We start from the raw sequence: 57,671 nt of genomic DNA on the forward strand, positions 1-57,671 counted from the left end.
GACGGACACCAGCCCTACACCCCCGACGAAGTACGCGAAGCACTCCAGATCGGCCCCGACACCCCCATCATCACCACCGACGCCCGCCACCGCGCGGACGCCAAAAGCGCCCTCATCACCCTCGTCGAACACGCCCTCATGGCACGACTGCGGTAGCACGTCCCACGGTTCTCCTCGCGGGGCCCGCCGCACCGGTCGTCGGTGCGGCGGGCCCCCGCCGTTCGTCCGCGGCGGTGCCGCGCGCCCCGCGCCCACGCCGAAGGGCCCCGCACCCGTCACGGGTGCGGGGCCCTTCGGCACGTACGGGCGGCGGGGTGTCAGCCCTGCCAGGAGTGCGGCGCCCGGAAGCCGGACTGCCACTGCGGGCGGCGCCAGCCGACCGTGGTGCGGGCGCGGTGCGCCGGGGCGGCCTCCGCCGCGGCGGTGCGGGCGCCCGCGCGGGCCAGGAGGACGGCGGTGAGGGCGGCGAGTTCCTCGGGGGCGGCGTGGCCCTTCTCGACCCGGAGGAGGGAGGCGTCTGCCAGGGGCGTGGTCACGGGTTCTCCTCGTTACTGCGGCGGGTTGCCGTGCTTGCGGGACGGCAGGTCGGCGTGCTTGGTGCGGAGCATGGCGAGGGACCGGATGAGCACCTCGCGGGTCTCGGCCGGGTCGATGACGTCGTCGACCAGGCCGCGCTCCGCGGCGTAGTACGGGTGCATCAGCTCGGCCTTGTACTCCTTGACCATGCGGGCGCGCATGGCCTCGGGGTCCTCGGCGTCGGCGATCTGCCGGCGGAAGATGACGTTGGCGGCGCCCTCGGCGCCCATGACGGCGATCTCGTTGGTCGGCCAGGCGTAGGTGAGGTCGGCACCGATGGACTGGGAGTCCATGACGATGTACGCGCCGCCGTACGCCTTGCGCAGGATCAGCGAAATGCGCGGCACGGTGGCGTTGCAGTACGCGTACAGCAGCTTGGCGCCGTGGCGGATGATGCCGCCGTGCTCCTGGTCGACGCCGGGCAGGAAGCCGGGCACGTCGAGGAACGTGATGATCGGGATGTTGAACGCGTCGCACATCTGGACGAAGCGGGCGGCCTTCTCGGACGCCTCGATGTCCAGGACGCCGGCGAGGGTCTGCGGCTGGTTCGCGACGATGCCGACGACCTGGCCGTCGAGGCGGGCGAGGGCGCAGACGATGTTGCGGGCCCAGCGCTCGTGGACCTCCAGGTAGTCGCCGTCGTCGACGATCTCCTCGATGACCTTGTGCATGTCGTACGGCCGGTTGCCGTCGGCGGGCACGAGGTCCAGCAGGACGTCGCCGCGCCGGTCGGCGGGGTCGTCGCTGGGGTGGACCGGCGGGGTCTCGCGGTTGTTCTGCGGGAGCATCGACAGGAGGTAGCGGACCTCGGCGATGCAGGTCTCCTCGTCGTCGTACGCGAAGTGCGCGACGCCGGAGGTCTCGGCGTGGACGTCGGCGCCGCCGAGCCCGTTCTGCGTGATCTCCTCACCGGTGACGGCCTTGACGACGTCGGGGCCGGTGATGAACATCTGCGAGGTGTCGCGGACCATGAAGACGAAGTCCGTGAGGGCGGGGCTGTAGGCCGCACCGCCGGCGCAGGGGCCGAGCATCACGGAGATCTGCGGGATGACCCCGGACGCCTTGGTGTTGCGCTGGAAGATGCCGCCGTACCCGGCGAGGGCGGAGACGCCCTCCTGGATGCGGGCGCCGGCGCCGTCGTTCAGCGACACGAGCGGGGCGCCGGCCGCGATGGCCATGTCCATGATCTTGTGGATCTTGGTGGCGTGGGCCTCGCCGAGGGCGCCGCCGAAGATCCGGAAGTCGTGCGCGTAGACGAAGACCGTACGGCCGTCGACCGTGCCCCACCCGGTGATGACACCGTCGGTGTAGGGCTTCTTGGCCTCCAGGCCGAATCCGGTCGCCCGGTGCCGGCGCAACTGCTCGACCTCCCGGAACGACCCCTCGTCCAGCAGGAGTTCGATGCGCTCGCGGGCGGTCAGCTTGCCCTTGGCGTGCTGCGCCTCGGTGGCGCGCTCACTCGGGCCGCGCCGGGCCTCCTCGCGCAGGGCGAGCAGCTCGGCCACCCGTCCGCGGGCGTCGGCGGGCTCTCCCTGGTTTTCGTCCACAACGGTCATGTACTGACCCTACGGAGCCGACCGAGCAAATCCCGCCGTTGACTCCGTACAGTCTCCGGACTGTTCTGCTGTGCGCCCTGAACAGAACCGGGTCGGGGGGCAGGCGAAGTACCAGCATTCGGCCCTGTCGTCTTGTGGGTTTCCCACAACGCCCTGGCGGTGGTACGGGCTGGGGGCCGTCGGATCAGGCGAGGAGCGCCTCGCAGCGGTGCGCGGCGCAGGCGGTGCCGGGGGCGATCCGCAGCCGTAGGGCGGGCCCGGTGGAGAGTACCCGGACGGACGGGTCGTGCGTGAGGACCCGGCGGACCGGGCGGTGCCAGGTGATCTCCAGGGGGCGGCCGGTGCGGGGCGGCTCGCCGACGTGGAGGGTGGCGGTGCGGCCGTGCCGCCGCACGAGGACGGCGGCCGGGGCGGTGGTGGTGAGGGGGCCGGTGGTGCCGGGCCGCCAGAAGGTGGCGAAGGTGAGGCCCAGGGCGCGGACGCGGACGGCCTGGCGGGCGGCGGTGTTGTCGAGGACCTCCAGCCAGTGCGGGTCGGCGGCGCGGGCGGCGACGGCGCGGCGGGTGGCGCCGGGCATCACCAGATAGGCGTACACCGTGTCGGCGGGGTCGGTGCCGTGGTCGAGCCAGAGGGTCTGGTAGCGGCGGGTGCGGCGCTCGGCGCTGGAGGCGGTGTTGATGTCGCGCCAGGCGCCGGCGCGGTCCTCGCGCAGGGTGCGCAGGCGGGCGGGTCCGGGGGGCAGGACCCAGCCGCCGTGGCCTTCGAGGTGGGCCCAGCCGGGGCCGGTGGTGAACCGGGCGTCGCCGGCCTCGCCGAGGTTGCGGTTGTCGACGACGGTCTCGACGGGGACGCCGTCGGCGCAGGTGATGCCCGCGCCGAGGCAGATGACGGCGTCGGCGGCGCAGAACCAGGACTTGCGGGCCTCCAGGGTGGAGCCGAGGCCGCGCAGGTGCTGGCCGATCGCGGCGTACTCGCCGTCCGTCACCCCTCCGACCCAGCGGACGTCCGGCCGGGGGGCGCCCCATTCGCCGCCTTCCCGGTCGCGCAGGCGCCGGGTGGAGACGGTGGTGCCGGGGAGCCGGTAGAGGTCGACGGTGGGCCAGAACCAGTCGGTGTACTGGCCGTCGCCGGCGGTGCCGGGGCCGGGCCCCCACCAGGAGAGCATGCCGGCCCCGGTGTGCCAGCCGCGCGGGTTCTCGCCGTTGCCGCACTCGTAGTGGGCGATGCGGTCGGAGGCCATGGCGACGCAGGCGGCCCAGCCGGGGCGGCGGTGGACGGCCCGGTCCATGGCGGCGAACAGGGTGTGGCCGGTGGGTTCGGGGGCGGCGGGCACGGGCGAGGCGGCGACGGCGTGGAGCCGGGCGAGGTCCGCGACGCCGAAGCGCGGGGCGGTCAGGACGGGGCTGACCGTGTCGCGCGCGATCCAGCCCTTGACGAGGGAGTGCCAGCGCTCGCGCCGGGCGGGGGCGGCGCCGTCCGCGAGGAGGGCGATCGCGGCGATGACGCCGTGGCCGTGGTAGTGGTCGCCGCGCAGGACGCCGGGGTCGCCGCGCAGGACGCCGCGGCTGATGGCGCGGCCGTTGACGGCGTCCATCATCAGGCCGTTGCGCAGGAGGGGGGCGTACGCGCGCTCGACGGCGTCGAGGACGGTGTGCCGGGCCGGGTCGGTGACCTCCCAGGGGGAGCCGGCGAGGAGCGCGAAGAGGCGGGCGAGGCCGTCGAGGAGGACCTGGCCGTACGTGCCGGTGTACGGGACCGCGCCGTGCTGGACGAAGCTGCCGTCCTCGTACAGCCCGTCGCCACGGGTCACGTGGGGGAAGACGGGTGACAGCGCGTCGCGGGCGAGGGCCAGCCTGTCGGGGCGGCGGCCGAGGACGCCGCGCAGGGCGACGGAGCGGCACAGGTCGACGCGGTTGGCGCCGGTGGAGGTGCCGGAGTAGTCGAGGAGGGCGGTGTCCGGGACGAAGTGGTCGACGGCGGCGCACGCGGCGTCGATGTGACCGGGTGTCAGGTGGTCGTGGAGGGCGGCGACCGTGTCGAGGAGGAGGTGGGGGACGCCGATCTGCCATTCCCACCAGTTGCCGTAGGGGGTGGTGGCGGGGTGGTAGACGCGGGCGGCGAGGTGGTCGAGGCCGGTGCGGACGGCGTCGAGGAGGGCGGGGTCGCCGGTGCGGCCGGTGCCGGGCTGGACGTACGCCTGGGCCATGGTCCAGAGGCGGCGGTACGAGCGGGTGATGCCGGCGGGCGGGTCGAAGGGGTCGGCGGGCCAGAGGGAGCCGGCGGCGGGGGCCATGGTGGCCCGGTGGCGGGCGGCGAGGGCGCCGGTCGCGGCGAGGCGGGTGGCGTAGGGCTCGGCGGCGGGGTCGTAGCCGGTGCCGAGCTGGAGGGTGAGCCAGCGGAGGCGGAGGGCGTCGCAGGCGAGGGTCCGGGGGTCGCCGCCGGCGGCGGCGAGGGCGGGGACCGGGAGGGCGGTGGCGGCCGCGGTGGCGGCGGCGAGGAAGGCGCGGCGGGAGCGGGCGGGCACGGTCGGATTGTGGCGGCGAGGGGGCGCGGGGAGGGCGAGCCACGCGGAGGGGGACGCCCCGGAAGAAGTTGTTGAAGATTGAACGGAATGGGGCTATGGTCGAGATAGTTCAATCTTCAACGAAGGCACGAATCTTCTCGAAGGAGCACGTCATGGGCCTGTTCAACCGCAACACCGGCACGCGGACCGCCACCCCCACCGCCCCGGCCGTCGACCCGTCGCTGGCCGCGCTGACCGGCACGTACACGATCGACGCCGCGCACAGCACGATCGGCTTCACCGCGCGCCACGCGATGGTCACGAACGTCCGCGGCGCCTTCACCGACTACGACGGCACCCTGGTCCTCGACGGCGCGGACCCGTCGGCCTCCTCCGCCTCGCTCGACATCCGGATGGCCTCCGTCGACACCGGCAGCGCCGACCGCGACGGGCACCTGCGCGGCGCCGACTTCTTCGACGCCGAGCAGTTCCCGGAGATGACGTTCCGCTCCACCTCCGCGGAGGCGCTGGGCGGCACGGACTACCGCGTCACCGGCGACCTGACGATCAAGGGCGTGACCCGCCCGGTCGCCATCGACCTGGAGTTCAACGGCGCCGCGAAGGACCCGTTCGGCAACGAGCGCGTCGGCTTCGAGGGCAAGGCCGAGATCCTGCGCTCCGACTGGGGCCTGACCTGGAACGCGGCGCTGGAGACGGGCGGCGTGCTGGTCAGCGACAAGATCAAGCTGACGTTCGAGATCTCCGCGATCCGCACGGCGTGACCCCCGCCCGCTTCTCCGGGCTCCCCCACACAGCGCCCGCCCACCGCCGACCGGCGGCCGGGGCGGGCGCTGGGCCGTCGCGGTCGCGGCGTGCGCGGCCGGGCTCGCCGTGGCGCGCGGCTGGCGGCCGCCGGTCTCCCTGGGCGCGGCCGTCACGCTGGTCGCCGTCTGGCACCTGGCGCTGGTCCCCTGGTCGCGGGCGGTGCCGGACGCTCTTTGGTACAGCCCGTACCAGGCGTCGCAGTTGCTCTCCACCCCCCTCTTCGCCCTCCTGGTCGCCGCCGCCGCGCACGCGGACCGCGAAGGGCGCCGAACCGGTCTGGGCGGGCGGTGGGCGATTCGGCTGGGGCACTGGTCGTTCGCCTGGTACCTGGTCCACGAGATCGTGATCCGCGTGTGGGTCGGCGTGCACGGGCGCCCGGAGGGCCTGGTGGCCACGGCCCTCCTCTGGCTCCTGGTGATCGCCGTGAGTCTGGCGCTGGCAGCCGCCGCGTACCACTGCGTGGAGCACCCCCTGGAACGCCGCCTGCGCAGGGCGGGCCCGCAGCCCCGGGCCTCCGGGGAGCGGGCTCCCCGCGTCCCCGTCGCCTGACGGCGTCCCCCTCTCCGGCCGTGCCGCGGGCGGGGAGGGGTCAGAACCCGCCGCCGAAGTCGCCGCCTCCCCCGCCGCCGCCGAATCCGCCTCCCCCGCCGAAGTCGCCGCCGAAGTCCGAGGCGTCGTAGTCGCCGCCGGAGAAGTCGCCGCCTGCGAAGGAGTCGTAGCCCTCGCCGCCGTACTCGCCCGCGTACGCGGGGGTCGCGAGGGTGCTGCCGAGCATCGTGCCGATCAGGAGGCCGGGCAGGAGCGCGCCGCCGTAGTAGCCGCCCGCCCAGGGGCCGTACACCGGTCCCGCCTCCCAGTACGGGCGGGGACCCCACTCGGTGGTGACCTGGCGGGCCGCCGGGTCCTGGCCCGCCCGGACGCGGGCCTCGTCCGCCGCGCAGACCGGTACGTCGCGGGGGGTGCCGCCGTGCGGGGTCCAGGACACGTCCGCCACCGAGGGGCCGTGGCGGGGGTCGAAGAAGCAGGGTGCCCGCCGCTCGGGAAGCGGGCGGCCCTCGCGGCGGGCGGAGAGGACGGCCAGCGCGTGGCGGCCGTCCGCGAGGGCCTCGGTCACGCCCCGGACGTCATGGGGGTGGCGGGCCCCGGCCATGAGCTGCTTCGCCTCGTCGTACGCGTCCAGGGCGCGTTCGTAGTCGCGGCGCATCGCGTCGTCGGCGGTCGGGTCCGCCGGGTGGAAGTCCAGGCGGTCCAGTTCCTCGCCGTACGCGGTGATGTCCTCGTCGACGACGACGCGGAGCTTCTCCAGGGCCTCGCGCTCCTCGGACCGGCTGCGGTTGCGGCTGCGGACGGTCATCAGCGACACGCCCGCCGCCATCGCCGCGAGCAGTACGCCGATGGTCACCAGACCGCCGACCGGCGCGCCGTCGGTTGGCACGCCCGCCCAGGAGGACGGCGCCGAGCCGCGCGTCTGCGGCAGGGCCTGGTCGACGAAGGCGTTCAGCTCCGTCGCCGCGTCCACGCCGGGCTGGCGGACCGCCGACACGAGGTTGTCCACCGCCCGGGGGGAGAGCACCGCCCGGTCGGCACCCGCGTCGAAGGCGTCGCCCAGGCGGACGGCGTACACGCCGGTCACGCCCGTGAGGGTGCGCAGGTCGCGCAGGAGGGTCTCCTCCGGGAACGCGTCCGTGTCCGGCAGGACGGCCACCATCAGGGGCTTGTCCGCGTCGAGGATCTTGCGCTCCAACGCCTCGGCCTCGGGCGGCGGCAGTTCGCCGGCCGCCGCCGGGTGCACGTAGACGGGGCCCTGCCGGAGCGCGGCGGCGGCCTCCCGCACCCCGTCCGACGCCTTGCCGGCCGCAGCGGGGGCCAGGGCCAGGAGGAGCAGGAGCACCAGGCCCGCCACGGCCGACACGAGGGAGAGGGGGTTTCTCCTCATACCATCGAAGCTACCCCATATGGGGGGATTTGAGCCCTCCGGTGGCGCTACTTCTCCGTCGGCTCCACGCCCGCCCTCAGCAGGCCGTACGTGTACGCGTCCACCAGCGCCTGCCACGACGCCGCGATCACGTTCTCGCCGACGCCGACCGTCGACCACTCGGCGTCGCCGTCGCTGGTCGTGATCAGGACGCGGGTCGTGGACTCGGTGCCGTGGCGGCCCTCCAGGATGCGCACCTTGTAGTCGACCAGCTCGAACTTGGCCATCTGCGGGTGGATCCGCTCCAGGGCCGCCAGCAGCGCCCGGTCCAGGGCGTTCACCGGACCGTTGCCCTCCGCCGTGGCGACGATGCGCTCGCCGGCCGCCCACACCTTCACCGTCGCCTCGTTGGCGTGGGTGCCGTCGGGGCGGTCCTCGACGATGGCCCGCCACGACTCCGTGCGGAAGAAGCGCAGGGGGCGGCCCTCGACCTCCTCGCGGAGGAGGAGCTCGAACGACGCGTCCGCCGCCTCGTACGTGTAGCCGCGCAGCTCCCGGTCCTTGACGCGGTCGACGACGCGGCCGACCAGCTCGCGGTCGTCGCCCAGGTCGATGCCCAGTTCCTTGCCCTTGAGCTCGACCGACGCGCGGCCGGCCATGTCGGAGACCAGCATGCGCATCGTGTTGCCGACGTGCTCGGGGTCGATGTGCTGGTACAGGTCCGGGTCGACCTTGATCGCGGAGGCGTGGAGGCCCGCCTTGTGGGCGAAGGCGGAGACGCCGACGTACGGCTGGTGGGTGGAGGGGGTGAGGTTGACGACCTCCGCGATGGCGTGGGAGATCCGCGTCATCTCCGCCAGGGAGCCCTCGGGCAGGACGCGGCGGCCGTACTTCAGCTCCAGGGCCGCGACCACGGGGAAGAGGTTCGCGTTGCCGACGCGCTCGCCGTAGCCGTTGGCGGTGCACTGGACGTGGGTGGCGCCGCCGTCGACGGCCGCGAGGGTGTTGGCGACGGCGCAGCCGGTGTCGTCCTGGGCGTGGATGCCGAGGCGGGCGCCGGTGTCGGCGAGGACGGCGGCGACGACGTCCCGCACCTGCGGCGGGAGCATGCCGCCGTTGGTGTCGCACAGGACGACCACGTCGGCGCCCGCCTCGTGGGCGGCGCGGACGACGGCCTTGGCGTACTCGGGGTTCGCCCGGTAGCCGTCGAAGAAGTGCTCGCAGTCGACGAAGACGCGGCGGCCCTGCTCGCGAAGGTGGGCGACGGTGTCGCGGATCATGGCGAGGTTCTCGTCGAGCGTGGTGCGCAGCGCCAGCTCGACGTGGCGGTCGTGGGACTTGGCGACCAGCGTGATCACCGGGGCGCCGGAGTCGAGGAGCGCCTTGACCTGCGGGTCGTCGGCGGCCTGGATGCCGGCGCGGCGGGTGGCGCCGAAGGCGACGAGCTGGGCGTGCTTGAAGTCGATCTCGGCGAGCGCGCGGGCGAAGAACTCCGTGTCGCGCGGGTTGGCGCCGGGCCAGCCGCCCTCGATGAAGCCCACACCGAAGTCGTCCAGGTGCCGGGCGATGGTCAGCTTGTCGGCGACGGTGAGGTTGATGCCCTCGCGCTGGGCGCCGTCGCGCAGTGTCGTGTCGAAGACGTGGAAGCCGTCGTCGACGGGCTGATCCGTGGTCATGGCTGTCCTGCTCCTGTCGGATGTGGCTCCGGTGGGGTTCCCGCCCGCGCCGGCCCGCGGGGCGGGGCCCGGACGGGGAATGGCCGGTTCCGCCCGCCCCATTGTCGCGCGCTCGCCGCGGGCCCTCGGGTGGGGCCCGGAAAACGAAAAGACCCCTCGCGGGTGCGAGAGGTCTGCGCGCGGGTCTGGGACACGGTGTCCGCCGCCGCGACGGGGTTGCCGTCGGGCTCAGCGGTCACTGCGGACCGGCGCGCCGCTGCCGATAATCATCGGGTTCGCGAGCACGGGGGCAGTGTGCCACAGGAGGGCCGCTTCCTGGGCAGGGGTCTCACGATGCGGTCAAGCCCTCCGGAGCAGCGTCTCCTCGATGTGCTCGCGCACGTGGGCGAGCACCTGGTCGCGGCCGGTGCCCGGGATGCCCACGGCGACGTGGACGCTGAACCCGTCGAGCAGGGCGCGCAGCCGGGCCGCGTACCGGTCGGGGTCGACCCGGCGCAGTTCGCCGCGCGAGATGCCCTCGGCGATGAGCGCGACGAGATCGCGGTGCCAGGCCCCCTCGATGGCCGCCTGCCGGTCGCGCGCCGAGGCGTCGGCGCCCTGCGAGCGGTTCCACACCTCCAGCCAGAGCGTCCAGTGCGGGTCGCGGGGCCCGCCGGGGACGTACAGCTCGACGTACGCGGTGAGGCGGCCGGCGACCGGGAGGTCCTGCCGCGACAGCAGGGCGCTGCGCTGCGCGCCGAGGCGGCCCTCGCTCCACTCCAGGGTCCGCAGGAGCAGCTCGTCCTTGGTGCGGAAGTAATAGAGGAGGTGGCCGCTGCTCATGCCGACCTCCCGGCCGAGCCCGGCCATGGTGAGGCCCTCCAGCCCCCGCTCGGCGATGGTCGCCATGGCGGCGGCGAGCACCTCCTCACGGGGCGGCGCGGTGTTGCGGCGCCGGGCGGCGCGGGCTTTGACGTCGTTCACCCGTCCGTTGTACCCGATCTCCAGCCGGCCCCGGCCATCCGCTCCCGGAGCGCGGCGACCGCGCCGGGGGCAGGCGGGCGGCCGGCCAGGGCGGTCGTGTCGGCGCTCAGGACCTCCAGGACGACGGCGGCCACCTGGTCGGCGGGCAGGACGCCGGAGAGCAGGGCGAGCAGCGCCGGGCCGTCCTCGTCGTCCCAGCCGTCGGCGACCACCTCGCGCAGGGCCACCACCGTGTCGACGGCGGCGGGCGGCAGTTCGGTCCAGCCGCGGACCCGCCGGATCTCCTCGGCCACCTCGTCCATGAACCAGCGCATCACCGCGTGGGGCACGTGGTGGTCCCCGGCGGGTGCGGCGAGGCAGAACGACGGCTCCCGCGCCGGGTCCTCGTCGGGGACGATCGCGGTGATCAGGCAGCGGGTGTCGCGGTGGTCGAGTTCGAGGTGCCAGGCGTCCTCGGACAGGACGTAGATGCGGGTGATCCGGTGGTCGGGGTGCGGCGTGGGGTCGGCCATGGGCGCAGGGTGACAGCCGCGCCCATGGCGTGACCAGCGGTTTTCTCAGACCTTCGGCTGCTGTTGGGTGATGCAGTGGATGCCGCCGCCGTTCGCGAAGACGGGGCGGGCGTCGACGAGGGTGACCGTGCGGTCGGGGAAGAGGCGACGGAAGACGCCGGCCGCGAGTTCGTCGCGGGGGTCGTCGAAGGCGCACAGGACGACGCCGCCGTTGCAGAGGTAGTGGTTGATGTACGAGTAGTCGACCCACTCGCCGTCCTCCTGGAGGACGGTGGGCGCCGGGACCTCGACGACCTCCAGGGCGCGCCCGCGGGCGTCGGTCTGGGAGCGGAGGAGGGCGGCGTTCTCCTTGCACGGCTCGTGGTCGGGGTGGGCCGGATCGGGCTGGGTGTGGACGACGACGACGCCGGGACGGGCGAAGGCGGCGACGATGTCGACGTGGCCGCGCGTGCCGTACGTGCCGTAGTCGGCGGTCAGCCCGCGGGGCAGCCAGATCGCCTTGGTGGTGCCGAGCCTCGCGTGGACCTCCGCCTCGACCTGGGCGCGGGTCCAGCCGGGGTTGCGTTCGGGGCCGAGCTGGACCGTGTCGGTGAGGAGGACCGTGCCCTCGCCATCGACGTGGATCGCGCCGCCCTCGTTGACGAGGGGGCTGCTCTGCACGGGCGCCCCGGCGAGGTCCGCGACGTGGCGGGCGATCTTCGCGTCGTGCTCCCAGCGGGCCCAGTCGGCGGCGCCCCACCCGTTGAACACCCAGTCGACGGCGGCGAGCCGGGTGCCGTCGGTGACGAACGTCGGGCCGATGTCCCGCATCCAGGCGTCGTCCAGGTCCCGCTCCACCAGGTCGACGCCGTCGCCGAGGAGGGCGCGGGCCGAACCGGCGTCGCCGGGGGCCACCACCATGGTCACCGGTTCGAAGCGGCGCACGGCGCGGGCGACGTCCGCCCAGGCCGTCCGGGCCGCGGCCAGTTCCTCCGGGGTGGCGAAGGTGGGGTTGGCGGTGGGCCACGCCATCCAGGTGCGCTCGTGGGGCGCCCACTCGGCGGGCATGCGGAAGCTCATGGGGGTGGTCCTCAGAGGAAGTAGAGGCGGTTGAGGGACACGGAGTCGGCGGGCTCCGAGCGGACCGGTTCGCCGTCCAGCGTGACCAGGCCCGTGCGGGCGTCCACGGCGACCTCTCCGATGCGGGAGTTGAGGCGCAGGTCGCCGGGGCCGATCCCGCGGGTGCCGCGCACGGCGACGCGCCGGCGGCGGGTGGGCATCAGGTCGGCGCCGAGCTGGGCCGCCGCACCGGAGACGAACGCGACGGAGATGTCCGCGGCCGTCGCGCCGTGCGCGCCGAACTGCGGGCCCAGCACGAGCGGTTCGCACGTGTCGGTGGCGGCGTTCGGGTCGCCCACGACCCCGTACGCGGGGAAGCCGGACTTCAGGACGAGCTGCGGCTTGGCGCCGAAGAACTCGGGCCGCCACAGCACGATGTCGGCGAGCTTGCCGATCTCGATCGAGCCGACCTCGTGGGCGAGGCCGTGGGCGATGGCCGGGTTGATGGTGAGCTTGGCGACGTACCGCAGGACGCGGGCGTTGTCGTCGCCGTCGCCGTCGCCGTCGAGCGGGCCCAGCTCGGCCTTCATCTTGCCGGCCATGGCGAAGGTCCGGCGCACGGTCTCGCCGGCCCTCCCCATGCCCTGCGCGTCCGACGACGTGATGCCGATCGCGCCGAGGTCGTGCAGGACGTCCTCCGCGCCCATCGTCCCGGCCCGGATGCGGTCGCGGGCCATGGCGGCGTCGCCGGGCAGGTCGGTCTTCAGGTCGTGGACGGAGACGATCATCCCGTAGTGCTCGGCGACCGCGTCCCGCCCGAAGGGCAGGGTGGGGTTGGTGGAGGAGCCGATGACGTTGGGGACGCCCGCCATCTTCAGGACGTTGGGGACGTGGCCGCCGCCGCAGCCCTCGATGTGGAAGGCGTGGATCGTCCGGCCTTCCAGGACCTTGAGGGTGTCCTCCACGGACAGGCACTCGTTGAGTCCGTCGCTGTGCAGGGCGACCTGCACGTCGTGCTCCTCGGCGACCCGCAGGGCGGTGTCGAGGGCGCGGGTGTGGGCGCCCATGTCCTCGTGGACCTTGAAGCCGGAGGCGCCGCCCTCGGCCAGGGCCTCCACCAGCGGGGCGGCGTCGGACGACGACCCGCGGGCGAGGAAGCCGATGTTGACGGGCCAGGCGTCGAAGGCGCCGAAGGCGTGGCGCAGGGCCCACGGCGAGTTGACGCCGACGCCCCAGACCGGGCCGAACTCCTGGCCGATGATCGTGGTCACGCCGGAGGCCAGCGACGCCTCCATGATGCGGGGCGACAGCAGGTGGACGTGGGTGTCGACGGCGCCGGCGGTGGCGATCAGGCCCTCGCCGGAGACGATGGACGTGCCGGTCCCGACGACGACGTCGACCCCGTCGAGGGTGTCGGGGTTGCCCGCCCGGCCGATGGCGTGGATCCGGCCCTCGCGGATGCCGATCGACACCTTGCGGATGCCCTGCACGGCGTCGATGACCAGGACGTTGCTGATGACGAGGTCGCAGGTCTCGCGGACGGCGGCGGCCTTCAGGTGCAGCCCGTCGCGGGCGGTCTTGCCGAAGCCGGCCAGGAACTCGTCGCCGGGCTCCTGGGAGTCGGACTCGACCCGTACGGTCAGCCCGGAGTCGCCCAGGCGGACGCGGTCGCCGGCGCGGGGGCCGTGCACGGAGGCGTACTCGTAGGGGTCCATCAGGCGTTCTCCTCCACTCCGGTGCCGGGCTCGCGGTCCCGTGCGGGGTCGGCGCCGAGGTAGCCGCAGGCGACCGCCCTGCGCAGGGCCTCCTCCTTCGCGCCGGGCGCGTCCAGCGGCCCGTCGACCAGGCCGGCGAACCCGATCGCGACCCGATCGCCGCCGATGGGGACGAGCCCCACCTCGGCCTCGCCGCCCGGGTCGAACCGCACCGACGAGCCGGCCGGGACGCACAGCCGCATCCCGTACGCCGCCGCGCGGTCGAACCGCAGGCGCGGGTTGGCCTCGAAGAAGTGGAAGTGCGAGGTGACGCTGATCGGCACGGCCGCGGTGTTGCGCACGGTGAGCGTCGTCCGCGCGGCCGGCTCCCGGTAGCCGGGGCCCGGCAGCAGCGCGCCGGGCGCGTCCGGGCCCGCGGAGGGGCCGCCGATCGGGTCGGTGACGACGGCCAGGCGGGAGCCGTCGTCGAAGACCGCCTCCACGTGGACCTCGGTGACCACGTCGGCGACCCCGGGCAGCACGTCGTCCGGGCCGAGGACCGCGCGGGCCGCCGCGACGGCCTCCGCGAGGCGCCGGCCGTCGCGGGCGGCCTCGCAGACGGTGTCGGCGATGAGCGCCGTGGCCTCGGGGACGTTGAGCCGCAGTCCACGGGCGCGGCGGGCCCGGGCGAGTTCGGCGGCCCCGAAGAGCAGCAGCCGGTCGCGTTCGGTGGGGGTCAGGCGCACGTCCCTCGCACCTCCTGGCGTGTACGACAAGATTTAGAGCATCACTCTAAACGGCTGCCACGAGAAAAGAAAACGGCAGGTTTCGCGGCGATCTTCTGATTGGAGCAGCGCTCTAAGGGTGATCGGAAGCGCATGCGGTCGCGGAGAGAGGCGGCGCGGGGCGGGACGCTGGGACGGCGCGGGGCATGACGCGAGGGTGACGCGAGGCACGAGGCGGGGCAGCGCAGGGCGGTGCGAGGCGGGAGACGGCGCGGCGCGCGGCGACGTGAGACGAGGCGCGGGGCGGCGCGGCGCAAGGCCCAGGAGGTGGCGAGGCGGGGCGCGAGGCGGCGTGAGACGAGACGAGGCGCAAGGCGCGGCGAGGCAGGGCGCGAGGTGGCGCGGCGCGTGAGCCGCGAGGCGAGGCGCGCGGATGCGCGTGGGAGCACCCGTGCGGAACGGGGGCGCCCGCCGGGCCCGCGGGCCGCGCGAGGCGGGACGCGGGCCGCGGCGGGCGCGGCTCCCGAGGGGGTCAGGCGACCGGGTGGGTCCAGCCGTGGGTGTCCTCCGCGGCACCCGTCTGGATGTCGAGCAGGGCCTTGCGGAGCTTCAGGGTGACCTCGCCCGGCTGCCCGTCGCCCTGCGTCCACTCGCCGCCGGCGGACTTGACCGTGCCGACCGGCGTGATCACCGCGGCCGTGCCGCAGGCGAAGACCTCCGTGAGGGTGCCGTTCTCCGTGTCGCGGCGCCACTGGTCGGTGGAGACGCGGCCCTCCTCCGACTCGTAGCCGAGGTCGTGGGCGACCTGGAGCAGGGAGTCGCGGGTGATGCCCGCCAGGAGGGAGCCGGTCAGCTCAGGGGTGACGATCTTGTTCCCGTACACGAAGTACAGGTTCATGCCGCCCATCTCCTCGACCCACTTGTGCTCCAGCGCGTCGAGCCAGACGACCTGGTCGCAGCCCTTCTCCGCGGCCTCGGCCTGGGCGAGCAGGGACGCGGCGTAGTTGCCGCCGGTCTTGGCGAAGCCCATGCCGCCGGGGACGGCGCGGACGTAGTTCTCCGACAGCCAGACGGAGACCGGCTTGACGCCGCCCGGGAAGTACGCGCCGGCGGGCGACGCGATGACGATGAACAGGTACTCGTTGGCCGGCCGGACGCCCAGCCCGACCTCCGTGGCGATCATGAAGGGCCGCAGGTACAAGGACTCCTCGCCGCCGTGCGGCGGGACCCACTCCACGTCCTGCCGGACCAGCGCGTCGCACGCGGCGACGAACGTCTCGACGGGGAGCTCGGGCATGGCCAGGCGGCGGGCGGAGCGCTGGAAGCGCTCGGCGTTGGCCTCGGGGCGGAACAGCGAGACCGAGCCGTCGGGGCGGCGGTACGCCTTCAGGCCCTCGAAGATCTCCTGCGCGTAGTGCAGGGTCATGTTGGCGGGGTCGAGGGAGAGCGGCGCGTACGGCGTGAGCTGCGCGTCGTGCCACCCCCGGCCCTCCGTCCACTTGATCGTCACCATGTGGTCGGTGAAGTGGCGGCCGAAGCCGGGGCTGGCCAGGATCGCCTCGCGCTGAACGGCGGACAGCGGGTTCGAGGAGGGCTTGAGCTCGATCGTCGTGGGCGTCGTCATGAGTGCTGTGTCCTTCACCGGTGTGTGTGGGTCGGACCGCGCTCACGCCGCCGCTCCAGCCGCTGACGCTGCTGCTGTTAGGACGTCCGAGCAATACCGCATGCCGCGGCCCCGCGTTCGATTATCGCTCGGGGGGTCGTGGCGGGGAAACGGGTGTGGTCGCGGTCCGGGGTTCGATGGTGGCACCCCGCGGCCGCACAGGAGAAGCCGCCGGGCGCTGCTGCGACCCGGCGGCTGTGTCTGGTGGTCCCAGTCGGCGGGTCAGTTCGCTACGCGTACCGCGAGCGCGTCGCCGATCTCGTCCGTGGTGCGCGCGGCGGCGCCGGCCCGCTCGGTGAGGTCGGCGGCGACCGCCTCCTCGACGCGGGCGGCCTCGGTCTCGTACCCGAGGTGGCGGAGGAGCAGCGCGACGGAGAGGACGGTCGCGGTGGGGTCGGCCTTGCCCTGGCCCGCGATGTCGGGTGCGGAACCGTGGACGGGCTCGAACATCGACGGGAACGCGCCCGTCGGGTTGATGTTGCCGGACGCGGCCAGGCCGATGCCGCCGGTCACGGCGGCGGCGAGGTCGGTGAGGATGTCGCCGAAGAGGTTGTCGGTGACGATGACGTCGAAGCGCTCGGGTTGCGTGACGAAGAAGATCGTCGCGGCGTCGACGTGCAGGTAGTCGGTGGTGACCTCGGGGTACTCCTCGCCGACCTTGTCGAAGATCTTCTTCCACATGTGGCCGGCGTGGACGAGGACGTTGTTCTTGTGGACGAGCGTCAGCTTCTTGCGGGGGCGGGCCTTGGCCCGCTCGTACGCGTCGCGGACGACCCGCTCGACGCCGTACGCCGTGTTGACGCTGACCTCCGTGGCGACCTCGGCCGGCGTGCCGGTGCGCAGGCTGCCGCCGTTGCCCGTGTACGGGCCCTCGGTGCCCTCGCGCACGACGACGAAGTCGATGTCGGGGCGGCCCGCGAGCGGGGTCGCGGTCTGCGGGAAGAGCTTCGACGGGCGCAGGTTCACGTAGTGGTCGAAGGCGAAGCGCAGCTTCAGCAGCAGGCCCCGCTCCAGTACGCCGGGCGGCACGGACGGGTCGCCGATCGCGCCGAGGAGGATGGCGTCGTGGCCCTTGAGGGACTCCAGCTCCGCGTCGGGGAGGATCTCCCCCGTGCGGTGCCAGCGCCGGGCGCCGAGGTCGTACTCCCGGGTCTCCAGCTTCACGTCCTGCGGGAGGACCGCGCGAAGGACCTTGAGTCCCTGGGACACGACCTCCTGGCCGATGCCGTCACCGGGGATCACTGCGAGATTGATGCTGCGAGACATGGCGGCACCCTACTCCTCGTCCCATTGCCTGACACGAACCGTCCACCATGCGGACGGGTGGTGCATCGGACGGCGCCCGGACGGGCGGTGGCGCAGGGGCCGCGCGGCCGTCCGGGCGGGCCGGTCAGTGGCCGGTGGAGCCGCCGTTGTCACGGCGGTCCAGGGCGCGCTGGAGGGCGGCGGCGGCGTTCTTGCGCTCGGTCTCGGTGGGCCGGGTGCCCGTGTGGCGGACGCGGCGGGCGGCGGTGGCAGCGGTCATGGCGGGGCTCCTCTACAGGGCGGATGCTCGGGAGGCGCCGGAAGGGGCGGGGAGCGCTGCCGCAGGGGTGGCCTGCCGGGGGCACCGCGCTCTCGTCCGCCGTTCGCTGATGGAGCGAGACGTTCGGCTCCTACAAAGCTAAGCGAGCGCGCCGCCACTGTCTCCACAATTACTCGGACTTCCTACTATCTGAGACGGCGCACCCGCCCGGGCGCGCCGCGGCGGGGTCACAGCACGTCGCCGTCCCGCCAGTCGAACTGCAGGGGTCCGGCCTCGGGCACGGGCAGCGGCCGTCCGGCGGCGGGGCGCAGGAACGTGCAGTCCTCCTCGTCCGCCAGGTGGACCACGCCCCCCGGGCCGTACCCCTCGACGCGGCCGTTCCACAACTGCCAGCCGCGCGAGCGGTAGAGCGACGCGCCCTCGTCGGAGGCGGACAGGGCGCCGAAGTCGTACGCGCCGTCGACGACCTCCTCCAGCGCCGCCATCACACGGGCGCCCAGCCCCTGGCGGCGGCGCTCCGCCCGTACGCCCACGGCCTCGACGTACCCGACGCGGTGGGCGCGCCCGGCGTGGACGACGCGGCGCATGACGACGCTGCCGTGCGCCACGATCCGCCCGTCGTCGTCCTCGACGTAGGCGTGGACGCCGCCGAGGCCGTGCTCCCAGTCCTCCTCGCTCAGGTCGCCGTCGAAGGCGTCCTCCAGCGCGGCGCGGATCGCGGCGAGCACGGCCGGCCTCACCTCGTAGGTGTGGGCGGTATGGAGACGATCGTTCATACCGCCCACTGTGGCACCGCTCCCGTCGCGGCTCAGTACACGTTCACGCCATAGGCGGCGAGGGCCTCGCGCACCGGCTGGTGGATGGCCGAGCCACTGGTGCCCGTGCAGCCGGAGCTGCCGGAGTGGATGCCCAGGGCGACGGAGCCGGCGAAGTGGGCGCCGCCGCTGTCGCCGCCGGCGGAGCACGCCGTCGTGCGGACCATGCCGTAGACGGGGCCGTCGCTGTAGTTGACGGTGACGTTCACGGCGGTGACGGTGCCGCTGGTGACCTTGGTGGTGGAGCCGCTCTTGCGGATGGCCTGGCCGACGACCGCGTCGGCGGCGGAGGAGATGTCCTGGAGGCTTCCGTTGTGGAGGTTGACGCTGCCGGGCGTGTTCGCCGTGTCGGTGTAGCGCACGAGTCCGTAGTCGTTCGTCGGGAAGCTGGTGCCCTCGCGGACCCCGATGGAGGCGCCGCCGGAGGTGGCCGACCAGGTCGAGGAGATGTTGGTGCAGTGCCCGGCGGTCACGAAGTACCGGACGTTGTTCTTGGTGACGTTGAAGGCGGCCGAGCAGCGCGAGCCGCCGCCGTAGACGGCGTCGCCGCCCGCCACCTCGCGCGTGAGGACGCCGGGGACGCAGGTGACGCGCACGGCGCCGTCCAGGGACGCGGCGACCTCGCGGAGCCGGGCCATGTCGCGGGCGGAGACCGACGCGTCGGCCTCGACGGCGATCTGGTTGGTGCGCGGGTCCAGGCCCCAGGAGGTGCCGGGGATCCCGGCCCGCGCCTCCAGGGCGGCCATGGCGGCGTTCAACTGGGCGGCGCCGCGCCGGACGCGCTGGGGGACGGCGCCGGCGGCGCGGACCTTCGCGGCGGCCGCTTCGGTGGTGACGGTGACGACGAGCGCGCCGGTCTCGGCGTCGACGTAGGTGCCGGCGCTGTCGTCGCCGAGGGCCCGCTCGACGGCGGCGTCGAGGGCGTGGAGGGCCGCGGCGTCGGCGGCTCGGGGGGCGTCGGCGGTTCGGGGGGCGTCGGCGGTTCGGGGGGCGAGGGGGGCGTCCGAGGCTCCGGCCGGGGTGGCGCCGAGGCCGAGGGAGGCGGCGACGAGCAGGGCGGACAGGCCGGTGCGCGCACGGGTGGTGCGTCTCATGCCGGGGGCTCCTTCGTCGGTGGCGGGTGGGGCGTACCGAGGAAGGAATTTGACATGAACGCTTCATTGCCACAAGGGCGCGAACCCGCCGTCCCGCCCCGCCGGGCGGGCAAAAGGGGCCGCCCCCGTCCGGCGTGGGGGCCGGAGGGGGGCGGCGTCAGGGGCGGCCCTGCGGGCCGGGGCTCGGGTCAGCCCATGTGCGGGTAGCCGTACTCGGTCGGCGGGACCAGCGTCTCCTTGATCGCACGGGTCAGGGTCCAGCGCGACAGGTTCTGCGGGGCGCCGGCCTTGTCGTTGGTGCCGGAGGCGCGACCGCCGCCGAAGGGCTGCTGGCCGACGACGGCGCCGGTCGACTTGTCGTTGATGTAGAAGTTGCCCGCGGCGTACCGCAGCTTCTCCATCGCGTGCGCGACGGCGGCGCGGTCCTTGGCGATGACCGAACCGGTCAGCGCGTAGGCGGAGACCGACTCCATCTGGTCGAGCATGGCCTCGTACTGGTCGTCCTCGTACACGTGCACGGCGAGGATCGGGCCGAAGTACTCGTCCCGGAAGACCTCGTTCTCGGGGTCGGAGCACTCGATGACGGTCGGGCGGACGAAGTAGCCGACCGAGTCGTCGTACCTTCCGCCGGCGACGATCGTGCAGGCCGGGTCGGCCGCGGCGCGGTCGATCGCGGCCTTGTTCTTGGCGAACGCGCGCGCGTCGATGACGGCGCCGATGAAGTTCGTCAGGTCGGTGACGTCACCCATCCGGATGCCGTCGACCTCGGCCGCGAACTCCTCCTTGAAGCCGGAGTTCCAGAGGGAGGCCGGGATGTACGCGCGCGAGGTGGCCGAGCACTTCTGGCCCTGGTACTCGAAGGCGCCGCGGGTCAGCGCGGTCTTCAGGACGGCGCGGTCGGCGCTCGGGTGCGCGACGACGAAGTCCTTGCCGCCGGTCTCGCCGACGATCCGCGGGTAGGAGCGGTACTTCTCGATGTTGTTGCCGACGGTCTTCCACAGGTGCTGGAAGGTCTTCGTCGAACCGGTGAAGTGGATGCCGGCGAGCATCGGGTGCTCCAGGGCCACCTCGGAGACGGCGATGCCGTCGCCGGTCACCAGGTTGATGACGCCGGCGGGCAGGCCGGCCTCCTCCAGCAGCTCCATGAGCAGCACGGCGGCGTGGGTCTGCGTGGGGGACGGCTTCCACACGACGACGTTGCCCATGAGGGCGGGGGCGGTCGGCAGGTTGCCGGCGATCGCGGTGAAGTTGAACGGCGTGATCGCGTAGACGAAGCCCTCCAGCGGGCGGTGGTCCAGGCGGTTCCACACGCCGGGCGCGTTCGCCGGGGGCTGCTCGGCGAGCAGGTCACGGGCGTACTTGACGTTGAAGCGCCAGAAGTCGACGAGCTCGCACGGCGTGTCGATCTCCGCCTGCTGGGCGGTCTTCGACTGACCGAGCATGGTGGAGGCGGCCAGCGTCTCGCGCCACGGGCCGGACAGCAGCTCGGCGGCGCGCAGGAAGATCGCGGCACGGTCGTCGAAGGACATCGCGCGCCAGGCGGGGGCGGCGGCCAGGGCGGCGTCGACGGCGTCCTGGGCGTCCTGCTGGGTGGCGGCGGCGAAGGTGCCGATGACGGCCCGGTGGTTGTGCGGCTGGACGACGTCCACCCGCTCGCCGCCGCCCATGCGCTTGACGCCGCCGATGGTCATCGGCAGGTCGATCGGGTTCTCGGCCAGCTCCTTGAGCTTGGCCTCCAGCCGGGTCCGCTCGGCGGAGCCGGGGGCGTAGCCGTGCACCGGCTCGTTGACCGGGGCGGGAACCTGGGTCACAGCGTCCATGGGTCTCGTAACTCCTTGGGTGAGGGGTGTCGGGGGCGGGGCGCCCACGGGCTCCGGATCAGTTCTTGGTGATCATCGAGCGGACGAAGAACAGCAGGTTGGCCGGCTTCTCGGCGAGGCGGCGCATGAAGTAGCCGTACCAGTCGGTCCCGTACGCGGTGTAGACCCGCATCCGGTGGCCCTCGGCGGCCAGCCGGACGTGCTCCTCGCTGCGGATGCCGTACAGCATCTGGAACTCGTACTCGTCCAGTTTGCGCCCGTGGCGGCGCGCGAGCTCCTGCGTGATGGCGATGAGCCGCGGGTCGTGCGAGCCGATCATGGGGTAGCCCTCGCCCGCCATGAGGGTCTTCAGCACGCGGACGTAGGCCCGGTCGATCTCCGCCTTGTCCTGGTGGGCGACGGAGGCGGGCTCCTTGTAGGCGCCCTTCACCAGGCGGACGCGGCTGCCGTTCGCGGCGAGGCGGCGGGCGTCCTCCTCGGTGCGGAAGAGGTACGCCTGGATGACGCAGCCGGTCTGCGGGAAGTCCTTCCGCAGCTCCTCGTGGATGGCGAACATCGAGTCGAGGGTGGTGTGGTCCTCGGCGTCCAGCGTGACGGTGGTGCCGATCGAGGCGGCCGCCTCGACGACGGGCCGGACATTGGCGAGGGCCAGCTCGTGGCCGCCCTCCAGCGCCTGGCCGAACATCGACAGCTTGACGGACATCTCGGCCTTCTCGCCCAGGCCCAGCGGCTCCAGGTGCCGGATGAGCTCCAGGTAGGCGTCGCGGGCGGCGGTGGCCTGCTCGGGGGTGGTGATGTCCTCGCCGACCACGTCGAGGGTGACTTCGAGGCCCTTGTCCGCGAGGTCCGTGACGATCGGGACGACCTGGTCGACCGTCTCGCCGGGGATGAACCGGTCGACGACCGGCTTGGTCACCGGGGCCGCCGACACAATGCGGCGCATCTTGTCGCTGCGCGAAGCGGCGAGGATCACGGGACCCAGCACGGGGCACCTCCACGAACAGGGGTTGACAACAGGACCGGACGGCCGGAATCCGACATTGCGGAAACGGCACGGAGAACCACCGTGAAACCTAAGGATCTCCCCGGGCGCGGGCCATCGACACCTGTCACGCATCCGTGCCGCGGATCTCAGACAACTGTCTGAAGCGGTGGCAGAATGTCCGGGTGAAGGGCGACTACCAGGAACTGGTCGACGAGGTCTCGGCGCTCCTCGGCGCCCCGGCCACGCTGGAGAACCGGGATTTCGGGCTGATCGCCTTCGGCGCGCACGACAGCGACGACGCCTCCGCGATGGACCCGGTCCGTACGCGGTCGATCCTCACCCGCAGGTCCACGCCCGCCGTGCGGGCCTGGTTCGAGGGGTTCGGCATCGCCCGCGCCACCGGCCCCGTGCGCATCCCCGCCGCGCCGGACGCGGGCGTGTACCGCGACCGCCTCTGCCTCCCCGTACGCCACCGGGGCGTCGTCCTCGGGTACGTGTGGCTGCTGGACACCCCGCCCGGCCCCGCGCCGGAGCGGCTGGACGCGGCCATGGAGGTGACCGCGCGGATCGGGGCGCTGCTCGCCGACGAGGAGCGGGCCGGCGCCGACCTGGCGCGGGAGCTGCGGGCCGCGCTGACCGCGGAGCGGGAGTGGCAGTACGACCTGGCGCTGGCCGCGCTGCGCTCGGCGCTGGGCCCGGGCGCGGACGGGCTGCACGCCCTCGTGTGCGTCGCCCCGTGGCCGGGCGGCGACAGCCCTTCGGTCCGCACGGCCCCGGGCGCGGCGGCCCTGTGCACGGCGCCGTGGCCGGACACGGGCGCGGCGGGGCCGGGCTCGCCGTCGCCGGGTGCGTCGGGGCCGGACGCGGCGGGGCCGGGCGGCAGGGTCCTGGGCGCCCTGGTCCGCCTCCGCTCCGCCGAGGCCCTCTCCCCCGCGCTGACGGCCGGCGCCCGGCTGTGCGACGCGGCGGGGCCGGGCGCCGTCGCCGGGGTGGCCGCGCCGCGGCGCGGCCTGTCGGAGCTGGGCGCGGCCTGGGCACAGGCCGCGTCGGCGGCGCGCGCGGCGCTGGCCGAGCCGCACCTGGGGCCGGTCGCGCCCTGGACCTCCATCGGCCCGTACCGGCTGCTCACCGCCCTGCCCGCGGGGGCCGCGCGGGACCCGGCGGTACGGCCGCTGCTGGGCGGCGCGCACACCGAGCTGGTCCGCACCGCCGAGGTGTTCCTCGACCACGCGGGGCAGGCCGGCCGCACCGCCGCGGCGCTGGGCATCCACCGGCAGACCCTGTACTACCGCCTCTCCCGGGTCGAGCAGCTCACCGGCCTGGACCTCGACAGCGGCGAGGACCGGCTGCTGCTGCACATGGCGCTGAAGGCCCACCGCCTGCGCGGCGGGGCCGGGTGAGCGGCGCACGCCCCAGTTATTGAAAATAATAATCATTATGTTAGCGTCCGGGCACCGCGATCGACCTCTGCCCGGAAGGGTGCTCCCGTGCGCCACCAGCCTGTCCGCCGTCTCCTGCCCGCCGCCGCGCTCGTCTCGGCGTCCCTGCTGCTCGCCGGGTGCTTCGCCGCCCCCGGCGGTGCCGACGACGGCGGGGCGGGCGGCGGGAAGCGGATACGCGTCGCGATGATGAACCCGCCCCGCTCCGGGCTGTCGCCGCTCTCCGACGACGCGTTCAAGCTGTCCCGCTGGTCGACCGCCGAGACCCTCGTCACCCTCGACGCGGACGGCGACGCCCGTCCCGCCCTCGCCACCGCCTGGAAGCAGCACGGCACCCGCTGGACCTTCACCGTCCGCGACGGCGTCACCTTCCACGACGGCACGCCGCTCACCGCGCGGGACGTCGTCCGCTCCCTCACCCGCGCCGCGACCGCCTCCCCCAAGCCGCGGATCCTCGACGGCGTCGACCTCACCGCGACCGCCTCCGGGAAGACCGTCACCGTCACCACCGCCGCCCCCGACCCGCTGGTCCCCCAGCGGCTCAGCTCCCCGCAGCTGTCGATCCTGTCCGCCGGGGCGTACCGGGGGAAGACCGTCGACCCCGTCGGCACCGGCACCGGCGCCTTCCGCCTCACCAGGGTCGACGGCGCCTCCTCCGCCTCCCTCGACCGCTACGACGGCTACTGGGGCGGCAGGGCCAAGGCGCCCGGCATCGACGTCGTGTTCGTCCCCGACGGCACCGCCCGTGCCGCCGCGCTGCGCGCCGGCGAGGCCGACATCGTCGAGGCCGTGCCCGTCTCGCAGGCCGCCCTCCTCGACCCGGACCTCGTCACCGAGGTCCCCATGCCGCGCACCAACACGCTCTACCTCAACACCGCCGAGGGCCCCTTCAAGGACCCCGCGCTGCGGGCCGCCGCCCGCCGCGCCATCGACGCCGAGACGATCGTGAAGGGCGTGTACGAGGGCCGCGCCGACACCGCCGAGGGGCTGCTCGGCCCCGCCGTCGCCTGGGCGGACGACCTGCGCGCGCCCCGCCGGCCCGCCCCCGCCGCCGCCCCGCGGGGCGCCGTGATCACCATCGGCACCTTCACCGACCGCGCGGAGCTGCCCGAGGTCGCCCAGACCCTCCAGCAACAGTTGCGGAAGGCCGGCTTCGACGTGCGGCTGGAGGTGCGCGAGTACGCCGCCATCGAGGCGGACGCCCTGGCCGGCGCGTTCGACGCGTTCCTCCTGTCCCGCGCGACCGTCCTCGACTCCGGCGACCCCGCCGCGTACCTCTACAGCGACTTCGCCTCCCGCGGCTCCTTCAACCTCTCCCAGCTCGCCGACCCCGCCGTCGACGCCGCGCTCGGCAAGGCCGCCGCCGCCCCGGCCGGCGACGCCCGCCGCAGGGCCGTGATGGCCGCGGAGGCCGCCGTCCTCGCCACCGACGCCGCCGTGCCGCTCCTCCACGAGCGGGTCGTCCAGGGCGACGCCGCCGCCGTGTCGGGCGTCGCGCACGACCCGCGCGAGCGCCTGCTCGTCACGCCCGACACGTACGTCAAGTGACCGCCCCCGCCGCCGCGGGCGTCCGGGCCGGGGCGACCCGGGCCCTCGCGCTCGCCGCCGTCCTCGCCGGCGTCGGCCTGCTGCCCTGGTACTCCGGCCGCGACCCCGCCCTGACCGTCCTGCGCGCCCGGTCTGCCGAGCAGGAGCCCACCGCCGAGGCGCTCGCCGCGATCCGCGCCGACCTCGGTCTGGACGCCGGGCCGGCCGCGCTCCTCGCCGACTGGGCGTCCGGGCTGCTCCGCGGCGACCTGGGCACCTCGTGGGTGTCCGGTGCCGACGTCCTCCCGGCCGTCACCGCGGGCCTGGAGGTGTCGCTCGGCCTCATGGGCGCCGCGCTCGCCGTGGCGCTGCCCGTCGCCGCCGCCCTCGTCGCGCCCGTCCTGGTGCGCGGCCGGGGCACCGCCGGGGCGGTCGCCGCGATGCTCGCCGCCGTACCGGAGTTCCTCCTCGCGACGGTCGCCCTCGTCGTCGGCGGGGTGTGGCTCGGCTGGTTCCCGACGGCGGGCTGGGCGGGCCCGGCCCACCTGGTGCTGCCCGCCGTCGCGCTGGGCGTCCCGGCGGGCGGGCTGCTGGGGCGGCTCGCCGCCGACGCGCTGCCCGCCGTCCTCGACGAGCGGTGGGCCGAACTGTGGCGGGCCGCGGGCGTCACCCGGGCCCGCGTCGCGCGCGCCGCGCTGCGGCGCGTCCTGCCCCCGCTGGTCCCGCAGTTCGGGCTGGTCGTCGTGGGGCTGACGGGCGGCGCGGTCGCCGTCGAGACGGTCTTCGCCGTGCCGGGCATCGGCCGTACGGCGCTGGGCGCGGCCCGGTCGCAGGACCTGCCGCTGCTCCAGGGCGCCGTGCTGGCGCTGCTGCTGCTCGGCCTCGCGGTGGGCGGCGCGGCGGCGCTCGTACGGCACCGGATGCTCGGGCCCGGCCTGCGTGCCGCGGGGCTGACGCTGCCGGCGCCGCGCCCGCCGCGGGTCGAACCGGCCGTCCCGGTGGCGCTGGCCGTCCTGCTGCTCGGGGTGATCGGCTGGGGCCTGCTGCGCGACCCGTACGCCGTGGACACCGCCACCCGGCTCGCCCCGCCGTCGTACGCGCACCCCCTCGGCACCGACGGTCTCGGCCGGGACGTGCTGGCCCGCCTCGGGCACGGCGCGGCGGCGACGGTCGGCACGGCCGCCGCGGTGTGCGCGCTGAGCTTCCTGCTGGCGCTGGCGCTGGGGTTCGCGCCGAACCTCGCCGCGGGCACCTCCGACATCGCGAACGCGCTGCCGCCGGTGATCACCGGCATCCTCGTCGCCGCGGCGTACGGGCCGGGCACCGGCGGGGCGGCCCTCGCCGTGGCGCTCGTCTCCTGGCCGCCGCTCGCCGCGCACGCCGCCGCCCTGGTGCAGGAGGTGCGGGCGTCCGGCTTCCTGCTGGCCCAGCGGGCCATCGGCGCCGGACCGGGGTGGGTGCTGACCCGGCACGTCCTGCCGTCCGTGGCGGGCCCGGTGGCCCGGCACGCCCTGCTGCGGCTGCCCGGCACGGCCCTGGCGCTCGCGTCGTTGGGGTTCCTCGGCCTGGGCGCGCAGCCGCCCGCGCCCGAGTGGGGGCTGCTGCTGGACGAGTCGCGGGCGTACGTGGAGCGGGCCCCCTGGGCCGCCCTCGCGCCCGCCGCCGCCCTCGCCGTGCTCGCCGCCCTGGCCGTGTCCGCCGCCGCGTACGGCGCCTCCGCCCGCCCCCGTGCCCGCTCCGGGAAAGTCCCCTCTCGTGCCCGCTGACGAGCCGCTCCTGACCGTCCGCGCCCCGCGGATCTCCCTCGACGACGCCGAAGCCGTACGCGGGCCGTCCTTCGACGGCGCCGAGACCGTACGCGGACTGCCCTTCGACGCCCCCACCCGCTCTCCCCGCTCCCCCCCCCGCTCCTGGAAGGCCCCCTCCCGTGCCCGCTGACGAGCCGCTCCTGACCGTCCGCGACCTGCGGATCTCCCTCGACGGCGCCGAAGCCGTACGCGGGCTGTCCTTCGACGTCCGCGCCGGGGAGGTCCTCGCGTTGGCCGGGGAGTCCGGCGCGGGCAAGTCCCTGACCGCGCGGGCGCTGCTCGGCCTGGTGCCGCGCGGCGCCGAGGTGCGGGGCGGCGTACGGCTGCGCGGCGGGACGGAACTGGTCGGCGCGAAGCCCCGCGCGCTCGCCGCTCTGTGGGGCCGGCGCATCGCCCTCGTCCCGCAGGACGCGCTGTCCGCCCTCTCCCCCGTGCACCCGGTCGGCGACCAGCTCGCCGCCGCCGTACGGTCCCTGCGGGGCGTCTCCCGCCGCGAGGCGCGCGCCCGCGCCGCCGCGGCACTGGACCGGGTCGGCATCCCCGCCGCCCGCTGCGGCGCGTACCCGCACGAGCTGTCCGGCGGCATGCGCCAGCGGGCCGTCATCGCGCTGGCGACGGTCGGCGGACCCGACCTGGTCGTCGCCGACGAGCCCACCACCGCCCTCGACCCGGACCTGCGCGACCAGGTGCTGCGCCTGCTGGCCGAGCGGCGGGAGGAGACCGGCGCGGCGCTCGTCCTCGTCACCCACGACCTGGAGGCCGTCCGCGACCACGCCGACCGCGTCCTCGTCCTGTACGCGGGCCGGCACGTCGAGTCGGGTCCGGCACCGCTCGTCCTCGACCGCCCCCGCGCCCCGTACACGGCCGGGCTCCTCGCCTCCCTCCCGCCCGCCGTGCCGGTCCCCGGCCGGGGCCGGCGGCTGCCCGCGATCGGCGGGGCACCGCCCGGGCCCGGCGAGCCGGCCGCCGGGTGCGCGTTCGCGCCGCGCTGTCCGCTGGCCGAGGACCGCTGCCGCGCCGACGTGCCCGGGCCACGCCGCGTGGGCGCGGCGGCGGACGGCCGGGAGGTCTCCTGCCACCGCGCGGCCGAGCTGCCCGACCCGCTCGGCGAGCTGTTCCCGGAGGCGGTGTGAGCGCGCTGCTGGAAGTGCGCGACCTGGTCGTCCGGTACGGGACGACGGTCGCCGTGGACCGCGTGTCGTTCGAGGTGCGCGCCGGCGAGACCCTCGCGCTGGTGGGCCCGTCCGGCTGCGGCAAGTCGTCCACGGCGGCGGCCGCGCTGCTGCTGCGCCGCCCGGACGGCGGCGAGGTGTGGTTCGAGGGCCGCGAGCTGACCCGGCTGCCCGAACGGGAGCTGCGGGGGCTGCGGCCCGCGATGCAGCCGGTGTTCCAGGACCCGTACGGCTCGCTCAGCCCCCGGCAGCGCGTCCGCGACGCGGTCGCCGAGCCGCTGCGCGTCCAGGGCCGCTGGGACGCGGCGACCGGGCCGGCGCGGGTCGCCGAACTGCTGGCGCTGGTCGGCCTCGACGCCGCGCACGGTGAGCGGCGGCCGCACGAGCTGTCGGGCGGCCAGTGCCAGCGCGTCGGCATCGCCCGCGCCCTGGCGAGCGGGCCGCGGCTGCTGGTGCTCGACGAGCCGGTGTCCGCCCTCGACCCGAGCGTCCGGGCGGGCGTGCTGAACCTGCTGGCGCGGCTCCAGGAGACCCTGGGGCTGGGCTACCTGTTCATCTGCCACGACATGGCGCTGGTACGGCACTTCGCGGACCGTACGGCCGAGATGCGGGCCGGCCGTCTGGTGCGGGTCTCGTGAGCGCCCTCGCCCGGCTGCTGATCGGCAGCCAGTTCGCGTTCAACACCGGTTTCTTCGCCGTACTGCCGTACCTGGCGGGCCACTTGAGCGGCACGCTCGGGCTGGGCGGCTGGCTGGTCGGCCTCGTCCTGGGGCTGCGGACCTTCAGCCAGCAGGGGTTGTTCGTGGTGGGCGGCGCGCTGACCGACCGGTTCGGGCCGCGCCCGGTGGTGCTGGCGGGGTGCGCGCTGCGCGTGGCGGGCTTCGCGTGGCTCGCACGGGCGGAGGCGGTGTGGGCGGTGGTCGCCGCGGTGGTCCTGGTCGGTTTCGCCGCGGCCCTGTTCTCGCCGGCCGTCGAGTCGGAGGTGGCGCGGGAGGCGGTACGGCTGGAGGAGGCCGTGGGCCTGCCGCGCACCCGGGTCCTGGCCCGGTTCTCCGCGGCGGGCCAGGCCGGCGCGCTGCTCGGGCCGGCGCTGGGCGCGGTGCTGCTGGCCGGTGACTTCCGGGTGGCGTGCGGGGCGGGGGCGGTGGTCTTCCTGCTGGTGCTGGCCGGGCACGCGCGGCTCATGCCCCGCCGGGCGGGCACGGTGGGCCCGACGCGCACGCCGCCGGGGCTGGGCGGGGCGCTGCGCCACCGCCGTTTCCTGGCGCTGACGGCCGCGTACGCGGCGTACCTGCTGGCGTACAACCAGCTCTACCTGGCGCTGCCCGCCGAAGTGGACCGGACGGCGGGCTCGCAGGCCGCGCTGGGATGGCTGTTCGCGCTGTCGTCGGCGCTCGTGGTGGCGGGGCAGCTACCGCTGGAGCGGTGGGCCGCGCGGCGGCTGTCCTGGGGCGCGTCGGTCCGGGTCGGCCTGGTCGTGGTCGCGGCGGCGTTCGCGGCGGGCGGGGCGCTGCGGGGCACGGGCGGCCCGTGGTCGGCGGTGGTGTTCGTGGTGCTGCTGGCGGCGGGCCAGATGCTCGTGTCCCCGGCCGTGCGGGCGTGGCTGCCGGACCTGGTGGACGAGCGGCGGCTGGGGCTGTACACGGGGGCGATGTCGTCGCTGGCGGGCCTGGTGGTCCTGGTGGGCGGCGCCCCGGCGGGCGCCCTGGTGGAGACGGGCTGGTACTGGCCGGTCCTGGCGGCGGTCGCGCTGCTGGGGGCCGCGGTGGTGCCGCGCGGCGCGGCCCGGGGCCGTACCGGAGCGGACCGCGCCGCCGCCAGGGACGGGGCCGGCGCCTAGGGCGGGCGCGGGCCGCGGTGGACGCGCGGCGCCCCCGCGCCCCCGCGCGCACGGGGTGCGGGCGGGGGCGCCGGGTGGTGCGGAGGGGCCGTCAGGTCAGGTTGACGGAGCGGACGGAGGTGGCGCCCACCTCTTCGCCCAGCTCCGTGAGGACCGGCGGCGGCACCGTGTCGTCGACGGTCAGGACCGCCAGGGCCTCGCCGCCCTCCTCGGCGCGGGAGACCTGCATGCCGGCGATGTTCAGGCCGGCCTCGCCGAGGATGCGGCCGACCGTGCCGACGACACCCGGGCGGTCCTCGTAGCGCAGGACGACCATGTGGTCGGCGAGGGCGAGGTCCACGTCGTAGTCACCGACGGCGACGATCTTCTGGAGGTGCTTGGGGCCGACCAGCGTGCCGGACACGGCGACCTCCTCACCGTTGCCGAGCGTGCCCCGGACGGTGATGACGTTGCGGTGGTCGGGGGACTCGCTGCTCGTGGTGAGCCGCACCTCGACGCCGCGCTCCTGCGCGAACAGCGGGGCGTTCACGTACGAGACGGTCTCGTCGACGACGTCCTCGAAGACGCCCTTGAGGGCGGACAGCTCCAGCACCTTGACGTCGTGCTGGGTGATCTCGCCGTAGACCTCGACGTCGAGGCGGACCGCGACCTCGCCGGAGAGGGCCGTGAAGATCCGGCCGAGGCGCTCGGCCAGCGGCAGGCCCGGCTTGACGTCCTCCGCGATGACGCCGCCCTGGACGTTCACCGCGTCGGGGACCAGCTCGCCGGCGAGGGCGAGGCGCACCGAGCGGGCGACGGCGATGCCGGCCTTCTCCTGCGCCTCGTCCGTGGACGCGCCGAGGTGCGGCGTGCAGACGACCTGGTCGAACTGGAACAGCGGCGAGTCCGTGCACGGCTCCTTCGCGTACACGTCGAGGCCGGCGCCGGCGACGCGGCCCTCCTTCAGCGCCGAGTACAGCGCCTCCTCGTCGACGATGCCGCCGCGCGCGGCGTTGACGATGCGGACGGTCGGCTTGACCTTGTGCAGCGCGTCGTCCCCGATGAGGCCGATCGTCTCGGGCGTCTTCGGCAGGTGGACGGTGATGAAGTCGGAGACCTCCAGCAGCTCGTCCAGGGAGAGCAGCTTGACGCCCATCTGCGCGGCGCGGGCCGGCTGGACGTACGGGTCGTAGGCGACGACCTTCATGCCGAACGCGGACATGCGCTGGGCGACCAGGACGCCGATGCGGCCGAGGCCGACGACGCCGAGGGTCTTCTCGCTCAGCTCGACGCCGGTGTACTTGCTGCGCTTCCACTCGCCGTTCTTCAGGGCGGTGTTGGCCTGCGGGATGTTGCGGGCCGTGGCGATCAGCAGGCCGCAGGCGAGCTCGGCGGCGGTGACGATGTTGGACGTCGGGGCGTTGACGACCATCACGCCGGCCTTGGTGGCGGCGGAGACGTCGACGTTGTCCAGACCCACGCCCGCGCGGGCGACGACCTTGAGCTTGTTCGCGGCGGCGATGGCCTCGGCGTCGACCTTGGTGGCGGAGCGGATCAGGATCGCGTCGACGTCGGCGATGGCGGGGAGCAGCTCCTCGCGGTTCGCGCCGTTGCAGTGCCGGATCTCGAAATCGGGGCCGAGGGCGTCGACGGTGGCGGGCGACAGCTCTTCAGCGATGAGTACGACGGGTTTCGAGCTCACGTGAGGTCCTCACAAGTCCAGTGCGGACGGCCGTCCCGACGGCCGCAGGCGGTGGAGGGGGGCTTGCCGCGTGGAAGACGCACGACGCTGTGGGCCTGACGCGTATTGCTGTGCAGTGTAGTAGCGGCGGAAGCCGATTTCTGCGCCTCGTTGGCAGGATCACCCACACGAGGCTGGACGCCGTGGACAAGCCCCACGCGGACGGGGCGGGGAAGGCGGGGAAAGACGGCGGGGCCGGGCGCTTCGCCCGGCCCCGCCGCCGAGAGGCTCAGGCCTCGTCGTTGTCCACCCAGCTCATGAGCTTGCGCAGCTCCTTGCCGGTGGTCTCCAGCAGGTGCTCGGCGTCCTGCGTCTTGTACTCCTGGTACTTCTTCAGGCCGCCGTGGTACTCGTCCATCCAGTTCTTGGCGAACGTGCCGTCCTGGATCTCGGCGAGGACCTTCTTCATCTCGGCCTTGGTGGCGTCGGTGATGATGCGCGGGCCCGTGACGTAGTCGCCCCACTCGGCGGTCTCGGAGACCGACCAGCGCATCTTCTCCAGGCCGCCCTCGTACATGAGGTCGACGATCAGCTTCAGCTCGTGGAGGCACTCGAAGTAGGCGATCTCCGGCTGGTAGCCGGCCTCGACCAGGGTCTCGAAGCCCGCCTTGACCAGCGCGGAGGTGCCGCCGCAGAGCACGGCCTGCTCGCCGAACAGGTCGGTCTCGGTCTCCTCGGTGAAGGTCGTCTTGATGACGCCCGCACGCGTGCCGCCGATGGCCTTGGCGTACGAGAGGGCGAGGGCGAAGGCGTTGCCGGTGGCATCCTGCTCGACGGCGGCGATCGCCGGGACGCCGCGGCCCTCCTCGTACTGGCGGCGGACCAGGTGGCCCGGGCCCTTCGGGGCGACCAGGGCGACGTCCACGCCGGCCGGGGGCTTGATGAAGCCGAAGCGGACGTTGAAGCCGTGGGCGAAGAACAGCGCGTCGCCGTCCTTCAGGTTGCCCTTGATGGAGTCCTCGTAGACCTGGGCCTGGATCGGGTCCGGGATGAGGATCATGATCACGTCGGCCTCGGCCGCGGCCTCCGCCGGGGTGACGACGCGCAGGCCCTGCTCCTCGGCCTTGGCCTTGGACTTGGAGCCCTCGTGCAGACCGACGCGGACGTCGACACCGGAGTCGCGGAGGGACAGCGCGTGGGCGTGGCCCTGACTGCCGTAACCGATCACCGCGACCTTGCGGCCCTGGATGATGGACAGGTCGGCGTCGTCGTCGTAGAACAGCTCGGCCACTGGGTTTCTCCTTGGGTGTTCTGGTGGTGCGTCCCACCGTACGGTGGGGAGGGATGAGGACGTTGGGGGGTCTCGCTACGCGGACTACGCCGAGCGGTCGAGGGCGCGCAGCGACCGGTCCGTGATGGACCGGGCACCACGCCCTATGGCGATCGTGCCGGACTGGACGAGCTCCTTGATGCCGAACTGCTCCAGCATCTTCAGCATCGCTTCGAGCTTGTCACTCGATCCGGTGGCCTCGATGGTCACCGCCTCGGGCGAGACGTCGACGGTCTTGGCGCGGAACAGCTGGACGATCTCGACGATCTGGGAGCGGGTCTCGTTGTCGGCGCGGACCTTCACCAGGACGAGCTCGCGCTGGATCGCGGCGCCGGGCTCGAGTTCGACGATCTTCAGGACGTTGACCAGCTTGTTGAGCTGCTTGGTCACCTGCTCCAGCGGCAGGTCCTCGACATTGACCACGATGGTGATGCGGGAGATGTCGGGGTGCTCGGTGACGCCGACGGCGAGCGAGTCGATGTTGAAGCCGCGGCGGGAGAACAGGGCGGCGATCCGGGCCAGGATGCCGGGGGTGTTCTCCACCAGGACGGAGAGCGTGTGCTTGGACATGGTTTCTTGACTCAGCTCTCTCTCAGTCGTCTTCGCTGTCGCCGAAGTCGGGGCGGACGCCGCGGGCGGCCATGACCTCGTCGTTGGAGGTGCCGGCGGCGACCATGGGCCACACCTGGGCGTCCTCGTGGACGATGAAGTCGATGACGACGGGGCGGTCGTCGATGGCGTTGGCCTCGGCGATGACCTTGTCCAGGTCCTCGGGGCGCTCGCAGCGCATCGCGACGCAGCCCATCGCCTCGGACAGCTTCACGAAGTCCGGGATGCGGGTGCCGGCGCTGGGCTCCTTGCCCGACGCCTCCGGGCCGGAGTGCAGGACGGTGTTGGAGTAGCGCTGGTTGTAGAACAGCGTCTGCCACTGGCGGACCATGCCGAGGGCGCCGTTGTTGATGATGGCGACCTTGATCGGGATGTTGTTCAGCGCGCAGGTGACCAGTTCCTGGTTGGTCATCTGGAAGCAGCCGTCGCCGTCGATGGCCCAGACGGTGCGGTGCGGGGCGCCGGCCTTGGCGCCCATCGCGGCCGGGACGGCGTAGCCCATGGTCCCGGCGCCGCCGGAGTTGAGCCAGGTGGCCGGCTCGTCGTAGTCGATGAAGTGGGCGGCCCACATCTGGTGCTGGCCGACGCCCGCCGCGAAGATCGTGCCCTCGGGGGCCAACTGCCCGATGCGCTGGATGACCTGCTGGGGGGCGAGGCTGCCGTCCTCCGGCTGGTCGTAGCCGAGGGGGTAGGTCTCGCGCCAGCGGTTGAGGTCCTTCCACCAGGCGCTGTAGTCCCCGGTGTGGCCGGCGGTGTGCTCGGCCTGGACGGCCTGGACGAGGTCGGCGATGACCTCGCGGGCGTCGCCGACGATCGGCACGTCGGCGGTGCGGTTCTTGCCGATCTCGGCCGGGTCGATGTCGGCGTGGACGACCTTGGCGTACGGGGCGAAGCTGTCCAGCTTCCCGGTGACGCGGTCGTCGAAGCGGGCGCCCAGCGCGACGATCAGGTCGGCCTTCTGCAGGGCGGTGACGGCGGTGACGGAGCCGTGCATGCCGGGCATGCCGACGTGCTGCGGGTGCGTGTCGGGGAAGGCGCCGAGGGCCATCAGCGTGGTGGTGACGGGGGCGCCGGTCAGCTCGGCGAGGACCTTCAGCTCGGCGGTGGCGCCGGCCTTCAGGACGCCGCCGCCGACGTACAGGACGGGGCGCTTGGCGGAGGTGATCAGCTTGGCGGCCTCGCGGATCTGCTTGGCGTGCGGCTTGGTGACCGGGCGGTAGCCGGGCAGGTCCGTCTGCGGGGGCCAACTGAACGTGGTCTTCGCCTGGAGGGCGTCCTTGGCGATGTCGACGAGGACGGGGCCGGGGCGGCCGGTGGAGGCGATGTGGAAGGCCTCGGCGATGGTCCTCGGGATGTCCTCGGCCTTGGTGACCAGGAAGTTGTGCTTGGTGATCGGCATGGTGATGCCGCAGATGTCGGCCTCCTGGAAGGCGTCGGTGCCGATCGCCTTGGAGGAGACCTGGCCGGTGATCGCGACGAGCGGGACGGAGTCCATGTGGGCGTCGGCGATCGGGGTGACCAGGTTGGTGGCGCCGGGGCCGGAGGTGGCCATGCAGACGCCGACCTTGCCGGTGGCCTGGGCGTAACCGGTCGCGGCGTGGCCGGCTCCCTGCTCGTGGCGGACCAGGATGTGGCGGACCTTGGTGGAGTCCATCATCGGGTCGTAGGCGGGCAGGATCGCGCCGCCGGGGATGCCGAACACCGTGTCGGCCCCGACTTCCTCGAGAGAGCGGATGAGGGACTGGGCGCCCGTGACGTGCTCAACGGTGGCGGAGGGCTGTCCGCCGGAACGGGGCCGTGGCTGCGGGTGGTGGGCCCCGGTGGCCTGCTCGGTCATCGGCAATCTCTTCTCGAAGCTGAGGGTGGTGACGAGAGTTCTCGGCGGGTCTGTCGGTGTCTGTCAGGGTGTGTCGCGAGGCGCCGGTGCAACAAAAAACCCCTCGTGCCGTGAGGCAAGCGAGGGGAGCGCGCCGGTGGAAGTCCGCAGGGCCGTGGTGGACCTGCTCAGCCGACGCGCTTTCCAAGTACGAGAATTCGGGTGCGCATGGCAATGACCCTCTACCCGGCGCACCGTCAGTGTCAAGTGGGTGGGACGCGAGTCTCATTATGTGAGCACATCGAGGGAAGCGGGCGGGCCGGGAGCGCCTGGACGGAGACCGCGCCGCCGGTGAGGGCGGGCAGGGAGACCGCGCCGGGCACCGGGAAGGTGTCGCGCACCAGGGCCCGGCGGAGCCGGTGTTCGTCGAGCGGCCCGGAGAAGGCCGCCCCCTGCGCGTGCGTGCAGCCCATGGCCCGCAGGGCGAGGACCTGCTCCGGTACGTCGACGCCCTCGGCGACGGACTGGAGGCCGAGGTCGCCGGCGATCCTGAGCAGCCCGCCGGTGATCTTGTGGAGCCTGGCGGACTCGACCACGCCCTCCACGAGGCCCCGGTCCAGTTTCAGGATGTCGACGGGGAGCCTGCGGAGGGCGTTGATCGCGGCGTACCCGCTGCCGAAGCCGTCGAGGGCGATGCGGACGCCGAGCCGCCGGAGGGCGACGAGGCGCTGCTCCAGTTCGTCGAAGGGGAGGCGCGGGTCGCTGTCGGCCAGCTCGACGACGAGGGCGCCGGCGGGCAGGCCGTGCCGGGTGAGCAGCGCCTCGATCGTGCCGAGCGGTACGGACCGGTCGAGGAGGCGGCGGGCGGGCACGCGGACGGAGACGGGGGCGCGGTGGCCCTGGCGGCGGCGTTCGGCGGCCTGCCCGATGGCCTCCTCCAGCATCCAGTGGCTGAGCTCGGCGGTGCGCTCCCCGGCGTCGTCCGTGACGCGGAGGAACTCCGCGGGGGTGAACAGGATGCCCTGGGCGGAGCGCCAGCGGGCCTGCGCGGCGACGGCGGCGACCCGGCCCGTGGCCAGCTCCACGACGGGCTGGTGGAGGAGGGCGAACTCGCCGTCGTGCAGCGCGGTGCGCAGCCGGGCGGTCAGCTCCGTGCGGCGGACGGCCTCGGCCTGCATCTGGGGCGCGTACAGCTCGACGCGGTTCTTGCCGCCGGCCTTGGCGCGGTACATGGCCAGGTCGGCGTTGCGCAGGAGGTCGCCGGCGGTGATGCCGGGCTCGGCGAAGGCGACGCCGATGGACGCGGCGACGCGGACCTCGGCGCCCTCGACCTGGTACGGCTGGGAGAGCGTGAGGCGGAGCCGGTCGGCGATCTCGTGGACCTGGAACTCACGGGCGGCGGGGTCGTGGCCGGCGTCCCCGGCGATGAGCGCGGCGAACTCGTCGCCGCCGAGCCGGGCGGCCGTGTCCCCTGCCCGTACGGACTCCTGGAGGCGGCGGGCGGCCTGGATCAGCAGCTCGTCGCCGGCCTGGTGGCCGAGGCGGTCGTTGACGCCCTTGAAGCCGTCGAGGTCGATGAAGAGCACGGCCGTGCCCGAGTCGCCGGAGCGGCGGCCGCTGAGGGCCTGCCGGACGCGCCGGGTGAACAGCGCGCGGTTGGGCAGGTCGGTGAGCGGGTCGTGTTCGGCGCTGTGCTGGAGCTGGGCCTGGAGGCGGACGCGCTCGGTGACGTCGCGGCTGTTGAAGATCAGGCCGCCCTCGTGGCGGTTGACGGTGGACTCGACGTTGAGCCACTCGCCCGCGCCGGACCGGAAGCGGCACTCGATGCGCGTGGTGGGCTCCTCGGACGGCGGTGCGGCGAGGAACCTGCGCACCTCGTGGACGACGCCGCCGAGGTCGTCGGGGTGGATGAGCGCGGCCAGCTCCGTGCCCACGAGCTCGTCGGCGTCCCGTCCGTACACGCCGGACGCGGCGGGGCTGACGTAGCGGAGGACGCCGCTGGGGGCGGCGATCATGATGACGTCGCTGGAGCTCTGGACCAGGGACCGGAAGTGGTTCTCCTTCTCGGCCAGCTCCTGGGTGAGGGCGATGTTGTCGAGCAGCATGATGCCCTGCCGGACGACCAGGGCGAGCACGACCGCGCAGCCGGTGAAGACGACGAAGCGGTCCACGCGGCGGCCTTCGACGAAGAAGTACAGGATGCTGAGGGTGCAGACCCCGGCCGCGAGGTACGGCGTGAGCGCGGCGAGCGAGCCGGCGATGGGGCGGCCGGGATGCCGCTGCGGGCGCTGCTCGCGCTCCGGGGAGGGCGGCTCGGCTCCCCTGCGCGCGCCCCAGGGGGCGTACGCGAGGAGCAGGGAGCCCGCGAACCAGCCGGCGTCGAGGAGCTGCCCCGAGCGGTACGCGTCCCGCAGCAGCGGGGACGTGAACAGGGCGTCGCACAGCACCGTGAGGGCCAGGGCGGCGACGGCGGTGTGGACCGCCGAGCGGTTCCCCTTGGAGCGGCGGAAGTGCAGGGCGAGGAGCATGCTCACGAGAACGATGTCGAGCAGCGGGTAGGCCAGGGCGAGGGCCGCGCGGGCGACGCTCTCGCCGTCGACGCGCGCCGTGTGCGCGAGGGCGAGGCTCCAGGAGAGCGTGAGCAGCGAGCCGGCGATCAGCCAGGAGTCCAGCGCGAGGCAGACCCAGCCGGCGCGGGTGACGGGGCGTTTGGCGAGGACGAGCAGCCCGACGATCGCGGGCGGCGCGAACAGCAGGAAGAAGAGGTCGGCGAGCGACGAGTCGGGCACCGGTTGGTCCAGCACCACCTCATACCACCCCCAGACGGCGTTGCCGCAGGCGGCCATGGCGGAGGAGAACGCGAACAGCAGCCAGGCCGGACGGAAGGGGCTGCCGTGGGCGCGGGCGTAGCGGAAGCACGAGACCGCGGCGGCCAGGGCGGCGGCGCTCAGGCCGAAATCACCCATGATCAGGGCCAGTTCCTCGGACCCCCAGCCGAACAGCGCGCCCGTCGCGTAGCCGCCGCAGAGGAGGGCGAGGAGCAGTTGTCCTCTCGCGCCACCCGCGCCGCCACCCGCTCCGCCGCCGGGAGGGCCGCCGGGCGCCTCTTCTTCGGTCACCGGCCGGCGGTCGGTGACGAGGCCGGGGGCGCTCATCGGAACGCCCCCATCCGGAGGATCTCCGTCCGGAAAGTTTCGGTCCGGAGGGGTCCGGCCCGGAAGGTCCGGCCGCCCCGCCGCTTCGGATCGTCGCTGTATCGACCGCGCATCGCCCGTCGCCCCCCTCGGATTGTGATCGGCAATCACGTCGGCATCACGTCTTCCCCGGTGCCGGTTCTCATGCTCGACGTGCCCCCAAGTCGTGACGATACACCAGGATCGTCACACAGCGACAGGGCTCCTATACGCTCCGTAACGATCAAGTCGGTTATACGCACGCACTGCACTCGAAACGATCCGGATCGTATAGGTCCGGACGTACCGGTTGCAGACAAAGCGCATCGGTACGTTCCCCCGGAACGGGCGGAAGGAACATGCCGCCGGTACGGGACGCGGGCAAAGGCGCGCGGAACGTGCCGGACGGCGTGATCTAGCCGGTGGTCAGGACGACGTTGCGCAGCGGCTCCCCGGTCGCGAACCGGGTGAGCTGATCGACGATCAGCCGCTTGGCGCGCGGCATGAACGCCGAGGTGGAACCACCCACATGGGGGCTGATCAGCACGCCCGGCGCATGCCAGAGGGGGTGCCCGGCCGGCAGCGGCTCGGGGTCGGTGACGTCGAGCGCGGCGGTGACGCGGCCGCTCTCGACCTCCGCGAGGAGGGCCTCGGTGTCCACGACGGGGCCCCGGGCGACGTTGACGAGCAGCGCGCCGTCCTTCATGCGGGACAGGAAGGCGGCGTCGGCGAGGTGGCGGGTGTCCTCGGTGAGCGGGGTCGAGAGGATCACCACGTCGGCTTCGGGGAGGAGGGTGCGCAGATCGGTGAGTGAGTGCACGGGACCGCGCGCTGTGGTGCGGGCGGAGCGCGCGACGCGCATGACCCGCGCGCACTCGAAGGGTGCGAGCCGGTCCTCGATGGCCGCGCCGATGGAGCCGTACCCGACGATCAACACGGACTTGTCGGCGAGCGCCGGGAAGAAACCGCCCCGCCACTCCTCCCGGTCCTGGCGGCGGACGAACCCGGGGATGCCGCGCAGCGACGCCAGCACCAGCGCCAGGGCGAGCTCCGCCGTACTCGCCTCGTGAACGCCCCTGGCGTTGCACAGCGCCACGCCGGGCGGCATGGCGGAGAGGCCCGGCGTCACGTGGTCCACGCCGGCGGACAGGGTCTGGACGACCCGCAGCGAGGTCATCGCGGCGAGCGGGCGCACCGCGACCTCCGTGCTCTTCATGTACGGGACGACGTAGAAGGCGCAGTCGGCCGGGTCGGCCGGGAGGTCGGCGCCGCCGTCCCAGAAGCGGTAGGTGAACCCGGTCGCGGACGGGTCCGGAAGGCCCTCGACGTCGTCGGCGGGGAGGGGCAGCCACACATCGGTGGTCACGTCAGCAGTCATGCCCTGGAGGCTAAGCGAAGGGAACGGCCCGCCATTGGTTAGTTTTGGTGGGCCGCACAGGGAGGTACGGGGAGTTGGAGCGCAGGACACTCGGGGCGACCGGGTTCGAGGTGGGGGCGGTCGGCCTCGGCTGCATGCCGATGAGTTGGGCGTACAGCACCTCCCAGCAGCGCGGCGACCGCTCGCTGCGCGCCGTGCACGCCGCGCTCGACGCGGGGGTGAGCCTGCTCGACACCGCCGACATGTACGGGCCGTTCACCAACGAGCTGCTGCTGGGCCGGGTGCTGAAGGAGCGGCGCGCGGACGCGTTCGTCGCGACCAAGTGCGGGCTGCTGGTGGGCGACGGGCACATCGTGGCCAACGGGCGGCCCGCGTACGTGCGCCGGGCGTGCGACGCGTCGCTGCGGCGGCTCCAGACGGACGTGATCGACCTGTACCAGCTGCACCGGGCCGATCCGGAGGTGCCGGTCGAGGAGACCTGGGGCGCCATGGCGGAGCTGGTGGCCGCCGGGAAGGTGCGCGCGCTGGGATGGTGCGCCGTGGGGGTGGGCGGCGCGCGGCGCGGGGGCCCGTACGGGCGGTACGACGGAACGGTTCGCCAGTTGGAGCGCGTCCAGCAGGTGTTCCCGGTGAGCACCGTGCAGGCGGAGCTGTCCGTGTGGTCGCCGGAGGCGCTGGCGCGGCTGCTGCCCTGGTGCGCGGCGCGCGGCGTGGGGTTCCTCGCGGCGATGCCGCTGGGCAGCGGTTTCCTGACCGGGACGCTGACGCCGGGCGGCGGGTTCGAGCCGGACGACCCGCGGGCCCGGCACCCGCGGTTCACCGCGGAGATGATGGCCGCGAACCAGCCGCTGGTCGCCGGGCTGCGCCGGGTGGCCGAGCGGCACGGCGGCGCGGCGGCCGGGGTGACTCCGGCTCAGGTGGCGCTGGCGTGGACGCTGGCGCAGGGCCGGCACGTCGTCCCCGTGCCGGGCACGAAGCGGGAGCGCTGGGCGGTGGAGAACGCGCGGGCGGCCGGACTGGCGCTGACCGCGCGGGACCTGGCGGAGATCGCGGCGCTCCCGCCGGCGCGGGGCTCCTGGGACTGAGGTGCCCGGCCCGCGGACCGGAGCGGTGCGCCGGGAGCGCCTAGGCTGGGCGGGACGGGCTCCACTCCGCCGCGGGGAAGGAACGAAGAACCGTGCGACGTCCTGCTGTGACGGCCGTGTCGGCCGCTGCCGCTCTGCTGCTGGCGACCGGGTGCGCGGCGGACGGGGGCGGCGGCCCGGCGGGCCCCGCGGCCGGCACGCCGACCCGCTCCGCCGCGTCCGCCCCGCCGTCCGCATCGCCCTCCCCCTCCGCGCCCCCCGCCAAGGGCTCCGTGCGCGTCGTGTCCACGGTCGCCCGGGGGCTGAAGTCGCCGTGGGGGCTGGCCGCGCTCCCCGGCGGCGACCTGCTGGTCTCCTCCCGCGACGAGGGGACCGTCACGCGCGTGGACGCCGAGAGCGGCGAACTGACGGTGCTCGGCGAGGTGCCGGGCGTGGCGCCCGGCGGGGAGGGCGGTCTGCTCGGCCTGGCGCTGTCCCCGAAGTTCGCCGAGGACCACCTGGTCTACGCGTACTTCACCACCGAGTCCGACAACCGCATCGCCCGCATGCTGTACGACGAGAGCCGGCCGCCCGGGCAGCAGTTGGGCGCGCCCGACACGGTCCTGCGGAACATCCCGAAGGGCGTCGTCCACAACGGCGGCCGGATCGCGTTCGGCCCCGACGGGATGCTGTACGCGGGCACCGGCGAGACGGGCGACACGGGGCTGGCGCAGGACAGGGAGTCGCTGGGCGGCAAGATCCTGCGGATGACCCCGGACGGGCAGCCCGTGCACGGGAACCCGGAGGCGGACTCGGTCGTGTACTCGTACGGGCACCGCAACGTGCAGGGCCTCGCGTGGGACGCGGACAAGCGGCTGTGGGCGGCCGAGTTCGGGCAGAACACCTGGGACGAGCTGAACCTGATCAGGCCGGGCGGCAACTACGGCTGGCCGGAGGCCGAGGGCAAGGGCGGCGGGGGCGGCTTCACCGATCCGGTCGCCCAGTGGCCGGTGGCCGACGCGTCACCGAGCGGCATCGCCGTCGCGCGGGGCTCGGTGTGGATGGCGGGACTGCGCGGCGAGCGGCTGTGGCGGGTCCCGCTGGCGGGCGGGAAGCCCTCGGCGGCGCCCCAGGCGTTCCTGGAGGGCGACCACGGCCGGCTGCGCACGGTGGCGGCGGCCGGCGGGAACCGGCTGTGGCTGGTCACCAGCGAGACCGACACGCGCGGCACCCCGGAGTCCGGCGACGACCGGATCCTCCTGCTGGAGGTGGAGTGAGGGCGCCCCGGAGCCCCGCCCCGCCTCCCGCGGCGGGGCGGGGCGCGTCCTACGCGCCGCCCTCGCCCGCGCGCAGGGCGTGCCACTCGGGGGCGAGGACGGACCACACCTCGATGTCCTGGCGCGCTCCCCGGTAGAGGTGGCTCTCGCGCAGGACGCCGTCCCTGGTCATGCCGAGCCGCTTGGCGACGTTGACGCTGGCGGTGTTGCCGGCGGCGACCAGCCACTCGACGCGGTGGATGCCGCGCACGTCGACCGCCCAGTCGATGATGGCGCGGGCGGCGCGGGTCACCAGGCCGCGCCCCACGGCGGCCGGCTCCAGCCAGCAGCCCGCCTCGCAGGTGCCGGCGGCGACGTCCATGGTGCGGAACAGGACGCCGCCGACGAGGGTGCCGTCCTGGCGGATGCCGAAGATGCGGCCCGTGTCGGCGGCGGTCTTGTCGGCGTACGACTGGAGGAAGGCCCGGGCGGACGGCAGGTCCGGGGCGACGTCGGCGAGCGCGATGTACCGTCCGATGTACGCGCGGCCCCGGTCGATGTGGGCCAGGTACTCCTCGGCCTGCCAGGGCTCCAGCGGGCCCAGTTCGGCCCCGTCCCCCAGGGACAGGCTGAATACGCTCACGGTGCTCCCCCTCCCCCACCGGTCCGGCGGGACTACGGCACGAGCTCCCCTTCGCCGCTCGTGCGCTTCCCCGGGATCTTCGCACGCGCGGGCGCGCCGCACTCCGGGGCCTCGATGCTGATCCGGGGCAGCCAGCGGTCGAGGGAGCGGGGCAGCCACCAGTTGGCGCCGCCGAGCAGGTGCATCAGGGCCGGGACGAGCAGGGTCCGCAGGACGAACGCGTCGAGGGCGACGGCGGCGGCGAGGCCGATGCCGAACATCGCGATGACGCGGTCGCCGGAGAGGACGAACGCCAGGAAGACGGCGATCATGATCACGGCGGCGGAGTTGATCACGCGGCTGGTCTCGGCGAGACCGACGCGGACGGCCCGCCGGTTGTCCCCGGTCTCCAGCCACTCCTCGTACATCCGGCTCACCAGGAACACCTGGTAGTCCATGGAGAGGCCGAAGAGCACGGAGACGGCTATCACCGGCAGGAACGGTTCGACGGGCCCGGCGCGGCCGAGGCCGAGGAGTTCGCTGCCCCATCCCCACTGGAAGACCGCCACGACGACCCCGAGCGCCGAGGCGACGGCGGCGACGTTCATCGCGGCGGCCTTCAGCGGGATGCCGACGGACCGGAACGCGAGCAGGAGGAGCAGGCAGCCCAGCGCGATCACGATGCCGACGAACAGCGGCAGCTTGCCGACGATCACCCGCGCGAAGTCGTCGTACGACGCCGTGACACCGCCGACGTGCACGTCGAGCGAGGAGCCGGCCTCGGCGGCGGGCAGCACCTCGGCGCGCAGCCGGTCCACCAGGTCGCTGGTCCGCTGCGACTGGGGCGCGGAGTCCGGCACGACGGTGACGACGGCGGTGTTGCCGCTGCCGCTGTACGTGACGGGGCCGACCGACTCGACGCCGGCCGTGGCGCGGAGTTGGGCGGGCAACTGGTTCGCGGCGAGGCGGTCGCCGGCGCCGTCGAGCCGCGCGACGAGGGTGAGCGGCCCGTTGACGCCGGGCCCGAAGCCGTCGGCGAGCAGGTCGTACGCCTGCCGGGTGGTGGCCGCGGCGGGGTCGTTGCCCTGGTCGGAGGTGCCCAGGCGCAGGGAGAACGTCGGCAGGGCGAGGACGGTCACGACGACGACGGCGACGGCGCCCAGCTTCTTCGGGTGGCGCTCGACCAGCGCGGACCAGCGGGCGGCGAACCCGGTGGGCGTCTGGGGCTCGGGGCCGTGCTCGGCGAGGCGGCGGCGCTCGCGGCGGGACAGGGCCCGCATGCCGATGAGGGAGAGCAGGGCGGGCAGCAGCGTGACGGACGCGGCGACCGTGAGGACGACGGTGAGGGAGGCCGCTATGGCGACGCCGTTGAGGAAGCCCAGCCGCAGTATGAGCATGCCGAGCAGGGCGATGCAGACGGTGGCGCCGGCGAAGACGACGGCCCGGCCGGTGGTGGCGACGGCGTTCTGGGCGGCCTCGGGGACGCCGAGGCCGCGCTTGAGGCCCTTGCGGTGGCGCGTGACGATGAACAGCGCGTAGTCGATGCCGACGCCGAGGCCGATGAGCGTGCCGAGCATCGGGGCGAAGTCGGCCACGGTCATGAGGTGGCCGAGCAGGGTGATGCCGAAGTAGGCGGTGCCCACGCTGACCAGGGCCGTGGCGATGGGCAGGAGGCTGGCGGCGAGGGAGCCGAAGGCGAGGAAGAGGACGACCGCCGCGACGGCGACGCCGACGATCTCCGCGGTGTGGGAGCCGCCCCCCTGGGTGAGGGCGGCGACGGTGCCGCCGACCTCGACCCGCAGGCCGTCGCCGGCGGCGGCGCGGGCGGTGTCGACGAGGGCGCGGGCCTGCTCCTCGGGGATGTCGTCGGCGGGCCGGTCGAAGGTGACGGTGGCGTAGGCGGTGCGGCCGTCCTCGCTGATCTGCCCCTCGCCCGCCTCGACCGCGCCGGCCTCCCGGGCGGCGGCCTGTGCGGCCCGGGCCTCGCCCGCCGTGGCCTCGGGGAGTTCCGCGGGGCCGTACGGCGTGGTGACGGCGGCGACTCCGGGCAGATCGGCGACCTCGTCGAGCATGGCGGCGATCCGGTGCTCGACGGTCCCGCCGCGTACGTCGCCGTGCTCGGTGTGCCAGACGACGGTGCCGCTGTCGCCGCTCCGGCCGGGGAACGCCTCCTGGAGCAGGGCCGTGGCGCGGCCGGACTCGGTGCCCGGGACCTCGTAGTCGTCGGAGTACGCGGAACCGGCGACCCCGGCGGCCACCGTGACGCCGCAGAGCGCGGCGAGCCAGAGCAGGACGGCGACGAGTCGGTGGCGCACGCACCACCGGGCGATGGCTGCCAAGGGCTTCGCTCCCTGATCGGGGGTTCTGGTCCTGGCGCCGGGACCCTCCCCGGGAGAACGCATGACCGTAGGGGAGCCACTCTGGCATCGAAAAAAGATCGTTTGCCCGTTTCGTGGGGTTGCTCACAGCGCACGCAGCACGAAGGGCGGTGCACCGACCCGCGGTGCACCGCCCTCGTACGCGTACCGGCGCCGGCTCAGCCCTCGGCGACGCCCAGCTTCTCCAGGATCAGCTCCCGTACCCGGGCCGCGTCGGCCTGGCCGCGCGTGGCCTTCATGACCGCGCCGACCAGCGCGCCGGCCGCGGCGACCTTGCCGCCGCGGATCTTGTCGGCGATCGCGGCGTTCGAGGCGATGGCCTCGTCGACGGCCGCGCCCAGGGCGCCCTCGTCGGAGACGACCTTCAGGCCGCGCTTCTCGACGACGGTGTCCGGGTCGCCCTCGCCGCCGAGGACGCCCTCGATGACCTGGCGGGCCAGCTTGTCGTTGAGGTCGCCGCAGGAGACGAGCTCCGCCACCCGGGCGACCTGCGCCGGGGTGATCGCCAGCTCGTCCAGGGACGTACCGGTCTCGTTGGCGTGCCGGGACAGCTCGCCCATCCACCACTTGCGGGCCTGGTCGGCCGGGGCGCCCGCGTCGATCGTGGCGACGATCAGGTCGAGCGCGCCGGCGTTGAGGATGGCCTGCATGTCCAGCGCGGAGACGCCCCACTCCTCGCGCAGCCGGTTGCGGCGCACGCGCGGCAGCTCGGGCAGCCCGGCGCGGATCTCCTCCACCCACGCGCGGGACGGGGCGACCGGGACGAGGTCGGGCTCCGGGAAGTAGCGGTAGTCCTCCGCCTCCTCCTTCACCCGGCCGGACGTCGTGGAGCCGTCGTCCTCGTGGAAGTGGCGGGTCTCCTGCACGATCGTGCCGCCGCCGATGAGGACCGCGGCGTGCCGCTGGACCTCGTAGCGGACGGCCCGCTCGACGGACCGGAGCGAGTTGACGTTCTTGGTCTCGCTTCGGGTGCCGAACTTCTCCGTGCCGATGGGGCGCAGCGACAGGTTCACGTCGCAGCGCATCTGGCCCATCTCCATGCGCGCCTCGGAGACGCCCAGGGCGCGGATCAGGGCGCGCAGCTCGGCGACGTACGCCTTGGCGACCTCGGGGGCGCGGTCGCCGGCCCCGACGATCGGCTTGGTGACGATCTCGATCAGCGGGATGCCGGCGCGGTTGTAGTCGAGCAGCGAGTGGGACGCGCCGTGGATGCGGCCGGTGGCGCCGCCGACGTGCGTCGACTTGCCGGTGTCCTCCTCCATGTGGGCGCGCTCGATCTCGACGCGGAAGACCTCGCCGTCCTCCAGTTGGACGTCCAGGTAGCCGTTGTAGGCGATCGGCTCGTCGTACTGGGAGGTCTGGAAGTTCTTCGGCATGTCCGGATAGAAGTAGTTCTTCCGGGCGAAGCGGCACCACTCGGCGATCTCGCAGTTCAGCGCGAGGCCGATCTTGATGGCGGACTCGACGCCGGTCGCGTTGACCACGGGCAGCGCGCCGGGCAGGCCGAGGCAGACCGGGCAGGTCTGGGTGTTCGGTTCCGCGCCCAACTCGGTGGAGCAGCCGCAGAACATCTTGGTCTTGGTGCCGAGTTCGACGTGCACCTCCAGGCCCATGACGGGCTCGAAGGTGGCGAGGGCGTCCTCGTACGACACCAGGTCAGTCGTGACGGTCACAGTGGAAACATTCCCTCTCAGCCGAACAGGACGTCGTCGTCACCGATGCGCTTCAGCTCGCGCACCAGGATGGCGAGGCCGGTCGCGATGGCGGCGGCGGACACGACGGCGTCCAGCAGCAGAAGCGTGTCGCTCTCGGTGCGGGCCTTGCGGGCCTGCTTGACCACGCTCAGCGCGCCGAACGCGGTGGTGCTGATCGACAGGTACATGCCGGCCTTCGACTTCTTGAAGCCCTTGGCCTTGGTCAGTGCGCTCACTGTGCTTCTCCGTTCGCTTCTCCGCCCACGCGGCGCAGAGGTGCGGCTTCCGTCGTCGTCTGCGGCCCGGCGGCCGCGTGTGCGTCGCTCACAGCGACGGAGCCTCCTCCAGCAGCGGGTGGCCCCAGCGTGCCACGAAGGCGGCCTCGACCGCGGCGCCCACCTTGTACAGGCGGTCGTCCTTCATGGCCGGGGCGATGATCTGCAGACCGACCGGCAGGCCGTCCTCCGGCGCCAGGCCGCAGGGCAGCGACATGGCGGCGTTGCCCGCGAGGTTGGTCGGGATGGTGCACAGGTCGGCCAGGTACATGGCCATCGGGTCGTCGGCGCGCTCGCCGATCGGGAAGGCGGTGGTCGGCGTCGTCGGGGAGACGATCACGTCGACCTGCTCGAAGGCCCTCTCGAAGTCGCGCGTGATGAGCGTGCGGACCTTCTGCGCGGAGCCGTAGTACGCGTCGTAGTAGCCGGAGCTGAGCGCGTACGTGCCGAGCACGATGCGGCGCTTGACCTCGTCGCCGAAGCCGGCCTCGCGGGTGAGGGACGTGACCTCCTCCGCCGAGCGCGTGCCGTCGTCGCCGGTCCGCAGGCCGTAGCGCAGGCCGTCGAAGCGGGCGAGGTTGGACGAGCACTCGGAGGGCGCGATCAGGTAGTACGCGGAGAGCGCCAGGTCGAAGGAGGGGCAGTCCAGCTCGACGATCTCGGCGCCGAGCTCCTTCAGCAGCTCGACGGACTCGTCGAACCGCTGGAGGACGCCGGGCTGGTAGCCCTCGCCGCGGAACTGCTTGACGACGCCGACGCGCATGCCCCGGACGCTGCCGCTGCGGGCGGCCTCGACGACCGGCGGGACGGGCGCGTCGATGGACGTGGAGTCCATCGGGTCGTGGCCGGCGATCACCTCGTGGAGGAGGGCCGCGTCGAGGACCGTGCGCGCGCAGGGGCCGCCCTGGTCGAGGGAGGACGAGAACGCGACCATGCCGTACCGGGACACCGCGCCGTACGTCGGCTTGACGCCGACCGTGCCGGTGACGGCGGCGGGCTGGCGGATCGAGCCGCCCGTGTCCGTACCGATGGCGAGCGGGGCCTCGTACGAGGCGAGGGCGGCCGACGAGCCGCCGCCGGAGCCGCCGGGGATCCGGGTGAGGTCCCAGGGGTTGCCGGTCGGGCCGTAGGCGCTGTTCTCGGTGGAGGAGCCCATGGCGAACTCGTCCATGTTGGTCTTGCCGAGGATGACGACGTCGGCGGCGCGCAGCTTCGAGACGAGCGTCGCGTCGTACGGCGGAAGCCAGCCCTCCAGCATCCGGGAGCCGACGGTGGTCGGCATGTCCCGCGTGGTGAAGATGTCCTTCAGGGCGAGCGGGACGCCCGCGAGCGGGCCGAGTTCCTCGCCGCGCTCGCGCTTCTCGTCGACGGCGCGGGCCTGCGCGAGGGCGCCCTCGCGGTCGACGTGGAGGAAGGCGTGGACCTTCTCGTCGACCGCGCCGATGCGCGCGAGGTGCGCCTCGGTGACCTCGACGGCGGTGAGCTCGCCGGAGGCGATCTTCGCCGCGATCTCGGCGGCGGTGAGCTTGATGATGGTGCTGTCCGTCATGTCGGTCAGTCCTCCCCGAGGATCTGCGGCACCTTGAAACGCTGCTGCTCCTGGGCCGGGGCCCCGGAGAGCGCCTGCTCGGGGGTGAGCGACGGACGGACCTCGTCCGCGCGCATGACGTTGGTCAGCGGCAGCGGGTGGGAGGTCGGCGGGACGTCTTGGTCGGCGACCTCGGAGACGCGGGCGACCGCGCCGATGATGTCGTCGAGCTGGGTGGCGAAGTGGTCGACCTCTTCGTCCTTCAGCTCCAGACGCGCCAGCCGGGCGAGGTGGGCGACCTCCTCGCGCGTGATGCCAGGCATGCAGCGATCCTCAGGGGTGAGTGAGTGGGTTTTGGCCCAATCCTATGGGGCACGCCGCGGTGCCCGTGAAACGGTTTGCCCCCTCCCTAGGTGACCGGGTGGCTCGACGGGCGGTCGGAGGAGTGGTCGGACGGGGAGGGCGGGAGCGCCGTGGTGGGGCGGTGCCAGCCGTGCACGCCGCGGGCGCGGAGCCAGGCCGTCGTCTCGTGCGGCGGCATCGCGGCGGCGACCAGCCAGCCCTGGACGGCGTCGCAGCCCAGGTCCCGCAGGCGCTCCCAGGTCTCGTCGTCCTCCACGCCCTCGGCGACGACGAGGAGGCCCAGGGAGTGGGCCAGGTCCACGGTGCAGCGGACGATCTCGGCGTCCTCCGTGTCGACGGCGAGGCGGGCGACGAACGAGCGGTCGATCTTCAGTTCGCTGACCGGGAGGCGGCGCAGGTGGACCAGGGACGAGTAGCCCGTGCCGAAGTCGTCCAGGGACATCTTCACGCCGTGGCCGGTGAGGCCGGCGAGGGTGTCGGCGGCACGCTGCGGGTCCTCCAGGAGGACGTGCTCCGTTATCTCCAGTTGCAGGGCGCCCGCGGGGACGCCGTGGCGGGCGAGGCGGGCGGCGACGGCGCCGGCGAAGCCGGGGCTGTGCACGTCGCGCGGGGAGACGTTCACCGCGACGGGCACCTCCAGTCCCTGGGCGCGCCACCGCGCGACCTGGGCGAGCGCCGTCTCCAACACGTACTCGGTGAGGTGCGGCATCAGGCCGGACGACTCGGCGATCGCGATGAACTCGTCCGGGGGAACGCTGCCGCGTTCCGGGTGGACCCAGCGGACCAGTGCCTCCAGGCCGGCGACGTGGCCGTCGAAGCGGACCTTGGGCTGGTAGTGCAGCTCCACCTCGCCCGCGTCGAGGGCACGGCGCAGGTCGCCGAGGAGGCCGAGCCGGTCCGGCGTGTTGGAGTCCCGCTTGGACTCGTACACCTCGACGCCCGTACGGTCCCGCTTCGCCTGGTACATGGCCACGTCGGCGCGCTGGAGGAGCCCCTCGGCGTCGAGGGCGTGGTCGGGGAAGACGGCGACGCCGGCGCTGGCCTCCAGGACGAGCGTGAGCCCGTCGAGGTCGAGCGGGGACGACAGGTCGGCGGCGAGGTGGCGGGCGACGCGCTGGGCGCTGGTCGTGGAGTCGGCGGTCGGCAGGAGCACGACGAACTCGTCGCCGCCGAGCCGGGCGGCCTCGGCGCCGCGCGGCAGGGCGAGGCGCAGGCGCTCCGCGATCTGCAGGAGGAGCCGGTCGCCGGCGAGGTGGCCGAGCGTGTCGTTGACGGACCGGAAGCGGTCGAGGTCGATCAGGACGAGCGCGGCGCGCTGGCCTTCGGCCTCGGCGGCCTCCAGGGCCGCCCAGGTGCGTTCGAGCAGCCACTGCCGGTTGGGGAGGCCGGTGAGCGGGTCGCGGAGCTGCTCCTCGGCACGGGCCCGGGCGATCCAGAGCGTGGAGTCGAGGGCGATTAAAGGCACGGCGAACAGCGGCAGCAGGACCGGCAGGGAGGCGGCGACGGCGCAGATGAGCGGGGCGATGCCGAGCAGGGCGACGGCGACGAGGCCCTGCCGGAGCAGCGCCGTGCGGGCGGCCGTGGGCAGGGTGCCGCCCTGCGGGGAGAGCGTGTACCACAGGACGAGGCGGGTCACCACCAGGTACGTCCCGGCGGCGAGGGCGACTTCCGGTACGGCGGCGATCCCCCATTCGAGCGGCTGCCACGGCCGTTCGACGGAGGGCACGTCGCCGAAGGCGGCGAGGACGAGCGCGGCGCCGCCGATGCCGAGCACGTCGGCGGCGCCGTGCAGCAGGCCCTGCCGCCAGCGGTGCCGGCGGGCGGCGCCGACGAGGACGACGACGGCGAGGCTGACCAGTCCGGCGGGCACCCAGCCGAACAGGAGCAGCACGGCGAGGGTGAGGGCGGCGCCGGAGCCCGTGCCGCCCCACCAGCGGTCGCGGCCGAGGGCGACGAGGTGCCCGACGACGATGCCGGTGAGGACGGCGAGGGACCAGCCGGTCGTCCCGCCGGGGAAGAGGGCGTGGCCCTGGCTCACGGCGCGGTAGAAGCCGGTGGCGAGCGCGAGGCCCGCGAGGGCCGCGACGACGGCGGGCAGCCGGGCGAGGACGCCCTCCCGGACCGCCGCGCGGCCCGCTCGCATACGCGGTCGTGTGACCGGATCGGCACTCTCGGTCGGTTTCATTCCGTCCCTCTCACAGCCGGCGGTGCCGTTGCCTCTGCCTCGTGATGGCTTGCTGTCGTGCCACGACGACTGGTCTTCCCCAACGCGGCCGTGCACGACAGGCGCACGTCACAACAGTAGGCCGCGGAGGGCGTTCACGGGCAGCGCTCTACAGCTCTTGCCCGATTGCCACCCGGCCACCCTTATCCGTCTGATATGCGCTGAACGGGTGACGTTTTCCGGCCTGTTCTGCTCGGTCGCCTCCTGCCGCTCGAACGAGGAGGTGATTACTGTTCGAGCGGGACGGCGGCCTCGCGGGCGGCGTCGGGGCCCTGTTGGAGCAGGACGGCGAAGCCGTCCTCGTCCAGCACGGGGACCTTCAGCTGCATCGCCTTGTCGTACTTGGAGCCGGGGTTCTCCCCGACCACCACGAACGACGTCTTCTTGGAGACGGCGCCGGTCACCTTCGCCCCGGCGCTCTGGAGCGCTTCCTTCGCGCCGTCCCTCGTGTGGTCGCGCAGCGTGCCGGTGACGACGACGGTGAGCCCCTCCAGCGGGCGCGGGCCCTCGTCCTCGCCGGTGCTCTCCTCCTCCATCCGGACGCCGGCGGCACGCCACTTCCGCAGGATCTCGCGGTGCCAGTCCTCCGCGAACCACTGCTTCAGGGAGGCGGCGATGGTCGGCCCGACGCCCTCGACGGCGGCCAGCTCCTCCTCGGTGGCCTGCTCGATGCGGTCGATGGAGCGGAACTCGCGGGCCAGCGCCTCGGCCGCGACGGGGCCGACGTGGCGGATCGACAGGGCCGTGATGACCCGGGCGAGCGGGCGCCGCTTGGCCTCCTCGATGTTCGCGAGCATCGCGAGCGCGTTCTTCCTGGGCTCGCCCTGCTGGTTGGCGAAGACCGTGACGACCTTCTCCTCGCCCGTCTTCGGGTCGCGCTTGGGCAGTCCGCTGTCCTGGTCCAGGACGTACGCCTTGATGGGGAGGAGCTGTTCGATCGTCAGGTCGAAGAGGTCGCCCTCGTCGACCAGCGGCGGTTCGGCCGGCTCCAGCGGGCGCGTGAGCGCGGCGGCGGCCACGTAGCCGAAGTTCTCGATGTCGAAGCAGCGGCGCCCGCCCAGGTAGAACAGCCGTTCCCGCAGCTGGGCGGGGCAGGTCCGGCCGTTCGGGCAGCGCAGGTCGACGTCGCCCTCCTTCATCGGCTTCAGCGGCGTCCCGCACTCGGGGCACGCGGTCGGCATGACGAACTCCCGCTCGCTGCCGTCCCGCAGGTCGACGACCGGGCCCAGGATCTCCGGGATGACGTCGCCGGCCTTGCGCAGCACGACCGTGTCGCCGATCAGGACGCCCTTGGCCCTCACCACGTCCTGGTTGTGCAGCGTGGCGAACTCGACCTCGGAGCCCGCGACCGTGACCGGCTCCACCTGCGCGTACGGCGTGACGCGGCCCGTGCGCCCCACGCCGACGCGGATGTCGACCAGCTTCGTGTTGACCTCCTCGGGCGCGTACTTGTACGCGATCGCCCACCTCGGGGCGCGGGAGGTGGAGCCGAGGCGGCCCTGGAGGCGGATCTCGTCCAGTTTGACGACGACGCCGTCGATCTCGTGCTCCACCGAGTGGCGGTTCTCGCCGTAGTGCGCGATGAACTCCCGGACGCCGTCGATGCCGTCCACCACCCGGTTGTGCCGGGCCGTGGGCAGGCCCCACTCGCGGAGCAGCCCGTACGCCTCGGACAGGCGGTCGAGGGTCAGGCCCTCGTGCGCGCCGATGCCGTGCACCACCATGTGCAGCGGGCGCGTGGCCGTGACCCGCGGGTCCTTCTGGCGGAGCGAACCGGCCGCCGCGTTGCGCGGGTTGGCGAACGGCTTGTCACCGGCGGCGACCAGACGGGCGTTCAGCTCCTCGAACTTCTCCATCGGGAAGTAGACCTCGCCGCGGATCTCCACCAGCTCCGGGACGCGGTCGCCCTCCAGCCGCTCGGGAACGTCGGAGATCGTGCGCACGTTCGGCGTGATGTCCTCGCCCGTGCGGCCGTCACCGCGGGTCGCCGCGCGCGTCAGCCGGCCCTTCTCGTACGTCAGGTTCACGGCGAGGCCGTCGACCTTCAGCTCGCACAGGAAGTGGTGTTCCGCCGAGCCGACGTCGCGCCCGACGCGCTCGGCCCAGGCGGCCAACCCCTCGTCGTCGAAGACGTTGTCCAGGGAGAGCATGCGCTCGCGGTGCCGGACGGCCGTGAACTCCGTCTCGTACGTCCCCGCGACCTTCTGGGTGGGCGACTCGGGCGTGCGCAGCTCCGCGTACCGCTCCTCCAACTCCTCCAGGGACCGCAGCAGCCGGTCGAACTCGGCGTCGCTGATGACCGGCTGGTCCTTCACGTAGTACCGGAAGCGGTGCTCCTCGACCTGTTCGGCCAGCCGGGCGTGCTCCTCCCGCACCTCCGCCGGCACCACGTCGCGCTGGTCGTGCTGTTCGACAGCCACGTCGATCCTTCCGTTACTCAGGGTTGTCCGCGAGGGACTTCGCCGCCTTGACACAGTGCGCCAGCGCGCGGCGGGCGTAGTCGGGCGAGGCGCCCGCGAGCCCGCACGCCGGAGTGATCACCAAGGACTCCGCGAGGGTCCCCGGATTCAGCCCCAGCCTGCGCCACAGCGTCCTGACCCCCATGACGCTACCGGCAGGGTCTGACAACGCGCGGTCGGTGGAGGGCACCACACCGGCCAACAGCTTCGTGCCGCCTTCGACGGCCTCGCCGATCGCCTCCTCGTCACGCTCCGTGAGAAGACTGAAATCGAACGAGATGGCTGCCGCGCCGGCCCGGCGCAGCAGCGCGAACGGCACGTCGGGGGCGCAGGAGTGCACGACGGCGGGGCCGTCGTGGACGGCGATCACGTCGCGCAGGGCGCCCTCGACGACCTGGCGGTCGACGGCCCGGTAGGTGCGGTAGCCGCTGGCGGTCCTGACCCGGCCGCGCAGGACGGCGGTGAGGGACGGCTCGTCGAGCTGGAGCACGACCCGGGCGCCGGGGACCCGGCGGCGCACCTCCGCGAGGTGGCCGCGGAGCCCCTCGGCGAGCGAGGCGGCGAGGTCCCGGCAGGCCCCGCCGTCGCCGAGGGCCGCCTCGCCGCCCCGCAGCTCCAGCGCGGCGGCCAGCGTCCACGGCCCGACCGCCTGGACCTTCAGGAGGCCCGCGTACCCCTGGGTGAACTCCTCCAGCGCGTCGAGGTCCTCCCCCAGCCACGCGTGGGCGCGGCGGGTGTCGCGGCCGGGCCGGTCGCTGACCCGCCACCCGCTGGGCTCCACGTGCGCGTAGACCTCGACCAGGAGCCCCAGCGTCCGGCCGATCATGTCGGCGCCGGGCCCGCGGGCGGGCAGTTCGGGCAGGTGGACGAAGTCCTCGAAGGATCCGGTCACGGTCCTGGCGGCCTCGCGCGCGTCGCCGCCCGGCATCGATCCGACCCCCGTGGCCGGACCCCAGTTGATGTCGTCGCTGTGGTTGTTCTCGCTCACCCGGGAAGGGTACGCGGACGGGGTCAGGCTCCCGGCCGGACGGTCAGGTCCTGGATCTCCGCGTCGCGCGGCAGGTCGACGGCGGTGAGGACGGTCGTCGCGACCGACTCGGCGTCCATGAGGCGGGACGTGTCGTACTCCTTGCCCTCCTGCCGGTGGACCTTGGCCTGCATGGGGCTGGCCGTGCGGCCCGGGTAGACGGAGGTGACGCGGACGCCGTGGGGGCGCTCCTCCGCCCGCAGGGCGTCGGCGAGCGCCTTGAGGCCGTGCTTGGACGCGGCGTACGCGGACCACTCGGCGTTGGCGTGGAGCCCCGCGCCGGAGTTGACGAACACGACGTGCCCCCGGGAGACCCGCAGTTGCGGCAGGAGCAGCCGGGTCAGCTCGGCGGGCGCGACCAGGTTCACGTCGAGTTGGGTGCGCCACGCCTTGGTGGTCAGCTCGCCGACCGGGCCGAGGTCGACGACGCCCGCGACGTGCAGCAGCGTGTCGAGCCGGTCGGGCAGCTCCTGGTGGGAGAACGCCCAGGACAGCCGGTCCGGGGCGGCGAGGTCCCCGACGAGCGTGCGGGCGCCCGGGTACAGGTCGGCCAGCTCCTTCGCCCGGCCGGCGTCCCGGGCCAGCAGGACCAGGTCGTCCCCGCGCGCGTGGAGGCGGCGGGCGACGGCCGCGCCGATGCCGGAGCCGGCGCCGGTGATCAGGTGTGTGGTCATGGGAGCCATGCTCGCATTGGACGGCCCACCGGACCCCGGCGGCCTCTTCCCGGTGGACGACCACCGGACCCCGGCGGCTTCTTCCCGGTGGACGACTACTGGATCCCGGCGGCCTCTTCCAGGTAGGCGAGGGCGGAGACGCCGTCCTCGGCGAAGAAGACGAGCTCCGTGAGGGGCAGCGGCAGGAAGCCCTCCTCCTCCATGCGGCGGAACTGCTGCTTCAGTCCGTCGTAGAAGCCCGCCGTGTTGAGCAGGACGACCGGCTTGGTGTGCAGGCCGTGCTTCTTCAGCTCCAGGATCTCGGTGGCCTCGTCCAGGGTGCCGGTGCCGCCGACCATGATGACGATCGCGTCGGACCGGGCGAGCATCTCCGCCTTCCGCTCCGCGAGGTCCCCGGTGGTGATCATCTCGTCGCAGCCGGGCCGCGCCTTGTGCGCGAGGAACTCCACCGACACGCCGACGAGCCGCCCGCCCGCCTGCTGGGCGGCGTCGGCGACGACCTTCATCAGACCGGTGTCCGAGCCGCCCCAGACGAGCGTGTGGCCGCCCTTGGCGAGGAGTTCGGCGAACTCGCGCGCGGGGCCGGTGTAGCGGTCGTCGAGGTCGGCGGCGGAGAGGAAGACGCAGATGTTCATGGGTCAACCGTACGGGGCCGGGCGAGACGGGGGGCCGACGCGGGGAACAGGTCCGGGCCGCCGGCCGTTGCTTCGGGTATGACCTCTTCAGGGCACCGCATCACCATCGAACCGGCGGACGGGCCGGTCCGGATCGAACGGGACGGCGAGCCGGTCGCGGAGAGCTCCCGCGCCCTGGCCCTGCGCGAGACGGGCTGTCCGGTACGGCTGTACCTGCCGCCCGAGGACGTGCGCACGGACCTGCTGGAGCCGTCCGCCACGCGCACGCACTGCCCGTTCAAGGGCACCGCGTCGTACTGGTCCCTGCCGGGCCGCCCGGACGCCGTCTGGGCGTACCCCGACCCGAAGCCGGAGGTCGCCGCGATCAAGGGGTACTTCTGCTTCTACGGCGAGGACGAGGGCTGAGCCGGGGGCGACGCGGGCGTCTCGGCCGACCAGAAGGGGGACCGGACGTTGGGGGTGGGGATCTCCTGGTCCGGCGGGTAGGACGGGCCGTTCGGCGGGGTCTTGGGGTCGGCGACCTCCGACTCCTGTACGCAGGGGCTGGCCACCTGGAAGAACGCCTGCCCCTGGTACCCAAACAGGAGCCTGATGCCGAACCCGTCGGGCGAGACGGCATAAACGGCCGGGGACTCCTTGTGGGCCCTCACTGCCGTGATCCGGTAGCCCTTCGCCTTCCACGCCCTCTCGACGAGACCGAGGAAGCTACCGCGCCGCGCCTCGGAGATGACGGTCAGCACGGTCCGGCGGCGCACGACGTCGCAGCTCCCGGTGGTCGTCGTGTCGTGCGTCCACCGCACCTCCGGCACGATGGCCTTGAAGGTTTCGTCCAGCATGGCGTCCGCGCGATCCGCCGCACCCTGCATGTCCATGGAGGCTCTCTCCCTCGGGACGTCGTGGTTTTCCCCCATAACACCGCAACCGACTGCCAGAACGGCTGCCATGACTGCGAGCAGAAGGGCTCGTACCCTGCGCGGCACCCCTTTCACCGGTACGCCTCCTTGACGACTTTGTCGGGCTGGCCGGCCACAACGGCGGCGATGTTGTCCGCCGAGACCTGATCCAGTTCCGGGGTGAAGTACTGCGAGTGGGCGTCGAAGCCGCCGAGTTCCGTGACCGGGTGCGGCCCCGGGTCCACCTTGAACCTCTGGGCGCCGAATGCCTCGCTGGACGGGTCCTTGCCGAAGTAGATGTCGTCGTCGCCCCAGTCGAAGACGTCACCGTAGATCAGTGACCCCACGGGCCCGGCCAGCAGGACCTCGTCCTTGGTCGGCAGGTGCGTGACCGGGTCGTTGTCCGCGGAACCGACGAAGACGTGCTGCTTGCCGACACCGAGGTCCTCCGCCTTGTCCACGCCGACGCCCGGGCTGCCGAGCAGGATGATGTCGTCGACGCCCGGTATGCCACCGGACTGCTTCGCCGCCGTTCCCACGGTGAGGGAGCCGTACGAGTGCCCGATGGCCGTCAGGTGCGGGTCGTCGTGCTGGTTGGCGACCTGGAGGCCGTCCATGAACCTGTTGTAGGAGGGCGCGCCGCGTTCGGCGTCCCCCGTGCCCATCACGTCCACGTGCTGCGGGGCGTCGTAGCCGAGCCAGACGATCGAGGCGCTGGACGGGTCGTTCTCCCGGGCGCCGAGGGCCGTGTCCTGGGCGCGCTTCATCGTGTCCTTGACGAACCCGTCGTCGAGCTTCGTCCCCAGTCCCGGCACGTACGCCGACACGTTCCTGGAGGTGTCCGGGTTGCCGTACGAGACGATCGCCCGGCCGTTGCCCTCGTCGCCGATGCCGAGCAGGAACATGGGCGGCCTGCTGGGTTCGCTCAGCTTGTCCTGGATC

General features: G+C 73.7%; 48 protein-coding genes and 1 pseudogene (1 of these 49 running past the window's edge). 13 read left to right on the top strand and 36 right to left on the bottom strand.

Annotation, left to right across the window (positions count from 1 at the left end; all coding sequences use genetic code 11):
* Positions 1-156: pseudogene (locus AC07D6_RS08320) on the top strand (ATP-binding protein); the annotation flags it as partial.
* A 161-nt stretch (positions 157-317) separates the two neighbouring features.
* On the opposite strand, the gene AC07D6_RS08325 reads toward AC07D6_RS08320, so the two are convergent.
* From AC07D6_RS08325 to AC07D6_RS08335, 3 genes are all read right to left on the bottom strand, one after another.
* On the bottom strand, positions 318-536 hold the full coding sequence (locus tag AC07D6_RS08325; RefSeq protein ID WP_479042987.1) for an acyl-CoA carboxylase epsilon subunit: 219 nt from the start codon (positions 534-536) through the stop codon (positions 318-320).
* 12 nt (positions 537-548) lie between these two features.
* Positions 549-2,132, bottom strand: coding sequence for an acyl-CoA carboxylase subunit beta (locus AC07D6_RS08330; protein WP_479042989.1), 1,584 nt, complete (start codon positions 2,130-2,132; stop codon positions 549-551).
* A 184-nt stretch (positions 2,133-2,316) separates the two neighbouring features.
* Positions 2,317-4,656 carry a polysaccharide lyase 8 family protein gene (locus tag AC07D6_RS08335; RefSeq protein ID WP_479042990.1) on the bottom strand — a complete coding sequence of 780 codons (2,340 nt, stop codon included), beginning with the start codon at positions 4,654-4,656 and terminating at the stop codon, positions 2,317-2,319.
* Positions 4,657-4,808: 152 nt separating this feature from the next.
* Here AC07D6_RS08335 and AC07D6_RS08340 point away from each other — a divergent pair, with 152 nt between their 5' ends.
* Both AC07D6_RS08340 and AC07D6_RS08345 read left to right on the top strand, forming a co-directional pair.
* Positions 4,809-5,417 carry a YceI family protein gene (locus tag AC07D6_RS08340; protein ID WP_479042991.1) on the top strand — a complete coding sequence of 203 codons (609 nt, stop codon included), beginning with the start codon at positions 4,809-4,811 and terminating at the stop codon, positions 5,415-5,417.
* A 109-nt stretch (positions 5,418-5,526) separates the two neighbouring features.
* On the top strand, positions 5,527-6,009 hold the full coding sequence (locus tag AC07D6_RS08345; protein ID WP_479042992.1) for a hypothetical protein: 483 nt from the start codon (positions 5,527-5,529) through the stop codon (positions 6,007-6,009).
* A 40-nt stretch (positions 6,010-6,049) separates the two neighbouring features.
* Here the strand turns inward: AC07D6_RS08345 and AC07D6_RS08350 are convergent, their stop codons facing one another.
* The 14 genes from AC07D6_RS08350 to AC07D6_RS08415 all read right to left on the bottom strand — a co-directional run bounded on the left by AC07D6_RS08350 (position 6,050) and on the right by AC07D6_RS08415 (position 21,885).
* Positions 6,050-7,396 (bottom strand): hypothetical protein, encoded by a 1,347-nt coding sequence (locus AC07D6_RS08350; RefSeq protein WP_479042994.1) that lies wholly within the window; start codon positions 7,394-7,396, stop codon positions 6,050-6,052.
* Between the two features lie 47 nt (positions 7,397-7,443).
* Positions 7,444-9,051 carry a citramalate synthase gene (gene cimA / locus AC07D6_RS08355; RefSeq protein ID WP_479042996.1) on the bottom strand — a complete coding sequence of 536 codons (1,608 nt, stop codon included), beginning with the start codon at positions 9,049-9,051 and terminating at the stop codon, positions 7,444-7,446.
* Positions 9,052-9,390: 339 nt separating this feature from the next.
* Positions 9,391-9,939 carry a TetR/AcrR family transcriptional regulator gene (locus AC07D6_RS08360; RefSeq protein ID WP_315875867.1) on the bottom strand — a complete coding sequence of 183 codons (549 nt, stop codon included), beginning with the start codon at positions 9,937-9,939 and terminating at the stop codon, positions 9,391-9,393.
* Positions 9,940-10,010: 71 nt separating this feature from the next.
* Positions 10,011-10,526 carry a hypothetical protein gene (locus AC07D6_RS08365; protein ID WP_315875486.1) on the bottom strand — a complete coding sequence of 172 codons (516 nt, stop codon included), beginning with the start codon at positions 10,524-10,526 and terminating at the stop codon, positions 10,011-10,013.
* Between the two features lie 45 nt (positions 10,527-10,571).
* Positions 10,572-11,585 carry an agmatine deiminase family protein gene (locus AC07D6_RS08370; RefSeq protein ID WP_479042997.1) on the bottom strand — a complete coding sequence of 338 codons (1,014 nt, stop codon included), beginning with the start codon at positions 11,583-11,585 and terminating at the stop codon, positions 10,572-10,574.
* An 11-nt stretch (positions 11,586-11,596) separates the two neighbouring features.
* On the bottom strand, positions 11,597-13,279 hold the full coding sequence (locus AC07D6_RS08375) for an urease subunit alpha (RefSeq protein ID WP_315875488.1): 1,683 nt from the start codon (positions 13,277-13,279) through the stop codon (positions 11,597-11,599).
* Positions 13,279-14,004: an urease subunit gamma gene (gene ureA / locus AC07D6_RS08380; RefSeq protein WP_315875489.1), complete on the bottom strand. Its 726-nt coding sequence runs from the start codon at positions 14,002-14,004 to the stop codon at positions 13,279-13,281. The genes AC07D6_RS08375 and ureA overlap by 1 nt, the downstream gene beginning before the upstream one ends.
* Positions 14,005-14,515: 511 nt before the next feature.
* A complete protein-coding gene (locus AC07D6_RS08385; RefSeq protein WP_315875490.1) occupies positions 14,516-15,607 on the bottom strand; it encodes a branched-chain amino acid aminotransferase in 1,092 nt (363 codons plus the stop codon).
* Between the two features lie 261 nt (positions 15,608-15,868).
* A complete protein-coding gene (locus tag AC07D6_RS08390; RefSeq protein WP_315875491.1) occupies positions 15,869-16,912 on the bottom strand; it encodes a 3-isopropylmalate dehydrogenase in 1,044 nt (347 codons plus the stop codon).
* Positions 16,913-17,036: 124 nt separating this feature from the next.
* Positions 17,037-17,171 (bottom strand): hypothetical protein, encoded by a 135-nt coding sequence (locus tag AC07D6_RS08395; RefSeq protein WP_315875492.1) that lies wholly within the window; start codon positions 17,169-17,171, stop codon positions 17,037-17,039.
* Positions 17,172-17,398: 227 nt separating this feature from the next.
* Positions 17,399-17,947: a GNAT family N-acetyltransferase gene (locus AC07D6_RS08400; protein ID WP_479042999.1), complete on the bottom strand. Its 549-nt coding sequence runs from the start codon at positions 17,945-17,947 to the stop codon at positions 17,399-17,401.
* Positions 17,948-17,979: 32 nt separating this feature from the next.
* The gene (locus AC07D6_RS08405) at positions 17,980-19,080 is read right to left on the bottom strand and encodes a S1 family peptidase (protein WP_479043000.1); all 1,101 of its coding nucleotides are present in this window, start codon (positions 19,078-19,080) and stop codon (positions 17,980-17,982) included.
* Positions 19,081-19,268: 188 nt separating this feature from the next.
* Positions 19,269-20,900, bottom strand: a complete 1,632-nt coding sequence (gene pruA, locus AC07D6_RS08410; RefSeq protein WP_479043001.1) for an L-glutamate gamma-semialdehyde dehydrogenase — start codon at positions 20,898-20,900, stop codon at positions 19,269-19,271.
* A gap of 58 nt (positions 20,901-20,958) precedes the next feature.
* The gene (locus AC07D6_RS08415) at positions 20,959-21,885 is read right to left on the bottom strand and encodes a proline dehydrogenase family protein (protein WP_479043003.1); all 927 of its coding nucleotides are present in this window, start codon (positions 21,883-21,885) and stop codon (positions 20,959-20,961) included.
* Positions 21,886-22,067: 182 nt separating this feature from the next.
* Between AC07D6_RS08415 and AC07D6_RS08420 the strand changes: the two genes are divergently transcribed.
* The 7 genes from AC07D6_RS08420 to AC07D6_RS08450 all read left to right on the top strand — a co-directional run bounded on the left by AC07D6_RS08420 (position 22,068) and on the right by AC07D6_RS08450 (position 29,671).
* The gene (locus AC07D6_RS08420; RefSeq protein ID WP_479043004.1) at positions 22,068-23,285 is read left to right on the top strand and encodes a PucR family transcriptional regulator; all 1,218 of its coding nucleotides are present in this window, start codon (positions 22,068-22,070) and stop codon (positions 23,283-23,285) included.
* 87 nt (positions 23,286-23,372) lie between these two features.
* Complete coding sequence (locus AC07D6_RS08425; RefSeq protein WP_479043005.1) at positions 23,373-24,872, top strand: ABC transporter substrate-binding protein; 1,500 nt, start codon at positions 23,373-23,375, stop codon at positions 24,870-24,872.
* On the top strand, positions 24,869-26,617 hold the full coding sequence (locus AC07D6_RS08430) for an ABC transporter permease subunit (RefSeq protein ID WP_479043007.1): 1,749 nt from the start codon (positions 24,869-24,871) through the stop codon (positions 26,615-26,617). Before AC07D6_RS08425 ends, AC07D6_RS08430 begins: the two co-directional genes overlap by 4 nt.
* Entirely contained in the window at positions 26,607-26,789 is a 183-nt protein-coding gene (locus AC07D6_RS08435) for a hypothetical protein (protein ID WP_479043008.1), read from the top strand. Before AC07D6_RS08430 ends, AC07D6_RS08435 begins: the two co-directional genes overlap by 11 nt.
* A complete protein-coding gene (locus AC07D6_RS08440) occupies positions 26,779-27,792 on the top strand; it encodes an ABC transporter ATP-binding protein (RefSeq protein WP_479043009.1) in 1,014 nt (337 codons plus the stop codon). The genes AC07D6_RS08435 and AC07D6_RS08440 overlap by 11 nt, the downstream gene beginning before the upstream one ends.
* The gene (locus AC07D6_RS08445; protein ID WP_315875502.1) at positions 27,789-28,469 is read left to right on the top strand and encodes a dipeptide/oligopeptide/nickel ABC transporter ATP-binding protein; all 681 of its coding nucleotides are present in this window, start codon (positions 27,789-27,791) and stop codon (positions 28,467-28,469) included. Before AC07D6_RS08440 ends, AC07D6_RS08445 begins: the two co-directional genes overlap by 4 nt.
* Positions 28,466-29,671: an MFS transporter gene (locus AC07D6_RS08450; protein ID WP_479043010.1), complete on the top strand. Its 1,206-nt coding sequence runs from the start codon at positions 28,466-28,468 to the stop codon at positions 29,669-29,671. The genes AC07D6_RS08445 and AC07D6_RS08450 overlap by 4 nt, the downstream gene beginning before the upstream one ends.
* A gap of 91 nt (positions 29,672-29,762) precedes the next feature.
* On the opposite strand, the gene serA is transcribed toward AC07D6_RS08450, so the two are convergent.
* From serA to AC07D6_RS08480, 6 genes are all read right to left on the bottom strand, one after another.
* Complete coding sequence (gene serA, locus AC07D6_RS08455; protein ID WP_315875504.1) at positions 29,763-31,352, bottom strand: phosphoglycerate dehydrogenase; 1,590 nt, start codon at positions 31,350-31,352, stop codon at positions 29,763-29,765.
* Positions 31,353-31,620: 268 nt separating this feature from the next.
* Positions 31,621-32,622, bottom strand: a complete 1,002-nt coding sequence (gene ilvC / locus AC07D6_RS08460) for a ketol-acid reductoisomerase (protein WP_315875505.1) — start codon at positions 32,620-32,622, stop codon at positions 31,621-31,623.
* 84 nt (positions 32,623-32,706) lie between these two features.
* The gene (gene ilvN / locus AC07D6_RS08465; protein ID WP_071263920.1) at positions 32,707-33,231 is read right to left on the bottom strand and encodes an acetolactate synthase small subunit; all 525 of its coding nucleotides are present in this window, start codon (positions 33,229-33,231) and stop codon (positions 32,707-32,709) included.
* Between the two features lie 22 nt (positions 33,232-33,253).
* The gene (locus tag AC07D6_RS08470; protein WP_479043012.1) at positions 33,254-35,107 is read right to left on the bottom strand and encodes an acetolactate synthase large subunit; all 1,854 of its coding nucleotides are present in this window, start codon (positions 35,105-35,107) and stop codon (positions 33,254-33,256) included.
* 242 nt (positions 35,108-35,349) lie between these two features.
* Positions 35,350-38,241 (bottom strand): putative bifunctional diguanylate cyclase/phosphodiesterase, encoded by a 2,892-nt coding sequence (locus AC07D6_RS08475; protein WP_479043013.1) that lies wholly within the window; start codon positions 38,239-38,241, stop codon positions 35,350-35,352.
* A gap of 433 nt (positions 38,242-38,674) precedes the next feature.
* Positions 38,675-39,637: a 2-hydroxyacid dehydrogenase gene (locus AC07D6_RS08480; RefSeq protein WP_479043015.1), complete on the bottom strand. Its 963-nt coding sequence runs from the start codon at positions 39,635-39,637 to the stop codon at positions 38,675-38,677.
* A gap of 74 nt (positions 39,638-39,711) precedes the next feature.
* Here AC07D6_RS08480 and AC07D6_RS08485 point away from each other — a divergent pair, with 74 nt between their 5' ends.
* Positions 39,712-40,722: an aldo/keto reductase gene (locus tag AC07D6_RS08485; protein WP_315875509.1), complete on the top strand. Its 1,011-nt coding sequence runs from the start codon at positions 39,712-39,714 to the stop codon at positions 40,720-40,722.
* 107 nt (positions 40,723-40,829) lie between these two features.
* A complete protein-coding gene (locus AC07D6_RS08490; protein ID WP_479043285.1) occupies positions 40,830-41,978 on the top strand; it encodes a PQQ-dependent sugar dehydrogenase in 1,149 nt (382 codons plus the stop codon).
* 49 nt (positions 41,979-42,027) lie between these two features.
* Here AC07D6_RS08490 and AC07D6_RS08495 read toward each other — a convergent pair whose 3' ends face one another.
* The 11 genes from AC07D6_RS08495 to AC07D6_RS08545 all read right to left on the bottom strand — a co-directional run bounded on the left by AC07D6_RS08495 (position 42,028) and on the right by AC07D6_RS08545 (position 55,836).
* A complete protein-coding gene (locus tag AC07D6_RS08495) occupies positions 42,028-42,600 on the bottom strand; it encodes a GNAT family N-acetyltransferase (protein WP_315875510.1) in 573 nt (190 codons plus the stop codon).
* 32 nt (positions 42,601-42,632) lie between these two features.
* Positions 42,633-44,918, bottom strand: a complete 2,286-nt coding sequence (locus AC07D6_RS08500) for an MMPL family transporter (RefSeq protein ID WP_479043017.1) — start codon at positions 44,916-44,918, stop codon at positions 42,633-42,635.
* A gap of 197 nt (positions 44,919-45,115) precedes the next feature.
* Entirely contained in the window at positions 45,116-46,630 is a 1,515-nt protein-coding gene (gene gatB, locus AC07D6_RS08505) for an Asp-tRNA(Asn)/Glu-tRNA(Gln) amidotransferase subunit GatB (RefSeq protein WP_315875512.1), read from the bottom strand.
* A 17-nt stretch (positions 46,631-46,647) separates the two neighbouring features.
* Positions 46,648-46,839 (bottom strand): hypothetical protein, encoded by a 192-nt coding sequence (locus AC07D6_RS08510; protein ID WP_315875869.1) that lies wholly within the window; start codon positions 46,837-46,839, stop codon positions 46,648-46,650.
* 136 nt (positions 46,840-46,975) lie between these two features.
* Positions 46,976-48,475, bottom strand: a complete 1,500-nt coding sequence (gene gatA, locus AC07D6_RS08515) for an Asp-tRNA(Asn)/Glu-tRNA(Gln) amidotransferase subunit GatA (protein WP_391652569.1) — start codon at positions 48,473-48,475, stop codon at positions 46,976-46,978.
* 5 nt (positions 48,476-48,480) lie between these two features.
* Entirely contained in the window at positions 48,481-48,777 is a 297-nt protein-coding gene (gene gatC, locus AC07D6_RS08520; RefSeq protein WP_189538068.1) for an Asp-tRNA(Asn)/Glu-tRNA(Gln) amidotransferase subunit GatC, read from the bottom strand.
* 86 nt (positions 48,778-48,863) lie between these two features.
* Positions 48,864-50,960, bottom strand: coding sequence for a putative bifunctional diguanylate cyclase/phosphodiesterase (locus tag AC07D6_RS08525; protein WP_391652571.1), 2,097 nt, complete (start codon positions 50,958-50,960; stop codon positions 48,864-48,866).
* Between the two features lie 308 nt (positions 50,961-51,268).
* The gene (ligA, locus tag AC07D6_RS08530; protein ID WP_315875514.1) at positions 51,269-53,461 is read right to left on the bottom strand and encodes an NAD-dependent DNA ligase LigA; all 2,193 of its coding nucleotides are present in this window, start codon (positions 53,459-53,461) and stop codon (positions 51,269-51,271) included.
* 13 nt (positions 53,462-53,474) lie between these two features.
* Positions 53,475-54,488 (bottom strand): methionine synthase, encoded by a 1,014-nt coding sequence (locus AC07D6_RS08535; protein WP_315875515.1) that lies wholly within the window; start codon positions 54,486-54,488, stop codon positions 53,475-53,477.
* 23 nt (positions 54,489-54,511) lie between these two features.
* Complete coding sequence (locus AC07D6_RS08540) at positions 54,512-55,201, bottom strand: SDR family oxidoreductase (protein ID WP_479043020.1); 690 nt, start codon at positions 55,199-55,201, stop codon at positions 54,512-54,514.
* Positions 55,202-55,296: 95 nt separating this feature from the next.
* Positions 55,297-55,836, bottom strand: a complete 540-nt coding sequence (locus tag AC07D6_RS08545) for an LOG family protein (protein WP_315875517.1) — start codon at positions 55,834-55,836, stop codon at positions 55,297-55,299.
* 78 nt (positions 55,837-55,914) lie between these two features.
* Here AC07D6_RS08545 and AC07D6_RS08550 point away from each other — a divergent pair, with 78 nt between their 5' ends.
* Positions 55,915-56,241: a DUF427 domain-containing protein gene (locus AC07D6_RS08550; RefSeq protein ID WP_315875518.1), complete on the top strand. Its 327-nt coding sequence runs from the start codon at positions 55,915-55,917 to the stop codon at positions 56,239-56,241.
* Here AC07D6_RS08550 and AC07D6_RS08555 read toward each other — a convergent pair.
* On the bottom strand, positions 56,220-56,708 hold the full coding sequence (locus AC07D6_RS08555; protein WP_315875519.1) for a hypothetical protein: 489 nt from the start codon (positions 56,706-56,708) through the stop codon (positions 56,220-56,222). The genes AC07D6_RS08550 and AC07D6_RS08555 overlap by 22 nt on opposite strands.
* Positions 56,709-56,821: 113 nt before the next feature.
* Positions 56,822-57,671 carry the end of an alpha/beta hydrolase gene (locus tag AC07D6_RS08560; protein WP_479043023.1) on the bottom strand. The gene runs 941 nt beyond the window's last position, so only the last 850 of its 1,791 coding nucleotides appear in the window; its start codon lies beyond the right edge, outside the window — the gene reads right to left on this strand; it ends in the stop codon at positions 56,822-56,824.

It is taken from the genome of Streptomyces sp. NPDC045287, from assembly GCF_056432325.1.

What these genes read in the sequence shown, in the direction of transcription:
- AC07D6_RS08330 (WP_479042989.1), bottom strand. Translation starts at nt 2,132, where the DNA reads ATGACCGTTGTGGACGAAAACCAGGGAGAGCCCGCCGACGCCCGCGGA.
- AC07D6_RS08340 (WP_479042991.1), top strand. Translation starts at nt 4,809, where the DNA reads ATGGGCCTGTTCAACCGCAACACCGGCACGCGGACCGCCACCCCCACC.
- AC07D6_RS08350 (WP_479042994.1), bottom strand. Translation starts at nt 7,396, where the DNA reads ATGAGGAGAAACCCCCTCTCCCTCGTGTCGGCCGTGGCGGGCCTGGTG.
- cimA (WP_479042996.1), bottom strand. Translation starts at nt 9,051, where the DNA reads ATGACCACGGATCAGCCCGTCGACGACGGCTTCCACGTCTTCGACACG.
- AC07D6_RS08360 (WP_315875867.1), bottom strand. Translation starts at nt 9,939, where the DNA reads ATGGCGACCATCGCCGAGCGGGGGCTGGAGGGCCTCACCATGGCCGGG.
- AC07D6_RS08365 (WP_315875486.1), bottom strand. Translation starts at nt 10,526, where the DNA reads ATGGCCGACCCCACGCCGCACCCCGACCACCGGATCACCCGCATCTAC.
- AC07D6_RS08370 (WP_479042997.1), bottom strand. Translation starts at nt 11,585, where the DNA reads ATGAGCTTCCGCATGCCCGCCGAGTGGGCGCCCCACGAGCGCACCTGG.
- AC07D6_RS08375 (WP_315875488.1), bottom strand. Translation starts at nt 13,279, where the DNA reads ATGGACCCCTACGAGTACGCCTCCGTGCACGGCCCCCGCGCCGGCGAC.
- AC07D6_RS08385 (WP_315875490.1), bottom strand. Translation starts at nt 15,607, where the DNA reads ATGACGACGCCCACGACGATCGAGCTCAAGCCCTCCTCGAACCCGCTG.
- AC07D6_RS08390 (WP_315875491.1), bottom strand. Translation starts at nt 16,912, where the DNA reads ATGTCTCGCAGCATCAATCTCGCAGTGATCCCCGGTGACGGCATCGGC.
- AC07D6_RS08395 (WP_315875492.1), bottom strand. Translation starts at nt 17,171, where the DNA reads ATGACCGCTGCCACCGCCGCCCGCCGCGTCCGCCACACGGGCACCCGG.
- AC07D6_RS08400 (WP_479042999.1), bottom strand. Translation starts at nt 17,947, where the DNA reads ATGAACGATCGTCTCCATACCGCCCACACCTACGAGGTGAGGCCGGCC.
- AC07D6_RS08405 (WP_479043000.1), bottom strand. Translation starts at nt 19,080, where the DNA reads ATGAGACGCACCACCCGTGCGCGCACCGGCCTGTCCGCCCTGCTCGTC.
- pruA (WP_479043001.1), bottom strand. Translation starts at nt 20,900, where the DNA reads ATGGACGCTGTGACCCAGGTTCCCGCCCCGGTCAACGAGCCGGTGCAC.
- ilvN (WP_071263920.1), bottom strand. Translation starts at nt 33,231, where the DNA reads ATGTCCAAGCACACGCTCTCCGTCCTGGTGGAGAACACCCCCGGCATC.
- AC07D6_RS08470 (WP_479043012.1), bottom strand. Translation starts at nt 35,107, where the DNA reads ATGACCGAGCAGGCCACCGGGGCCCACCACCCGCAGCCACGGCCCCGT.
- AC07D6_RS08475 (WP_479043013.1), bottom strand. Translation starts at nt 38,241, where the DNA reads ATGAGCGCCCCCGGCCTCGTCACCGACCGCCGGCCGGTGACCGAAGAA.
- AC07D6_RS08480 (WP_479043015.1), bottom strand. Translation starts at nt 39,637, where the DNA reads ATGACTGCTGACGTGACCACCGATGTGTGGCTGCCCCTCCCCGCCGAC.
- AC07D6_RS08510 (WP_315875869.1), bottom strand. Translation starts at nt 46,839, where the DNA reads ATGTACCTGTCGATCAGCACCACCGCGTTCGGCGCGCTGAGCGTGGTC.
- gatA (WP_391652569.1), bottom strand. Translation starts at nt 48,475, where the DNA reads ATGACGGACAGCACCATCATCAAGCTCACCGCCGCCGAGATCGCGGCG.
- gatC (WP_189538068.1), bottom strand. Translation starts at nt 48,777, where the DNA reads ATGCCTGGCATCACGCGCGAGGAGGTCGCCCACCTCGCCCGGCTGGCG.
- AC07D6_RS08525 (WP_391652571.1), bottom strand. Translation starts at nt 50,960, where the DNA reads ATGCGAGCGGGCCGCGCGGCGGTCCGGGAGGGCGTCCTCGCCCGGCTG.
- AC07D6_RS08540 (WP_479043020.1), bottom strand. Translation starts at nt 55,201, where the DNA reads ATGACCACACACCTGATCACCGGCGCCGGCTCCGGCATCGGCGCGGCC.
- AC07D6_RS08545 (WP_315875517.1), bottom strand. Translation starts at nt 55,836, where the DNA reads ATGAACATCTGCGTCTTCCTCTCCGCCGCCGACCTCGACGACCGCTAC.
- AC07D6_RS08550 (WP_315875518.1), top strand. Translation starts at nt 55,915, where the DNA reads ATGACCTCTTCAGGGCACCGCATCACCATCGAACCGGCGGACGGGCCG.
- AC07D6_RS08555 (WP_315875519.1), bottom strand. Translation starts at nt 56,708, where the DNA reads ATGGACATGCAGGGTGCGGCGGATCGCGCGGACGCCATGCTGGACGAA.